56 protein-coding genes and 1 pseudogene (2 of these 57 cut by a window edge) are annotated in these 55,628 nt (G+C 71.7%); 38 read left to right on the top strand and 19 right to left on the bottom strand.

Annotated features, from left to right (window positions below; translation table 11 throughout):
- The 17 genes from rpmE to ACZ4M3_RS07740 all read left to right on the top strand — a co-directional run.
- Positions 1–26, top strand: the 3' portion of a protein-coding gene (gene rpmE, locus ACZ4M3_RS07660; protein ID WP_136215107.1) for a 50S ribosomal protein L31. Its footprint begins 193 nt before the window's first position; only the last 26 of its 219 coding nucleotides appear in the window; its start codon lies beyond the left edge, outside the window; its stop codon occupies positions 24–26.
- 109 nt (positions 27–135) lie between these two features.
- Positions 136–1,215 carry a peptide chain release factor 1 gene (gene prfA / locus ACZ4M3_RS07665; RefSeq protein ID WP_467730682.1) on the top strand — a complete coding sequence of 360 codons (1,080 nt, stop codon included), beginning with the start codon at positions 136–138 and terminating at the stop codon, positions 1,213–1,215.
- Positions 1,216–1,290: 75 nt separating this feature from the next.
- Positions 1,291–2,136, top strand: coding sequence for a peptide chain release factor N(5)-glutamine methyltransferase (prmC, locus tag ACZ4M3_RS07670; RefSeq protein WP_467730683.1), 846 nt, complete (start codon positions 1,291–1,293; stop codon positions 2,134–2,136).
- Between the two features lie 58 nt (positions 2,137–2,194).
- Positions 2,195–2,842, top strand: coding sequence for an L-threonylcarbamoyladenylate synthase (locus ACZ4M3_RS07675; RefSeq protein ID WP_190183433.1), 648 nt, complete (start codon positions 2,195–2,197; stop codon positions 2,840–2,842).
- Positions 2,839–3,495: an arsenate reductase/protein-tyrosine-phosphatase family protein gene (locus ACZ4M3_RS07680; protein ID WP_467730684.1), complete on the top strand. Its 657-nt coding sequence runs from the start codon at positions 2,839–2,841 to the stop codon at positions 3,493–3,495. The genes ACZ4M3_RS07675 and ACZ4M3_RS07680 overlap by 4 nt, the downstream gene beginning before the upstream one ends.
- Positions 3,496–3,837: 342 nt before the next feature.
- Positions 3,838–5,067 carry a serine hydroxymethyltransferase gene (locus ACZ4M3_RS07685; protein ID WP_467730685.1) on the top strand — a complete coding sequence of 410 codons (1,230 nt, stop codon included), beginning with the start codon at positions 3,838–3,840 and terminating at the stop codon, positions 5,065–5,067.
- Between the two features lie 104 nt (positions 5,068–5,171).
- Positions 5,172–6,506, top strand: coding sequence for an MraY family glycosyltransferase (locus ACZ4M3_RS07690; protein WP_467730835.1), 1,335 nt, complete (start codon positions 5,172–5,174; stop codon positions 6,504–6,506).
- Between the two features lie 285 nt (positions 6,507–6,791).
- Complete coding sequence (locus tag ACZ4M3_RS07695; protein WP_467730686.1) at positions 6,792–7,229, top strand: hypothetical protein; 438 nt, start codon at positions 6,792–6,794, stop codon at positions 7,227–7,229.
- Positions 7,230–7,439: 210 nt separating this feature from the next.
- A complete protein-coding gene (gene atpB / locus ACZ4M3_RS07700) occupies positions 7,440–8,279 on the top strand; it encodes a F0F1 ATP synthase subunit A (protein ID WP_467730836.1) in 840 nt (279 codons plus the stop codon).
- Between the two features lie 80 nt (positions 8,280–8,359).
- On the top strand, positions 8,360–8,593 hold the full coding sequence (gene atpE / locus ACZ4M3_RS07705) for an ATP synthase F0 subunit C (RefSeq protein WP_079429787.1): 234 nt from the start codon (positions 8,360–8,362) through the stop codon (positions 8,591–8,593).
- A 43-nt stretch (positions 8,594–8,636) separates the two neighbouring features.
- Positions 8,637–9,176, top strand: a complete 540-nt coding sequence (locus ACZ4M3_RS07710) for a F0F1 ATP synthase subunit B (RefSeq protein WP_467730687.1) — start codon at positions 8,637–8,639, stop codon at positions 9,174–9,176.
- Entirely contained in the window at positions 9,173–9,988 is an 816-nt protein-coding gene (locus ACZ4M3_RS07715) for a F0F1 ATP synthase subunit delta (RefSeq protein WP_467730688.1), read from the top strand. Before ACZ4M3_RS07710 ends, ACZ4M3_RS07715 begins: the two co-directional genes overlap by 4 nt.
- 129 nt (positions 9,989–10,117) lie before the next feature.
- Positions 10,118–11,713, top strand: a complete 1,596-nt coding sequence (atpA, locus tag ACZ4M3_RS07720; RefSeq protein ID WP_190183439.1) for a F0F1 ATP synthase subunit alpha — start codon at positions 10,118–10,120, stop codon at positions 11,711–11,713.
- Between the two features lie 20 nt (positions 11,714–11,733).
- Positions 11,734–12,663 carry a F0F1 ATP synthase subunit gamma gene (locus tag ACZ4M3_RS07725; RefSeq protein WP_467730689.1) on the top strand — a complete coding sequence of 310 codons (930 nt, stop codon included), beginning with the start codon at positions 11,734–11,736 and terminating at the stop codon, positions 12,661–12,663.
- Complete coding sequence (gene atpD / locus ACZ4M3_RS07730; RefSeq protein ID WP_190183441.1) at positions 12,663–14,105, top strand: F0F1 ATP synthase subunit beta; 1,443 nt, start codon at positions 12,663–12,665, stop codon at positions 14,103–14,105. The genes ACZ4M3_RS07725 and atpD overlap by 1 nt, the downstream gene beginning before the upstream one ends.
- A gap of 129 nt (positions 14,106–14,234) precedes the next feature.
- Positions 14,235–14,609, top strand: coding sequence for a F0F1 ATP synthase subunit epsilon (locus tag ACZ4M3_RS07735; RefSeq protein WP_190183442.1), 375 nt, complete (start codon positions 14,235–14,237; stop codon positions 14,607–14,609).
- A gap of 128 nt (positions 14,610–14,737) precedes the next feature.
- Complete coding sequence (locus tag ACZ4M3_RS07740; RefSeq protein ID WP_467730690.1) at positions 14,738–15,184, top strand: DUF2550 domain-containing protein; 447 nt, start codon at positions 14,738–14,740, stop codon at positions 15,182–15,184.
- A gap of 221 nt (positions 15,185–15,405) precedes the next feature.
- On the opposite strand, the gene ACZ4M3_RS07745 is transcribed toward ACZ4M3_RS07740, so the two are convergent.
- The 3 genes from ACZ4M3_RS07745 to ACZ4M3_RS07755 form a co-directional block, all read right to left on the bottom strand.
- Positions 15,406–17,253, bottom strand: coding sequence for a glycosyl hydrolase family 18 protein (locus tag ACZ4M3_RS07745; protein ID WP_467730691.1), 1,848 nt, complete (start codon positions 17,251–17,253; stop codon positions 15,406–15,408).
- 168 nt (positions 17,254–17,421) lie between these two features.
- A complete protein-coding gene (locus ACZ4M3_RS07750) occupies positions 17,422–18,075 on the bottom strand; it encodes a response regulator (RefSeq protein ID WP_467730692.1) in 654 nt (217 codons plus the stop codon).
- Complete coding sequence (locus ACZ4M3_RS07755; protein ID WP_467730837.1) at positions 18,072–19,253, bottom strand: sensor histidine kinase; 1,182 nt, start codon at positions 19,251–19,253, stop codon at positions 18,072–18,074. The genes ACZ4M3_RS07750 and ACZ4M3_RS07755 overlap by 4 nt, the downstream gene beginning before the upstream one ends.
- Positions 19,254–19,461: 208 nt before the next feature.
- Here ACZ4M3_RS07755 and ACZ4M3_RS07760 point away from each other — a divergent pair, with 208 nt between their 5' ends.
- Positions 19,462–20,013 (top strand): hypothetical protein, encoded by a 552-nt coding sequence (locus tag ACZ4M3_RS07760; RefSeq protein WP_467730693.1) that lies wholly within the window; start codon positions 19,462–19,464, stop codon positions 20,011–20,013.
- Here ACZ4M3_RS07760 and ACZ4M3_RS07765 read toward each other — a convergent pair.
- Entirely contained in the window at positions 20,010–20,582 is a 573-nt protein-coding gene (locus ACZ4M3_RS07765) for a cob(I)yrinic acid a,c-diamide adenosyltransferase (RefSeq protein WP_467730694.1), read from the bottom strand. The two genes, ACZ4M3_RS07760 and ACZ4M3_RS07765, sit on opposite strands and share 4 nt — an antisense overlap.
- A gap of 234 nt (positions 20,583–20,816) precedes the next feature.
- On the opposite strand from ACZ4M3_RS07765, the gene ACZ4M3_RS07770 reads away from it, so the two are divergent.
- The 3 genes from ACZ4M3_RS07770 (at position 20,817) to ACZ4M3_RS07780 (ending at position 24,959) form a co-directional block, all read left to right on the top strand.
- Positions 20,817–21,665, top strand: a complete 849-nt coding sequence (locus ACZ4M3_RS07770) for a 3-hydroxyacyl-CoA dehydrogenase family protein (RefSeq protein ID WP_467730695.1) — start codon at positions 20,817–20,819, stop codon at positions 21,663–21,665.
- A gap of 167 nt (positions 21,666–21,832) precedes the next feature.
- On the top strand, positions 21,833–22,156 hold the full coding sequence (locus tag ACZ4M3_RS07775; RefSeq protein ID WP_453352008.1) for an STAS domain-containing protein: 324 nt from the start codon (positions 21,833–21,835) through the stop codon (positions 22,154–22,156).
- 193 nt (positions 22,157–22,349) lie between these two features.
- Positions 22,350–24,959, top strand: coding sequence for a P-loop NTPase family protein (locus ACZ4M3_RS07780; RefSeq protein WP_467730696.1), 2,610 nt, complete (start codon positions 22,350–22,352; stop codon positions 24,957–24,959).
- Positions 24,960–24,975: 16 nt separating this feature from the next.
- On the opposite strand, the gene nucS is transcribed toward ACZ4M3_RS07780, so the two are convergent.
- Positions 24,976–25,647 (bottom strand): endonuclease NucS, encoded by a 672-nt coding sequence (gene nucS, locus ACZ4M3_RS07785; protein ID WP_467730697.1) that lies wholly within the window; start codon positions 25,645–25,647, stop codon positions 24,976–24,978.
- Between the two features lie 220 nt (positions 25,648–25,867).
- Between nucS and ACZ4M3_RS07790 the strand changes: the two genes are divergently transcribed.
- Complete coding sequence (locus tag ACZ4M3_RS07790; protein ID WP_136215131.1) at positions 25,868–26,260, top strand: SCO5389 family protein; 393 nt, start codon at positions 25,868–25,870, stop codon at positions 26,258–26,260.
- Between the two features lie 94 nt (positions 26,261–26,354).
- Here ACZ4M3_RS07790 and ACZ4M3_RS07795 read toward each other — a convergent pair whose 3' ends face one another.
- Positions 26,355–27,374: an LLM class flavin-dependent oxidoreductase gene (locus tag ACZ4M3_RS07795; protein WP_467730698.1), complete on the bottom strand. Its 1,020-nt coding sequence runs from the start codon at positions 27,372–27,374 to the stop codon at positions 26,355–26,357.
- 248 nt (positions 27,375–27,622) lie between these two features.
- On the opposite strand from ACZ4M3_RS07795, the gene ACZ4M3_RS07800 reads away from it, so the two are divergent.
- The gene (locus ACZ4M3_RS07800; RefSeq protein ID WP_467730699.1) at positions 27,623–27,970 is read left to right on the top strand and encodes an ATP/GTP-binding protein; all 348 of its coding nucleotides are present in this window, start codon (positions 27,623–27,625) and stop codon (positions 27,968–27,970) included.
- A 23-nt stretch (positions 27,971–27,993) separates the two neighbouring features.
- On the opposite strand, the gene ACZ4M3_RS07805 is transcribed toward ACZ4M3_RS07800, so the two are convergent.
- From ACZ4M3_RS07805 to mce, 7 genes are all read right to left on the bottom strand, one after another.
- Complete coding sequence (locus ACZ4M3_RS07805) at positions 27,994–28,851, bottom strand: ABC transporter permease (protein WP_467730700.1); 858 nt, start codon at positions 28,849–28,851, stop codon at positions 27,994–27,996.
- Positions 28,848–29,963 carry an ABC transporter ATP-binding protein gene (locus ACZ4M3_RS07810; RefSeq protein ID WP_467730701.1) on the bottom strand — a complete coding sequence of 372 codons (1,116 nt, stop codon included), beginning with the start codon at positions 29,961–29,963 and terminating at the stop codon, positions 28,848–28,850. Before ACZ4M3_RS07810 ends, ACZ4M3_RS07805 begins: the two co-directional genes overlap by 4 nt.
- A 187-nt stretch (positions 29,964–30,150) precedes the next feature.
- Positions 30,151–30,933 carry an ABC transporter permease gene (locus ACZ4M3_RS07815; RefSeq protein ID WP_467730702.1) on the bottom strand — a complete coding sequence of 261 codons (783 nt, stop codon included), beginning with the start codon at positions 30,931–30,933 and terminating at the stop codon, positions 30,151–30,153.
- Positions 30,930–31,940 carry an ABC transporter ATP-binding protein gene (locus ACZ4M3_RS07820; RefSeq protein ID WP_467730703.1) on the bottom strand — a complete coding sequence of 337 codons (1,011 nt, stop codon included), beginning with the start codon at positions 31,938–31,940 and terminating at the stop codon, positions 30,930–30,932. Before ACZ4M3_RS07820 ends, ACZ4M3_RS07815 begins: the two co-directional genes overlap by 4 nt.
- Positions 31,941–32,074: 134 nt before the next feature.
- On the bottom strand, positions 32,075–33,013 hold the full coding sequence (locus ACZ4M3_RS07825; protein WP_453356507.1) for a coiled-coil domain-containing protein: 939 nt from the start codon (positions 33,011–33,013) through the stop codon (positions 32,075–32,077).
- A gap of 194 nt (positions 33,014–33,207) precedes the next feature.
- A complete protein-coding gene (gene scy, locus ACZ4M3_RS07830; protein ID WP_467730704.1) occupies positions 33,208–37,743 on the bottom strand; it encodes a polarized growth protein Scy in 4,536 nt (1,511 codons plus the stop codon).
- Positions 37,744–38,087: 344 nt separating this feature from the next.
- Positions 38,088–38,516, bottom strand: coding sequence for a methylmalonyl-CoA epimerase (gene mce / locus ACZ4M3_RS07835; RefSeq protein WP_467730705.1), 429 nt, complete (start codon positions 38,514–38,516; stop codon positions 38,088–38,090).
- A gap of 137 nt (positions 38,517–38,653) precedes the next feature.
- On the opposite strand from mce, the gene ACZ4M3_RS07840 reads away from it, so the two are divergent.
- The 3 genes from ACZ4M3_RS07840 (at position 38,654) to ACZ4M3_RS07850 (ending at position 41,012) form a co-directional block, all read left to right on the top strand.
- Positions 38,654–39,868: an acetyl-CoA C-acetyltransferase gene (locus tag ACZ4M3_RS07840; protein WP_467730706.1), complete on the top strand. Its 1,215-nt coding sequence runs from the start codon at positions 38,654–38,656 to the stop codon at positions 39,866–39,868.
- Positions 39,869–39,879: 11 nt separating this feature from the next.
- Positions 39,880–40,866 carry a methylmalonyl Co-A mutase-associated GTPase MeaB gene (gene meaB, locus ACZ4M3_RS07845; RefSeq protein WP_467730707.1) on the top strand — a complete coding sequence of 329 codons (987 nt, stop codon included), beginning with the start codon at positions 39,880–39,882 and terminating at the stop codon, positions 40,864–40,866.
- 71 nt (positions 40,867–40,937) lie between these two features.
- Positions 40,938–41,012: a 50S ribosomal protein bL37 gene (locus ACZ4M3_RS07850; RefSeq protein ID WP_099895366.1), complete on the top strand. Its 75-nt coding sequence runs from the start codon at positions 40,938–40,940 to the stop codon at positions 41,010–41,012.
- Positions 41,013–41,074: 62 nt separating this feature from the next.
- Here the strand turns inward: ACZ4M3_RS07850 and ACZ4M3_RS07855 are convergent, their stop codons facing one another.
- The 4 genes from ACZ4M3_RS07855 to ACZ4M3_RS07870 all read right to left on the bottom strand — a co-directional run bounded on the left by ACZ4M3_RS07855 (position 41,075) and on the right by ACZ4M3_RS07870 (position 43,760).
- Positions 41,075–41,551, bottom strand: a complete 477-nt coding sequence (locus ACZ4M3_RS07855) for a MarR family winged helix-turn-helix transcriptional regulator (RefSeq protein WP_136215164.1) — start codon at positions 41,549–41,551, stop codon at positions 41,075–41,077.
- Between the two features lie 105 nt (positions 41,552–41,656).
- Entirely contained in the window at positions 41,657–42,460 is an 804-nt protein-coding gene (locus tag ACZ4M3_RS07860) for an AIM24 family protein (RefSeq protein ID WP_467730838.1), read from the bottom strand.
- 11 nt (positions 42,461–42,471) lie between these two features.
- A complete protein-coding gene (locus tag ACZ4M3_RS07865) occupies positions 42,472–43,122 on the bottom strand; it encodes an AIM24 family protein (protein WP_467730708.1) in 651 nt (216 codons plus the stop codon).
- Entirely contained in the window at positions 43,122–43,760 is a 639-nt protein-coding gene (locus ACZ4M3_RS07870; protein ID WP_467730709.1) for an AIM24 family protein, read from the bottom strand. Before ACZ4M3_RS07870 ends, ACZ4M3_RS07865 begins: the two co-directional genes overlap by 1 nt.
- A 173-nt stretch (positions 43,761–43,933) precedes the next feature.
- Between ACZ4M3_RS07870 and ACZ4M3_RS07875 the strand changes: the two genes are divergently transcribed.
- The 3 genes and pseudogenes from ACZ4M3_RS07875 to ACZ4M3_RS07885 form a co-directional block, all read left to right on the top strand.
- Complete coding sequence (locus ACZ4M3_RS07875) at positions 43,934–44,275, top strand: DUF3817 domain-containing protein (RefSeq protein ID WP_467730710.1); 342 nt, start codon at positions 43,934–43,936, stop codon at positions 44,273–44,275.
- Positions 44,272–44,568, top strand: a complete 297-nt coding sequence (locus ACZ4M3_RS07880; RefSeq protein WP_467730711.1) for an MTH1187 family thiamine-binding protein — start codon at positions 44,272–44,274, stop codon at positions 44,566–44,568. The genes ACZ4M3_RS07875 and ACZ4M3_RS07880 overlap by 4 nt, the downstream gene beginning before the upstream one ends.
- A gap of 77 nt (positions 44,569–44,645) precedes the next feature.
- Positions 44,646–45,291: pseudogene (locus tag ACZ4M3_RS07885) on the top strand (hypothetical protein); the annotation flags it as partial.
- A 204-nt stretch (positions 45,292–45,495) separates the two neighbouring features.
- Here ACZ4M3_RS07885 and ACZ4M3_RS07890 read toward each other — a convergent pair.
- Positions 45,496–46,482: an ArsR/SmtB family transcription factor gene (locus tag ACZ4M3_RS07890; protein WP_467730712.1), complete on the bottom strand. Its 987-nt coding sequence runs from the start codon at positions 46,480–46,482 to the stop codon at positions 45,496–45,498.
- Positions 46,483–46,577: 95 nt separating this feature from the next.
- Between ACZ4M3_RS07890 and ACZ4M3_RS07895 the strand changes: the two genes are divergently transcribed.
- From ACZ4M3_RS07895 to ACZ4M3_RS07915, 5 genes are all read left to right on the top strand, one after another.
- On the top strand, positions 46,578–47,828 hold the full coding sequence (locus ACZ4M3_RS07895) for an MFS transporter (RefSeq protein ID WP_467730713.1): 1,251 nt from the start codon (positions 46,578–46,580) through the stop codon (positions 47,826–47,828).
- 21 nt (positions 47,829–47,849) lie between these two features.
- Entirely contained in the window at positions 47,850–48,359 is a 510-nt protein-coding gene (locus ACZ4M3_RS07900) for a MarR family winged helix-turn-helix transcriptional regulator (RefSeq protein ID WP_467730714.1), read from the top strand.
- An 84-nt stretch (positions 48,360–48,443) separates the two neighbouring features.
- Entirely contained in the window at positions 48,444–48,773 is a 330-nt protein-coding gene (locus tag ACZ4M3_RS07905) for a DUF3817 domain-containing protein (RefSeq protein ID WP_190183469.1), read from the top strand.
- A 124-nt stretch (positions 48,774–48,897) separates the two neighbouring features.
- On the top strand, positions 48,898–50,598 hold the full coding sequence (locus ACZ4M3_RS07910; RefSeq protein WP_467730715.1) for an acyl-CoA mutase large subunit family protein: 1,701 nt from the start codon (positions 48,898–48,900) through the stop codon (positions 50,596–50,598).
- 76 nt (positions 50,599–50,674) lie between these two features.
- Positions 50,675–51,130, top strand: coding sequence for a hypothetical protein (locus ACZ4M3_RS07915; protein WP_467730716.1), 456 nt, complete (start codon positions 50,675–50,677; stop codon positions 51,128–51,130).
- 26 nt (positions 51,131–51,156) lie between these two features.
- Here the strand turns inward: ACZ4M3_RS07915 and ACZ4M3_RS07920 are convergent, their stop codons facing one another.
- Positions 51,157–51,795 (bottom strand): TetR/AcrR family transcriptional regulator, encoded by a 639-nt coding sequence (locus ACZ4M3_RS07920; RefSeq protein WP_467730717.1) that lies wholly within the window; start codon positions 51,793–51,795, stop codon positions 51,157–51,159.
- A gap of 253 nt (positions 51,796–52,048) precedes the next feature.
- Between ACZ4M3_RS07920 and ACZ4M3_RS07925 the strand changes: the two genes are divergently transcribed.
- The 4 genes from ACZ4M3_RS07925 to ACZ4M3_RS07940 all read left to right on the top strand — a co-directional run.
- Positions 52,049–53,047: a tetratricopeptide repeat protein gene (locus ACZ4M3_RS07925; RefSeq protein ID WP_467730718.1), complete on the top strand. Its 999-nt coding sequence runs from the start codon at positions 52,049–52,051 to the stop codon at positions 53,045–53,047.
- A gap of 582 nt (positions 53,048–53,629) precedes the next feature.
- Complete coding sequence (locus ACZ4M3_RS07930) at positions 53,630–54,280, top strand: DUF6230 family protein (RefSeq protein WP_453356357.1); 651 nt, start codon at positions 53,630–53,632, stop codon at positions 54,278–54,280.
- A 108-nt stretch (positions 54,281–54,388) separates the two neighbouring features.
- On the top strand, positions 54,389–54,943 hold the full coding sequence (locus ACZ4M3_RS07935; RefSeq protein WP_467730719.1) for a DUF6114 domain-containing protein: 555 nt from the start codon (positions 54,389–54,391) through the stop codon (positions 54,941–54,943).
- On the top strand, positions 54,933–55,628 hold the 5' portion of the coding sequence (locus ACZ4M3_RS07940) for a hypothetical protein (protein ID WP_467730720.1). The gene runs 609 nt beyond the window's last position; only the first 696 of its 1,305 coding nucleotides appear in the window; it begins with the start codon at positions 54,933–54,935; its stop codon lies beyond the right edge, outside the window. Before ACZ4M3_RS07935 ends, ACZ4M3_RS07940 begins: the two co-directional genes overlap by 11 nt.

Genomic DNA, 55,628 nt, shown 5'->3' on the forward strand with positions numbered 1-55,628 from the left:
TCGGCAAGGCTGCCGGCTCGAAGTAGCGAGCCTCCGGCGCCGGACCCCGGCTGCACCGCGTCACGCGCGGGCAGCCGGGCCCGGCGCCTTTCTCGTCCCGCAGCCCTTTCTTCACTTTCACCACAGGAGCCCCCGATGTTCGAGGCGGTCGAGGAACTGGTCGGCGAGCACGCCGACCTTGAGAAGAAGCTCGCCGACCCTTCGGTCCACTCGGATCAGGCCAACGCGCGCAAGCTCAACAAGCGCTACGCGGAGCTGACCCCGATCGTCGCGACCTTCCGCGCCTGGAAGCAGTCCGCCGAGGACATCGAGACGGCCAAGGAGTTCGCGGCCGTCGACCCCGACTTCGCCGCCGAGGTCAAGGAACTGAGCGCCCAGCGCGAAGAGCTCACCGAGAAGCTCCGCCTGCTGCTCGTCCCGCGCGACCCCAGCGACGACAAGGACGTGCTCCTGGAGGTCAAGGCGGGCGCGGGCGGCGACGAGTCCGCCCTGTTCGCCGGCGACCTGCTGCGCATGTACCTGCGCTACGCCGAGCGCGTGGGCTGGAAGACCGAGATCATCGACGCCACCGAGTCCGAACTCGGCGGCTACAAGGACGTCCAGGTCTCCGTCCGCACCAAGGGCGGCAACGGTGCCACCGAGCCCGGCCAGGGCGTCTGGGCCCGCCTCAAGTACGAGGGCGGCGTGCACCGCGTCCAGCGGGTTCCGGCCACCGAGTCCCAGGGCCGCATCCACACCTCCGCCGCGGGCGTGCTCGTCACCCCGGAGGCCGAGGAGGTCGAGGTCGAGATCAACATGAACGACCTCCGCATCGACGTGTACCGCTCGTCGGGCCCCGGCGGCCAGTCCGTCAACACCACCGACTCGGCCGTGCGCATCACGCACATCCCGACCGGTGTGGTCGCCTCCTGCCAGAACGAGAAGAGCCAGCTCCAGAACAAGGAGCAGGCGATGCGCATCCTGCGGTCCAGGCTGCTCGCCGCGGCCCAGGAAGCCGCCGAGCAGGAAGCCTCCGACGTGCGCCGCAGCCAGGTGCGCTCCGTGGACCGCTCCGAGAAGATCCGCACGTACAACTACCCGGAAAACCGGATCTCGGACCACCGGACCGGCTTCAAGGCGTACAACTTGGACCAGGTGCTCGACGGAGACCTCGACGCGGTCATCCAGGCCTGCGTCGACACGGACTCCGCCGCCAAGCTCGCGGCCGCGCACTGAACCGCGGCCGCCTGACCGCGGCGCCTGCCTGACCCCCCGCTCCACCCCCGTACGACAGCAGCCCGGAGGACCAGCGTGAACTTGCTGCTTGCCGAGGTGGCCCAGGCCACCCAGCGGCTGGCCGCCGCCGGCGTGCCCTCACCGCGCTTCGACGCGGAGGAACTCGCGGCCTTCGTGCACGGCGTCAAGCGGGGGGAACTGCACCACGTCAAGGACGCGGACTTCGACGCCCGCTACTGGGAGGCCGTCGCCCGCCGCGAGGCGCGCGAGCCGCTCCAGCACATCACCGGGCGCGCCTTCTTCCGGTACCTGGAGCTCCAGGTCGGGCCCGGGGTCTTCGTACCCCGGCCCGAGACCGAGTCGGTCGTGGACTGGGCCATACACGCCGTCCGGGCCATGGACGTGGTCGAGCCGCTGATCGTGGACCTCTGCGCGGGCTCCGGCGCCATCGCGCTGGCCATGGCGCAGGAGGTGCCGCGCTCGCGCGTCCACGCGGTCGAGCTGTCCGAGGAAGCCCTGCGGTGGACCCGTAAGAACGCCGAGGGCTCCCGGGTCACCGTCCACCAGGGCGACGCGCTCAGCGCGCTGCCGGAGCTGGACGGCCAGGTCGACCTCGTCATCTCCAATCCGCCGTACATCCCGCTCACCGAGTGGGAGTACGTCGCCCCCGAGGCCCGCGACCACGACCCGGAGATGGCGCTGTTCTCCGGCGAGGACGGCCTGGACACCATCCGGGGCATCGAGCGCACCGCGCACCGGCTGCTGCGGCCCGGCGGCATCGTCGTCATCGAGCACGCCGACACGCAGGGCGGCCAGGTCCCGTGGATCTTCGCCGAGGAGCGGGGCTGGGCCGACGCCGCCGACCACCCCGACCTCAACAACCGCCCGCGCTTCGCGACCGCCCGCAAGGCCATGCCGTGATCCGCGCGACCCCACTCCCGGAAAACGTCACCACCCCGCTGCTTGAGGAGGCCCGCTGATGGCCCGGCGATACGACTGCAACGATGCCACGGACCGCAAGACGGGCCTGCGTGAAGCCGCATCCGCAGTGCGCCGCGGCGAGCTCGTCGTGCTGCCCACCGACACCCTGTACGGGATCGGCGCGGACGCCTTCAGCGCGGAGGCGGTCGGTGACCTGCTCGCCGCCAAGGGGCGCGGCCGCAACATGCCCACCCCCGTCCTCATCGGGTCCCCGAACACCCTGCACGGCCTCGTCACGGACTTCTCCGAGCAGGCGTGGGAGCTGGTCGACGCGTTCTGGCCGGGCGCGCTGACCCTCGTCGCCAAGCACCAGCCCTCGCTGGCCTGGGACCTGGGGGAGACCCGCGGGACCGTCGCCGTACGCATGCCGCTGCACCCCGTGGCGATCGAGCTGCTGACCGAGGTCGGCCCGATGGCCGTCTCCTCGGCGAACCTGACCGGCCACCCGGCGCCGGAGGACTGCGACGCCGCGCGCGCGATGCTGGGCGACGCGGTGTCGGTGTACCTGGACGGCGGCCCCACCCCGGGGATCCAGCCGTCCTCGATCGTCGACGTCACGGGGAAGGTTCCCCTGTTGCTGCGCGAGGGTGCACTGACCGCCGAGCAGCTGCGGGAGGTCGTACCCGACCTCGAGGTGGCCCCGTGAGCCCTCAGGGGCGTGGCATAGCAACGGGGCGTCTTCCGGCGGAGGCTGGTGGAGATGTCTTCCGCATACTCCACGTCAGCACCGGGAACGTGTGCCGCTCGCCGATCACCGAGCGGCTGACGCGGCACGCCCTGGCGCACCGGCTGGGCGGTCTCGTCAGCGGGGACCTCATCGTGGAGAGCGCCGGCACGTGGGGCCACGAGGGCGCCCCGATGGAGGCCAACGCGGCGGCCGTGCTGGCGGACTTCGGGGCGGACGCCTCCGGCTTCACGGGGCGGGAGCTGCTGGACGAGCACGTCATCCGGGCCGACCTGGTGCTGACGGCCACCCGGGACCACCGGGCGCAGGTCATCTCCATGGGGCACTCCGCGGGATTGCGGACCTTCACGCTGAAGGAGTTCACCCGGCTGGTTCGGGCGATAGACCCGGCCACGCTGCCGCCGCTGGACGACGGCATGGCGGAGCGCGCGCGGGCCCTGGTCCGGGCGGCCGCGGCGCTGCGCGGGTGGCTGCTGGCGCCGTCCGCCGACGCGGACGAGGTGTACGACCCGTACGGGGCCCCGATCACCTTCTTCCGCTCGATCGGCGACGAGATCAACCAGGCGCTGGACCCCGTGGTCACGGCCCTGACGGGCGTTACCGCTTCCCGCTGACGGCCCGGCGGCCGGAGGCTGGCGCAGCGGCGCGATGCCCGGGAGGTCCTCCGGGGTCGAGTGGTGCGAGGGGCGCGTTGAGGGTGGGGTTCATCCAGGCGCTGGACCCCGTGGTCACGGCCCTGACGGGTGTTACCGCTTCCCGCTGACGGCCCGGCGGCCGGAGGCCGGCGCAGCGGCGCGATGCCCGGGAGGCCCTCCGGGGCCGAGTGGTGCGAGGGGCGCGAGGGGCCCGTTCGGGGAGGTCTCGGGGGCCCGGCGCGGCCGGGGCGGCGTCCGGGGGCGCGATCGCGGGGGCGGGCCTACAGTGGCCGTATCCGGGACAGCACCAGGAGCCGCGCCATGAGCGTCATCACCCCGCCCACGGACCTGCTGCGGCGGCAGGATCCGGAGATGGCCGACGTGCTCGCGGGGGAGGCCCAGCGGCAGGCCGGCTCCCTCCAGCTGATCGCCGCCGAGAACTTCTGCTCGCCCGCCGTGCTCGCGGCGCTCGGCTCCGCGCTCGCCAACAAGTACGCCGAGGGCTACCCGGGCGCCCGCCACCACGGCGGCTGCGAGTACGCGGACCTCGCCGAACGCGTCGCCGTGGAGCGGGCCATGGCCCTCTTCGGCGCCGAGCACGCCAACGTGCAGCCGCACTCCGGATCCTCCGCCGTGCTGGCCGCGTACGCCGCGCTGCTGCGCCCCGGTGACACGGTCCTCGCGATGGGCCTGTCCTACGGCGGCCACCTCACCCACGGCTCTCCCGCCAACTTCTCCGGCCGCTGGTTCGACTTCGTCGGCTACGGCGTGGACGCCGAGACGGGCCTGATCGACTACGAGCAGGTGCAGGAACTGGCCCGCGCGCACCGGCCCAAGGCCATCGTCTGCGGCTCGATCTGCTACCCCCGCCACCCCGAGTACTCCGTCTTCCGGGAGGTCGCCGACGAGGTCGGGGCGTACCTGATCGCCGACGCCGCGCACCCGATCGGGCTCGTCGCCGGCGGGGCCGCCCCCAGCCCCGTCCCGTACGCGGACATCGTCTGCGCGACCACCCACAAGGTGCTGCGCGGCCCCCGCGGCGGGATGGTCCTGTGCACCGCCGAACTGGCCGAGCGCGTCGACCGGGCGGTCTTCCCCTTCACCCAGGGCGGCGCCCAGATGCACACGATCGCCGCCAAGGCCGTGGCCTTCGGCGAGGCCGCCGGAGCCGGGTTCACCACGTACGCCCACCGGGTCGTCGCCAACGCCCGGACGCTGGCCGAAGCGCTGGAGGCGGCCGGTTTCGCCGTCACTACGGGCGGTACCGACACCCACCTCATCTGCGCCGACCCGGCCCCCCTCGGCATCGACGGTCCGACCGCCCGCGGCCGGCTCGCGGCCGCCGGGATCGTGCTGGACACCTGCGCCCTGCCGTACGGGGACCAGCGCGGGATCCGGCTGGGCACCGCGGCGGTGACCACCCAGGGCATGGGGGAGCCGGAGATGATCCGGATCGCCGGGCTGTTCGGGGCCGCGCTGCGCGGGGAAACGGCGCATACCCGTACGGAGGTCGCAGAGCTGGCCAGTGGATTTCCTCCTTATGGGGCGTAACACGGACGAGCCGGACGTACCGCAACCGGGGTAGGGACCCCGCGCGTCCTCGGTAGCGGTGACATCGCGGCTAATGTGTGGGGCTGAGATGGCCGGCGATACATCTGGGGCTGCCAGTGCGTGAATACCTGCTGACGCTGTGCGTCACGGTCGCGGTGACCTACCTGCTGACCGGGCCCGTGCGGAAGTTCGCGATCGCGGTCGGGGCCATGCCGGAGATCCGCGCCCGTGACGTGCACCGGGAACCGACTCCGCGGCTCGGCGGGATCGCGATGTTCGGCGGTCTGTGCGCGGGGCTGCTGGTGGCCGACCACCTGCGGAACCTGAACGGGGTGTTCACCGGCTCGAACGAGCCCCGGGCGCTGCTGTCCGGCGCTGCGCTGATCTGGTTGATCGGCGTGCTGGACGACAAGTTCGAGATCGACGCCCTGATCAAGCTCGGCGCCCAGATGATCGCCGCAGGTGTGATGGTCATCCAGGGTCTGACCATCCTGTGGATCCCGGTGCCCTTCATGGGCACGGTCGCGGTCACCCCCTGGCAGGGCAACCTGCTGACGGTGGCCCTCGTGGTGCTCACCATCAACGCGGTGAACTTCGTGGACGGCCTCGACGGACTGGCGGCCGGCACGGTCTGCATCGCCGCCGCGGCGTTCTTCCTGTACGCGTACCGCATCTGGTACGGCTACGGGATCGAGTCGGCGGCGCCGGCGACGCTGTTCGCCGCCATCCTGATGGGCATGTGCCTGGGCTTCCTGCCGCACAACATGCACCCCGCCCGGATCTTCATGGGGGACTCGGGGTCGATGCTGATCGGCCTGGTGCTGGCGGCCGGCGCGATCTCCATCACCGGGCAGGTGGACCCGGACACACTGAAGCTCTTCGCGGGTGGTGAGCGCAACGCGACGCACGCGATGCTGCCGGTCTTCATCCCGCTGGTGCTGCCGCTGACGATCATCGCGATCCCGATGGCGGACCTGTTCCTGGCCATCGTCCGGCGCACCTGGAACGGCCAGTCACCCTTCGCGGCCGACCGCGGGCACCTGCACCACCGGCTGCTGGAGCTCGGGCACTCCCACAGCCGCGCCGTACTGATCATGTACTTCTGGTCGGGCCTGATCGCCTTCGGGGCGGTGGCCTACTCGGTGCACTCCACCTCGATGTGGATCGTGCTCGGCATCGCGTCGCTGAGCGCCCTGGGCCTCGTGCTGCTCCTCCTGCCGCGGTTCACCCCGCGCGCCCCGCGGTGGGCGCAGGCACTGGTCCCGCCGCGCTACCGGTACGCGGAACGGGCGGCGGAGGCGGCCGCGCTGGATGTCTCGGGTACGGAGCCGGAGCCGGCCAGGCCGATCGCGGTGGGCGTCTCCGGCGTCAACGGGGCGACCGCCATTGGCCCCCGTTCGCGCTTCCCCGACCGGCGTAAGGCGGGATCGTCGCGCTGACGCCCCGAGCGCATGTCCGACATGAACGCCCTTTACCAGACAAGGTGCCCCGTTGTCCTGCACACACGGGCGGGTTAGCCCTCATGTGTGACAGTCAGCACACTCCCCGGGTAAAGCTCTCATCAAATACTTTGTGATACCGTTCACTAAACCCGGCGACAGAGCCGAAGGACCGTAGTGCGACGGTCCATTGGCCCGAGGCGCTGCCTCGGACCGGGCTTACGCTCGTCCCCGTACGAGTCCCGTACGAGTCCGTGCCCCCACCACCACGCGGAGCAAACCGCCATGCGGTCAGATGACGTCCGATCCCTCCTGCAAACCGCCGTACCCACGGCCGTCGCCGGCGCTGTAGCCGCTGCGATCAGTGGTGCGATCGTCGGCGGCAAGGGTGCGGTCGGAGCGGTCATCGCGACGGTCGTGGTGATCCTGTTCATGGGTCTCGGGTTCCTGATCCTGCAGCGCACGGCGAAATCACTGCCACATCTGTTCCAGGCGATGGGCCTCATGCTCTACGCGGCTCAGATCCTGCTGCTCTTCGTCTTTCTCGCCGTGTTCAAGAACACGACACTGTTCCACCCCCGGGCGTTCGCGATCACGCTCGTCGCCACCACCCTCGTGTGGATCGGTGCGCAGACGCGGGCCCACATGAAGGCCAAGATTCTTTACGTCGAACCCGATTCCACGAAGGGCGACAAGCCCGGAAATCCGGGGTCGAAGCCGTGAGGGGTAGGGCCGGGATAAGTGTGCGTTCGAGATGCTGCTATCGTCCGGTTCAAACTGCGGCACTGCGGGCGCGGGCATCTGAGCTGACGCCTGTTCCATCGCGAGGCTCGATGCCTGACCGCCGCCCCCACATCCGTTACACCAGTCCAGTGCCGAACCGCGGCTGCGCGCCGCGCCGACACAACGAGGTTGCCGTACCCATGCGCCACGCTGAAGGAGCCCGCGGTGAGTCCTGACCCGACGCAGGTGCTCGCTTTCGAGACCGACTGTCACATCTTCGAAGGATGTGGCTTCCCCGGCCCGGGCCTGCACTCGTTCCTCTTCGAGCCGCTGTGGGGCAAAGCCGGCCTGACCAACGCGTACTTCAACAAGCCGATGCTGCTGGCCCTGCTGGGCAGCATCATCATCGTGGCTTTCTTCTGGGCTGCTTTCGGCAAGCCGAAGGTCGTCCCCGGCAAGCTGCAGATGGTCGCCGAATCCGGTTACGACTTCGTGCGCCGCGGCATCGTCTACGAGACGCTGGGCAAGAAGGAGGGCGAGAAGTACGTCCCCTTCATGGTCTCGCTGTTCTTCTTCGTCTGGATCCTGAACGTCTGGTCGATCGTTCCGGTGGCGCAGTTCCCGGTGACCTCGATCATCGCCTACCCGGCGATTCTGGCCCTCCTGGTCTATCTCACCTGGATGTCGGTCACCTTCAAGCGCCACGGCTTCGTCGGCGGCCTGAAGAACCTGACCGGCTACGACAAGAGCCTCGGCGGCGTCCTGCCGCTGGTGATGGTCATCGAGTTCTTCTCGAACGTCCTGGTGCGTCCGTTCACCCATGCGGTCCGACTGTTCGCGAACATGTTCGCCGGTCACACCCTGCTGCTGCTCTTCACGATCGCCAGCTGGTACCTGCTGAACGGGATCGGCATCGCCTACGCGGGTGTCTCGTTCGTGATGGTGCTCGTGATGACCGCCTTCGAGCTCTTCATCCAGGCTGTCCAGGCGTACGTCTTCGTCCTCCTGGCCTGCAGCTACCTCCAGGGCGCGCTCGCCGAGCACCACTGAGCCAGACCCGCCCCGCTCAGCCCCCCATTTCGTCCGGTGGCCAACCCCCACCGGTCCGTGAAAGAGAAGGAAGAACTGGCATGTCCCAGACCCTTGCCGCCGTCACCGGCTCCCTCAGCTCCGTTGGTTACGGTCTCGCGGCCATCGGCCCCGGCGTCGGCGTCGGCATCATCTTCGGCAACGGCACCCAGGCCCTCGCCCGTCAGCCCGAGGCTGCCGGCCTGATCCGCGCCAACCAGATCCTCGGCTTCGCCTTCTGTGAGGCGCTCGCCCTGATCGGTCTGGTCATGCCGTTCGTCTACCCGACCTCCTGATCCTCGGTCTCGACGAACAGCCCATTAGACGAAAGGCACTGATGTGAACCTCCTGGTTCTCGCGGCAGAGACGGAAAACCCGCTCTTTCCGCCGATCCCCGAGCTCGTCATCGGTCTGATCGCCTTCGTCATCGTCTTCGGCTTCCTCGCGAAGAAGCTCCTCCCGAACATCAACAAGGTTCTGGACGAGCGTCGCGAGGCGATCGAGGGCGGTATCGAGAAGGCTGAGGCCGCTCAGACCGAGGCCCAGAGCGTGCTGGAGCAGTACAAGGCCCAGCTCGCCGAAGCCCGGCACGAGGCCGCGCGCCTGCGCCAGGAAGCGCTGGAGCAGGGCACTGCGCTCAAGGAAGAACTGCGCGCAGAGGGCCAGCGGCAGCGTGAGGAGATCATCGCTGCCGGCCACGCCCAGATCGCGGCCGACCGCAAGGCCGCTTCGCAGGCGCTCCGTCAGGACGTGGGCAAGCTCGCCACCGACCTGGCCGGAAAGCTCGTCGGCGAGTCCCTCGAGGACACCGCCCGGCAGAGCCGCACGATCGACCGTTTCCTCAGCGAGCTCGAGGAGAAGGCCGAGGCCGCCCGATGAACGGAGCGAGCCGCGAGGCGCTGGCCGCCGCGCGCGAGCGCCTCGACGCGCTGACGGACAACACGTCCGTCGACGCGGCGAAGCTCGCCGACGAGCTGGCCTCCGTCACCGCGCTGCTCGACCGCGAGGTCTCGCTGCGTCGGGTCATCACGGACCCGGCGCAGGCCGGCGAGGCCAAGGCCGAGCTGGTGGGCCGCCTGCTGGGCGGCCAGGTGAGCGGGGAAACCCTCGACCTGGTCTCCGGCATGGCCCGGTCCCGCTGGTCGCAGTCGCGTGACCTGGTCGACTCGCTGGAGGAGCTGGCGGCCACCGCCGACCTCACGGCGGCCCAGCGTGCGGGTGCGCTCGACAACGTCGAGGACGAGGTGTTCCGGTTCGGCCGGATCGTCTCCTCGAGCACCGAGCTGCGCTCCGCGCTGACCGACCGTGCGGCGACCGCCTCCGCCAAGAGCGAGCTGCTGCGCAGCCTGCTCGGCGGCAAGGTGAACGCCGTCACGGAGCGTCTGGTCATCCGTCTCGTCACGCACCCGCGTGGACGTAGCCTGGAAGCGGGACTCGAGTCCCTCTCCAAGCTCGCCGCCGAGCGCCGTGACCGCATGGTCGCCACCGTGACCAGCGCGGTTCCGCTCAGCGACGTGCAGAAGCAGCGTCTCGGCGCGGTGCTGGCCAAGCTGTACGGCCGCCAGATGCACCTGAACCTCGACGTGGACCCCGCGGTCCTCGGCGGGATCTCGGTGCGAGTCGGCGACGAGGTCATCGACGGCACCATCGCGGACCGCCTCGCCGAGGCGTCCCGCCGCATGGCCGGCTGACCAGCCACCAATAGAACAACGCATTCCTAGCGGCCCGGTTGGGCCGTGCAGAACTTGCAGAAGATTCCTGGGGGTCGCCCCCAGACCCCTAAGAAGCTTCAGGCCCAACAAGGAGAGCAGGGAACCCAGATGGCGGAGCTCACGATCCGGCCGGAGGAGATCCGGGACGCACTGGAGAACTTTGTCCAGTCGTACCAGCCGGACGCGGCCTCGCGCGAGGAGGTCGGAACGGTCAGCGTTGCCGGCGACGGCATCGCGAAGGTGGAGGGTCTGCCCTCCGCCATGGCGAACGAGCTGCTGAAGTTCGAGGACGGCACCCTCGGTCTCGCCCTCAACCTCGAGGAGCGCGAGATCGGTGCGATCGTCCTCGGCGAATTCAGCGGTATCGAGGAGGGCCAGCCGGTGCAGCGCACCGGTGAGGTTCTCTCCGTAGGTGTCGGCGAGGGCTACCTCGGCCGCGTTGTCGACCCGCTCGGCAACCCGATCGACGGCCTCGGCGAGATCGCGACCGAGGGCCGCCGCGCCCTCGAGCTGCAGGCCCCGGGCGTCATGGTCCGTAAGTCGGTGCACGAGCCCATGCAGACCGGCTACAAGGCCGTCGACGCGATGGTGCCGATCGGCCGTGGCCAGCGTCAGCTGATCATCGGTGACCGTCAGACCGGCAAGACCGCTCTTGCCGTCGACACGATCATCAACCAGCGCGACAACTGGCGCTCGGGCGACGTGAACAAGCAGGTCCGCTGCATCTACGTCGCCATCGGCCAGAAGGGCTCGACCATCGCGTCCGTTCGCGGCGCCCTGGAAGAGGCCGGCGCGCTCGAGTACACGACGATCGTCGCCGCCCCGGCGTCCGACCCGGCCGGCTTCAAGTACCTGGCGCCGTACACCGGCTCCGCCATCGGCCAGCACTGGATGTACGCCGGCAAGCACGTCCTGATCATCTTCGACGACCTGTCGAAGCAGGCCGACGCCTACCGCGCCGTCTCGCTGCTGCTGCGCCGCCCGCCGGGCCGTGAGGCCTACCCGGGTGACGTCTTCTACCTGCACTCGCGTCTGCTGGAGCGCTGCGCGAAGCTCTCCGACGAGATGGGTGCCGGTTCGATGACCGGTCTGCCGATCGTCGAGACCAAGGCGAACGACGTGTCGGCGTTCATCCCGACCAACGTCATCTCCATCACCGACGGCCAGTGCTTCCTGGAGTCCGACCTGTTCAACGCGGGCCAGCGCCCGGCGCTGAACGTCGGTATCTCGGTCTCCCGCGTCGGTGGTTCCGCGCAGCACAAGGCCATGAAGCAGGTTTCCGGCCGACTGCGCGTCGACCTCGCCCAGTACCGCGAGCTGGAGGCGTTCGCCGCCTTCGGTTCCGACCTGGACGCCGCGTCGAAGGCTTCGCTGGAGCGCGGCAAGCGCATGGTCGAGCTGCTCAAGCAGGGCCAGTACCAGCCGATGCCCGTCGAGGAGCAGGTCGTCTCCGTCTGGGCCGGCACCACCGGCAAGATGGACGACGTCCCGGTCAACGACATCCGTCGCTTCGAGTCCGAGCTGCTGGAGCACCTGCGCCGCGAGCGCAAGGACCTCCTCACCTCGATCGCCGAGGGCGGCAAGATGTCGGACGACACCCTGACGTCGATCGCGGACGCCATCGCTGCCTTCAAGCAGCAGTTCGAGACGTCTGACGGCAAGCTCCTGGGCGAGGACGCTCCGGCCGTCAACGTCTCCAAGTGACGACGGAAGGGACCTGACTCATGGGAGCGCAGCTCCGGGTCTACAAGCGTCGCATCCGTGCCGTCACGGCGACCAAGAAGATCACCAAGGCGATGGAGATGATCGCCGCCTCGCGCATCGTCAAGGCGCAGCGCAAGGTGGCGGCATCGATGCCGTACGCGACCGAGCTCACCCGTGCGGTGACCGCGGTGGCGACCGGTTCGAACACCAAGCACGCCCTGACCACCGAGGTCGAGGCGCCGACCCGCGCCGCGGTGCTGCTCATCACGAGCGACCGCGGTCTGGCCGGCGGCTACTCCTCGAACGCCATCAAGCAGGCGGAGCGGCTCACCGAGCGGCTGCGCGCTGAGGGCAAGGACGTCGATGCCTACATCGTCGGCCGCAAGGGTGTCGCCTACTACGGCTTCCGCGAGCGCAAGATCGCGGACTCGTGGACCGGCTTCACCGACAGCCCGGCTTACGCGGACGCCAAGCGCGTCGCCGCGCCGCTGATCGAGGCCATCCAGACGGAGACGGCCGAGGGCGGCGTGGACGAGCTGCACATCGTCTACACGGAATTCGTGTCGATGATGACGCAGAACGCCGTGGACGGCCGGATGCTGCCGCTCAGCCTCGCGGAGACATCCGCTGGGGCTCAGGACGAGGGCGGTGCGAAGGGCGAGATCCTTCCGCTGTTCGAGTTCGAGCCGTCGGCGGAGGACGTCCTCGACGCCCTGCTGCCGCGCTACGTCGAGAGCCGGATCTACAACGCGCTGCTGCAGTCGGCCGCTTCCGAGCACGCCGCCCGCCGCCGCGCGATGAAGTCGGCCACCGACAACGCCGGGGACCTCATCAAGAGTCTTTCCCGGCTTGCCAACGCGGCCCGCCAGGCCGAAATCACCCAGGAAATCAGCGAGATCGTCGGTGGCGCGAGCGCCATGGCTGACGCGACCGCGGGGAGTGACAAGTAATGACGACCACTGTTGAGACGGCCGCCGCCACGGGCCGCGTCGCCCGGGTCATCGGCCCGGTCGTCGACGTGGAGTTCCCCGTCGACGCCATGCCCGAGATCTACAACGCCCTCAAGGTCCAGGTCGCCGACCCGGCCGAGGACGGCAAGCTCAAGACCCTGACCCTCGAGGTCGCGCAGCACCTGGGTGACGGCCTCGTCCGTACCATCTCGATGCAGCCGACCGACGGCCTGGTCCGCCAGGCCGCGGTGACCGACACGGGCGAGGGCATCACCGTCCCCGTCGGTGACTTCACCAAGGGCAAGGTCTTCAACACCCTGGGTGAGGTGCTCAACTACCCGGAGGCCAACTCCGAGGTGACCGAGCGCTGGCCGATCCACCGCAAGGCGCCGAGCTTCGACGAGCTCGAGTCGAAGACCGAGATGTTCGAGACCGGCGTCAAGGTCATCGACCTCCTCACCCCGTACGTCAAGGGTGGAAAGATCGGTCTGTTCGGTGGTGCCGGTGTCGGCAAGACCGTTCTGATCCAGGAAATGATCTACCGCGTCGCCAACAACCACGACGGTGTGTCGGTCTTCGCGGGCGTCGGTGAGCGTACCCGTGAGGGCAACGACCTCATCGAGGAAATGGGCGACTCGGGCGTCATCGACAAGACGGCGCTCGTCTTCGGCCAGATGGACGAGCCCCCGGGCACCCGTCTGCGGGTCGCGCTCGCCGGTCTGACCATGGCGGAGTACTTCCGCGATGTGCAGAAGCAGGACGTGCTCTTCTTCATCGACAACATCTTCCGTTACACCCAGGCCGGTTCCGAGGTCTCCACGCTGCTCGGCCGTATGCCGTCCGCGGTGGGTTACCAGCCGAACCTGGCTGACGAGATGGGTCTGCTGCAGGAGCGCATCACCTCGACCCGCGGTCACTCGATCACCTCGATGCAGGCGATCTACGTCCCCGCGGACGACCTGACCGACCCGGCGCCGGCCACCACCTTCGCCCACCTCGACGCGACGACGGTGCTTTCCCGTCCGATCTCCGAGAAGGGCATCTACCCGGCCGTGGACCCGCTGGACTCGACGTCCCGCATCCTCGACCCGCGGTACATCGCGGCGGACCACTACGCGGCCGCCATGCGTGTCAAGGGGATCCTGCAGAAGTACAAGGACCTCCAGGACATCATCGCGATCCTCGGTATCGACGAGCTGGGCGAGGAGGACAAGCTCGTTGTCCACCGTGCCCGTCGCGTCGAGCGCTTCCTGTCGCAGAACACCCACGTCGCCAAGCAGTTCACCGGCGTGGACGGTTCGGACGTTCCGCTCGACGAGTCGATCACCGCGTTCAACGCGATCTGCGACGGTGACTACGACCACTTCCCCGAGCAGGCGTTCTTCATGTGCGGTGGCATCGAGGACCTGAAGGCCAACGCCAAGGAGCTGGGCGTCTCCTGAAGCCCCGCTCCTCGCGAGCAGAGCTGATTCACGGAGAGGGGCGGGGTACGTCCCGCCCCTCTCCCCACGCCCATTAGAATTTGACCCAACACCCGGCAGACCCGCCGGGTGGTGACCCGAGGAGCCACCTTGGCTGCTGAGCTGCACGTCGAGCTGGTCGCGGCGGACCGCAATGTCTGGTCCGGCGAGGCCACCCTTGTTGTCGCGCGCACCACGTCGGGCGACATCGGCGTCATGCCCGGTCACCAGCCGCTTCTCGGTGTGCTGGAATCGGGCCCGGTGACCATCCGCACCAGCGACGGCAACACCGTCGTCGTCGCGGTGCACGGCGGATTCATCTCGTTCGCGGACAACAAGCTGTCCTTGCTGGCCGAGATCGCCGAGCTCGCGGACGAGATTGACGTCCAGCGGGCGGAGCGGGCACTGGAGCGCGCGAAGGCGGAGGCCGATGCGGCCGCCGAGCGTCGCGCCGATGTCCGGCTGCGCGCGGTAACGGGGCACTGAGCCCCGTACCGAATAGTGTGCGTCCTCAGCCGCGGTCCGCTCCGGAGTTTTCCGGAGCGGGTCGCGGCTGAGGCGATGCGGATCAGTTTTTCGTGTGCTGTATTCGATGAGCGAGGAGGTCGGTGAAGATGCTCCTCGCTCTGCTTGTGAGCGGCCTGGTCGTAGCCCTGGTGGTGATCGGGCTCTTTGTCTTCGGGCTGCGCCGCAGACTCATCCAGCGGTCCGGCGGGACCTTCGACTGCAGCCTGCGCTGGGGCGTGACCGAGGAGCCCGACGTCTCCGGCAAGGGCTGGGTGTACGGGGTCGCCCGCTACAGCGGTGACCGGATCGAATGGTTCCGCGTGTTCAGCTACTCGCCGCGGCCGCGTCGGCTGCTGGAGCGTTCCTCCATCGAGGTGCTGGCCCGGCGCGCCCCGGAGGGCGAGGAGGAGCTGGCGCTGCTGTCCGACGCCATCGTGCTCGGCTGTTCCCACCGGGGGACGCGCCTGGAGCTGGCGATGAGCGAGGACGCGCTGACCGGCTTCCTGGCCTGGCTGGAGGCGGCGCCGCCGGGGCAGCGGGTGAACGTGGCCTGAGGGCCTCCGGAGCCGGATCGCCTCGCCGGACGGAGTCTCCCCCGGCTACCTCCCCCGGACTCCGTAGGGGGACCCCCAGAGGTGACCCCAGCGCAGCGGCGCGACGTCGGGGAGGCCCCCGGGGCCGAGCCGTGCGAGTGGTGCGTCAGGAAACAGAAGCCGGGGAGAAGGGGGCGGACCCTTCTCCCCGGCCTCGTCTTGCACCGGCTCCTGCGTGGGGGTTACTGGAGACCGGCGTGGATGGCGCTCGCGAGTTCACCGTTCGCGGTGTCGCCGCTGAACTCCCAGAAGAAGGCGCCCCTCAGACCCTGCTGCTTGGTCCAGGCCATCTTTCCGGCGATCGTGGCGGGGGTGTCGTAGCTCCACCAGTTGCTGCCGCACTTGGCGTAGGCGGTGCCGGCGATGGTGCCGGTGGCCGGGCAGCTGCCCTTGAGCACCTTGTAGTCCTCGATGCCCTGCTCGTACGTGCCGGGCGCCGGGCCGGTGGCGGCGCCGCCGGGGGCGTCCTGGGTGACGCCGGTCCAGCCGCGCCCGTAGAAGCCGATGCCCAGGTTGAGCTTGGAGCCGGCGATGCCCTTGCCCTTGAGTTTGGTGATCGCGGCCTCGGAGTTGAACCCGGCGATCGGGATGCCCGCGTAGGAGGTGAGCGGGGAGTGCGGGGCGGTCGGGCCCTTGGCGTCCCAGGCGCCGAAGAAGTCGTAGGTCATGACGTTGTAGAAGTCGACGTACTGGGCCGCGCCCGCGTAGTCGGCGAGGTCGAGCTTGCCGCCGTTGGAGCCGTCGGCGGAGATGGCCGCGGTGATCAGGTTGCTGCCGCCGAACTTGGCGCGGAGTGCGGAGAGCAGGTTCTTGAGGGAGGCCGCGCCGCTGGTGTCGCAGGACAGGCCGCAGGCGTTCGGGTACTCCCAGTCGATGTCGATGCCGTCGAAGACGTCCGCCCAGCGGGGGTCCTCGACCAGGCTGTAGCAGGAGTCGGCGAACGCGGCCGGGTTGGCCGCGGCCTGGCCGAAGCCGCCGGACCAGGTCCAGCCGCCGAAGGACCACAGCACCTTGATGCCGGGGTACTTCTTCTTCAGCTCGCGGAGCTGGTTGATGTTGCCGGCGACGGGCTGGTCCCAGGTGTCGGCGGTGCCGTCGACGCTCGACGCGGCGTCGTACGTCTTCTGGTAGTCGGCGTAGGCGTCGCCGATCGCGCACTTGCCGCCGGTGACGTTGCCGAAGGCGTAGTTGATGTGCGTGATCTTCGCGGCGGTGCCGGAGGTGACCAGGTTCTTCACGTGGTAGTTGCGCTGGTAGACGCCCCAGTCGGTGAAGTAGCCGAGCTTGACCGGGCCGCCGGCGGGCGGGGGCGTGGTGCCGCCGCCGGTCGTGGTGACGGAGAGGGCGCCGGAGGAGGGGCCGGTCTGGTCGGCGGTGTCACGGGCCGTGACGCTGTAGCTGTAGGTGGTGCCCTTGGTCAGGCCGGAGTCGGTGTAGCTGGTGCCGGTGACCGTCGCGACCTTGGCTCCGCCGCGGAAGACGTCGTAGTTCTTGACGCCCTTGTCGTCGGTGGCGGCGCTCCACCCGAGGGTCAGGGAGGTGTCGGTGACCCCGCTGGCGGTGGGGGTGCCGGGGGCCGAGGGCGGGGAGTCGGTGGGGGTCGATCCGCCGTCGCAGGAGGCGCCGTTGATCTTGCAGCCGCTGGGCGCGCCGGGTCCGGCGCCGTTGAACCCGAAGCTGATGGTCGCGCCGGGGGAGAGGGTGCCGTTCCAGCCGACGTTCTTGCCCGTCCAGTGGGTGCCGGAGCTGGTGACGGTGGCGTCCCAGGCGGAGGTGACCGTGGTGCCGGAGGGGTAGTCCCACTCCACGGTCCAGCTGGTCAGGGTGGTGGTGCCGGTGTTCTTCACCGTCCACTTGCCCTCGAAGCCGGAGCCCCAGTCGGAGACCTTCGTGTACGTCGCGGTCGCGGAGCCGGCGGCCTGGGCGGGGCCGGCCAGGGCGACGAGTCCCGCTGCCGGCAGGGCGAAGGCGGCCACCGTTGCGGCGAGCCTCCTGAAGAGACGGGTGCGGGGTGGGGGTGCTGTGCTCAAGGTCGTCCTCCGTAGGTCCGTCGAAGTCGCGGGGCCGACTTCGGCATGGGGGTGGGACCTGCGCCGCCCGTGAGCCTGCTTGTTATGGCATGCTCACCACAGTTCCGGTGAGCGTAGAAAGGTCTGGACCAACCGTCAAGAGGTCCAGACCTCCCGGCCGGTGCGCCGTCAGAGGCCCAACTCCCGTGCCAGCACGGCCGCTTGCGCCCGGCTGCGGAGTTCCAGCTTCCCCAGCAGCCTGCTGACGTGCGTCTTCACCGTCGCCTCGGCCATCCCCAGCCGCCCCGCGATCTCCGCGTTCGAGAGGCCCTCCCCGAGGCGCCCCAGCACCTCCCGTTCGCGCCGGGTCAGCGATTCCACCGCCGCCGCGGTCCGCTCGGGCACCGGGGCCCGTACCGGCCGGGGCGCCGCGAACTCGGCGATCAGGCGGCGCGTCACCGCCGGGGCGATCAGCCCCTGCCCGCCCGCCACCGTCCGGACCGCCCCGATCAGCTCGGCGGCCTCCGCGTTCTTCAGCAGGAAGCCCGCCGCGCCCGCGCGCAGCGCCCCGAACACGTACTCGTCCAGGTCGAAGGTGGTCAGGACCAGTACGTCCGCCAGGCCCTCGGCCACCACCTGGCGGGTGGCCGACACCCCGTCCAGACGCGGCATCTGTACGTCCATCAGCACCAGATCCGGCCGAAGTTCCCGGGCCAGCCGGACCGCCTCCTCGCCGTCCGCCGCCTCACCGCACACCTCGATGTCGCCCGCGCTGCGCAGGATCAGCACCAACCCGGCGCGCACCGCACTCTGGTCCTCCGCCACCACGACCCGGATGGTCATCCGTCCACCGCCCTCTCCTCGGCGGGCAGGGCCGCCCGCACCCGCCATACCGGGCCCGTCGGGCCCGCCGTGAATTCCCCGCCGAGCAGCTCCGCGCGCTCGCGCATCCCGGTCAGGCCCGCGCCCGAGCCGGGGGCGCGCGGGCCCGGCCGGTCCCCGTGCGGCGAGTCCACGCCCACGGTCACCAGGCCGTCCGTGCGGGCCAGGCGCACGGTGACCGTGCCCGGGCAGGCGTGCTTGAGGGCGTTGGTCAGTGACTCCTGCACGATCCGGTACGCCGCCAGCTCCACCGGCGCCGGCAGCGGCCCGGCCGGCCCGCGCTCGTCGCGGAGTACGAATTCCAGCCCGCTCGCGGCGCCGTTCGCCCGGGCCAGGCCGACCAGCGCCGCCAGCCCGTCCAGCGAGGGCGTGGCCATGGCCTCCTCCTCGGCGCCGGCCTCGCGCAGCAGCCCGATCAGGCGGCGCATCTCGGCCAGCCCCTGGACGCTGTTCTCCCGGATCACCCCGAGGGCCTCGCGGCTCGTGGCGGGGGAGTCGATGGACAGCGCGGCGGTGGAGTGGATGGCGATGGCCGACAGGTGGTTGGCCACCATGTCGTGCAGCTCCCGGGCCATCCGGGCCCGCTCCGCGACGACCGCCTGGGCCCGGTCCATTTCGGCCAGCAGCGCCGTCTGCGCGGCGCGCAGCCGGGCCGCCCCGGCGGCCTCCCGGTGGTTGCGCAGGGTGGCGCCGGTCAGGGCGGGGGCGAAGCTGACGATCCCGGTGACCACCCCGATCAGCAGGGCCTGCGGGGTGCGCAGCCAGGCCACCGCCGTGATGGTGACGGCCACCGTGAGCAGGCCGGTGCTCACCGGGAGCCGCCGGGCGAGGGCCGGGCTGCCGTAGACCACGGCGGCGTACATGAGATCCGTGAAGATCAGCACCGACGCCAGGCTGCCCACGGTGAACTGGTCGGCGACGATCGCCGCCGTGCCGATGAACAGCGCGGCCCGCGGGCGGGTGCGGCGCACCAGTTCCAGCGCGCCGAGGACCAGCAGCGGGACCAGCGCCGCCCACGCGGGGAAGAGGTGCCGGCCGCCATTGGAATACACGCCCAGGCACCACAGGGCGAGTCCGGCCAGCACGCTCACGGTGCAGAGCAGCACGTCGTCGCGGTGGGGGTGCGAGCTCTTCGGGATCACGGTCCCATCCAACACGGCCGCCCCGGCCCGGACATCGGCGCGGGGGCGGAGGACGGGGGCCGCCGCGCTGCACCGAAGGATGCAGCCGAGGTTGGTCACCGGTGAGGACGCGGACGCGCGGATCCGGCGGAAGCATGGGGTCGAAGCGGAGCTCCGGAAGGTCCGGGCCCGGACCTCCGGCCGCACCAGCGAAAGCGAGAGGCCCGTGCTCGTCTCCTTGATCGTCGCGTGCGAAATCGGTTTCTGGGTGCTGCTGGCCGGGGGGCTGGCCCTGCGCCACCTCGCGGGGCTGCCCCGGCTGGGGATGGCGGTCCTGCTGTGCGAGCCGCTGCTGGAGCTGCTCCTGCTGGGGGCCGCCGCCGTGGACCTGCGCGCGGGCCGGGAACCGGACTGGACGCACGGCCTGGCGGCCCTCTACCTCGGCTACACCGCCGGATACGGGCACTACACCGTCAAGTGGCTCGACCGGCACGCCGCGCACCGGTTCGGCGGGGGGCCGAAGCCGCCCGGCCCGCGGTACGGCAAGGACCGGGCCCGGCACGAGTGGCGGCTGTGGCTACGGACCCTGGTCGCGGCCGTCGTCGCGCTCGGGCTGCTCCAGGCCGTGGCCGCGTACGCCGGCGGCGCGGCCGGCACCGGCGCCGTCCGCGCCTGGCAGTTCGCCGTCCTGCGGGTGTTCGCCGTCCACACCGTGGTCGCCGCGACCTACACGCTCTTCCCCCGCAAGGCCCCGGCGCCCGGGTCGGACACCCCCTAGCGCTCGCCGCCCGGCACCCAGAGGACGTCGCCGACCTCCTTGTTGGCGGTGCGGGCCAGGATGAAGAGCAGGTCCGAGAGGCGGTTGAGGTAGGTGGCCGTCAGCGGGTTCATCACCGCGCCGTGCTCCTCCAGCGCCGCCCAGGTCGAGCGCTCGGCGCGCCGGACCACCGTGCAGGCCTGGTGCAGGAGGGCCGCTCCGGGGGTGCCGCCGGGCAGGATGAAGCTGCGCAGTTTCTCCAGCTCCTCGTTGAAGCGGTCGCAGTCCGCCTCCAGCTTGTCGATGTAGAACTGCTCGACGCGCAGCGGAGGGTACTGCGGGTCCTCGACGACCGGGGTGCTCAGGTCGGCCCCGACGTCGAACAGGTCGTTCTGCACCCGGACCAGGACCTTCACCACGTCCTCGGGCAGGGCGCCGAGCGCGATCGCCGTGCCGATGACCGCGTTGGCCTCGTTGGCGTCGGCGTACGCGGAGATCCGCAGGTCCGTCTTGTGCGTGCGGCTCATGTCGCCGAGGGCGGTCGTGCCCTTGTCGCCGGTGCGGGTGTAGATGCGCGTGAGGTTCACCATGCGTCCAGCCTAGTGACCGGGCGGCGGTCCGGCCCCGGGAGGAAGGCGCGTACCGGGACAAAGGTGCGCGCGGGCCAACTGCGGTGCCCTGGTGCGGCGCTGGGCCGTATCGGTGTGATGTCCGTCAGCTGAGACGTGACGCGTGTTACTTCGCGGTCACACGGTCCCTCACGGACGCTAGTCTCCGCCGGAGAGGCTACGAGACTGGGCCGTAGCGGGAACGAGGGGTGTGCAGTGGCTGGGAAGCTCGCCGTCATCGGTGCCGGACTGATGGGTTCCGGGATCGCGCAGGTCTCCGCTCAGGCGGGGTGGGACGTCGTCTTGCGCGATGTCACCGATGCCGCGCTGACCCGCGGTACGGACGGGATCAAGGCCTCGTACGACAAGTTCGTCTCCAAGGGCAAGCTGACCGCCGAGGACGCCGCGGCGGCGCTCACCCGGATCACCACGACCACCGACCTCGACGCGGTCGCGGACGCGGACATCGTCGTGGAGGCCGTCTTCGAGAAGCTCGAAGTCAAGCACGAGATCTTCCGCGCGCTCGACAAGCTGGTGCGGGACGACGCGATCCTGGCGTCCAACACCTCCGCCATCCCGATCACCAAGATCGCGGCGGTGACGGAGCGCCCCGAGCGGGTCGTCGGCGCGCACTTCTTCTCGCCCGTCCCGATGATGCAGTTGTGCGAACTGGTCCGCGGTTACAAGACCAGCGACGAGACCCTCGCCACGACCCGGGCGTTCGCCGAGTCCGTGGGCAAGACCTGCATCGTCGTCAACCGCGACGTGGCCGGCTTCGTGACGACCCGTCTGATCTCCGCACTGGTCGTCGAGGCCGCCAAGCTCTACGAATCGGGCGTCGCCACCGCCGAGGACATCGACATCGCCTGCAAGCTGGGCTTCGGGCACGCGATGGGGCCGCTGGCCACCGCCGACCTCACGGGCGTCGACATCCTGCTGCACGCCACCAGCAACATCTACACCGAGTCGCAGGACGAGAAGTTCGCGCCGCCGGAGCTGATGCGCCGCATGGTGGACGCGGGTGACATCGGCCGCAAGAGCGGGCAGGGCTTCTACAAGCACTGAGCGCCATCGTTCGAACGCCTTCACCCGTTGGTGTGAATGAGAGTATCGGTTCGCTCACAGTCGGCAACTTCACCGCCCCCGGGGCAGTCAGTTCCAGTGAGAGTTGCCGACCACGGACCAGTCGGACCATACGTACGCGGCACGTACGCGGGACTGCGGGAGCACATATGCACATCAGGGGCGACCACGCCGAACTCGTTGTCGGGGGCCGCCTCGACGTGCGCAGCGCGGCGGACGCCCGTACGGCCCTCCACACGGCCCTCGACCGCGGCCACGGCGACCTCGTGCTCGACCTCACCGCGCTCGACTCGTGGGACGCGACCGGCCTCGGCGTCATCATGGGCGCCCACCGGCGGGCGGGCCGCTCCGGGCGCCGCCTCGTCCTGCGCGGGGTGCCCGCGCAGATGCAGCGGCTGCTCGTGGCGACCCGGCTGCACCGGATCCTCGCCATCGAGGGCGGACTGGAAGCGGAATCCCTGCCGAGGGTCTGACGGCGGGCCGCTCTTTCCTGCGGAAACGTAACGTTCCGGTGGTGAAGGCCCCCCAGCGGTTCCCGCGCGACCGGCCACGAACTAGGCTCCGGGCGGAAACCGGACCAGTAGCGACAGCGGCGTGTGCGTGCGAAGGCCGGGCGGTACGACGGCGGCAGCGGCGCAGCGCGCGACGCGATCGGGGGACTTGGTCATGGACCGTACTCAGGGGCAGTCCGGCGCGGACTCGGGACGTCAGGCCGCGGGGTCCAAGGGCGCCGGGTCCCAGGGCGTCGGGTCCGCGCAGCCGGGCCCCGGGCCCTCGGGCCACGGCGCCAAGGGGGCCGGCGTGACCGGCACCGCCGGAACCGGGACGCCCGGAGCGGCCCCCGGTGCGGCTTCCGCCGGCGGCGTCGCCCGCGTCGTCACCCTGACCGCCGGGGACTTCGCCCTCACCGTCAACCCCGTCGACGGCAGCGAGATAGAACCGCTGCGCCCCGGCACCGAGACGCCCCGCCCCGCCAAGCGGGGTCCGGCCTCCCGCGCCGCGCGGGAGGCCGCCGCCCGGCCGCCCGCCCTCCCCGGCCCCGCCGCCCCCGCCCGCCCGCTGCTCCAGCGCGAGGAGGAACGGGAACGGCTCGAACGGCTGCTGGGCCGCGGCCGCTCGGTACGGCTGACCGGTCCGGCCGGTTCGGGCCGGTCCGTCCTGCTCGACTCGGTCGCCGCCGCGTGCGCCGGGCTCGCGCCCGACGGGGTCGTCCGGCTCAGCGGATACGGTCAGCAGCAGCCGCTGGAACTGCTGCACGCACTGCACGCGGCCGTCTACGAGACCTCCGACGAACGGCCCGACCGGGCTGAACTCCTCGCGCGGGTACGGGACATCGGCGCCATCGTCCTCATCGACGACCTGGAACTGGGCGGAGCCGCGCTCGACGAACTCCTGCGGGCCACGCCCGAGTGCGCCTACCTGCTGGCCGCCACCCCTGACACCAAGGCCCCGTCCGACAACTCCCACTTGGAGGAGGTCTTCCTCGGTGGTCTCGGCCGGGCCGAATGCGTCCTGCTCCTGGAGGCCCTCACCGGACGGCCCCTGACGGAGGAGGAGACGGCCTGGGCGGGGGACCTGCGGTTCGCCGCCGAGGGGCTGCCCCTGCGCTTCGTACAGGCGGCCGCGCTGCTGCGCCGGCGCGACGAGCTGAACCACCGCGACGAGCGGGACGACGAGGACGAGCCCGGCGTCTTCGAGGGGCGGCCGCGCGAGGCCGCCCACGTACCGCTGCCCACGCTGGCCGAGGGCGCGGCGCCCGCGGAGCTGCTGGCCTCCCGGGTGAGCGAGTCGGCGCGGGCCGCCCTGCGCATCGCCTGCGCGCTCGGCGGCGAGCTGCCGCACCATGCGCACCTGCCGGCCCTGGTGGGGGACACGCACGCCGACGCGGCGGTCGCGGAACTGCTGGACTGCGGGCTGCTGACCCCCGTCGGCCCGCGCTACCGGCTGGCCCACGGGGTCGCGCGGCAGCTGGAGGAGGCCGGGTACGGGGACAGCGCGGCCGAGGAGGCCCGTACCGCCGCCCGGCACTACGCCTGGTGGACCGGACACGCCTCGGTGACCCCCGAGCGGGTCGCGGCGGAGGCGGACGCGGTGCTGGCGGCGCTGGCGGGGGCCGACGTGGTGGCCGCCGTCATGCTCGCCCGCACGGCGGCTCCGGCCCTGGCGGCGTCCTTGCACTGGGAGGCGTGGGAGCGGGTGCTGCGCGCGGGCGCGGAGGCCGCCCGCAAGGCGGGGGAGGTGGCGGAGCAGGCGTACTTCCACCACGAGCTGGGCGTGCTCGCGCTGTGCGAGGGGCGGCTGGAGCGGTCGCGGGCCGAGCTGGAGGCCTCGATCGGGCTGCGGGGCGCGCTCGCGGACAAGCGCGGCACGGTCGCGGGGCGGCGAGCGCTGGCGCTCGTCACCGACCGGGAGGCGGCGGGGGTGGAGGTGTCGCCGCCGCTGCGGCTGGAGGCTCCGGCGGCCCCGCCGGTGGCGGCGCCCGTGCCCCGTCCCCTGGCCCCGCCGGCGGCCCCGGCGGCGGCTGCGCCGGTGACCCGTCCCCTGGCCCGGCCGGTGGTTCCTGCCGTGGCTCCCGCGGTGGCGCCGGCCGCCTCAGAGGCGGTGACCCAGGTGGTGTCGGCGGTCCGGCGGCCGGAGGCGCCCACGACGCCGACGACCCTGTCCGAGGTGTTCGAGAAGGCCTTCCCGCCCGCTCCGGAGCAGGGGCCGGTGACGGCGCCGGTGCTGATGACGGGCCGCGGTCCGGCGCCCGCGCCGGGTCGGCCGGTCGCGGGGGAGCCGGGGTCGAGGCGCAGGACGGCGTTCCTCGCCGCGGCCGGAGCCCTGACGGTGGCCGTGATCGGGACCGTGGTGGGCCTGGCGGTGTCCGGCTCGGACCCGCATGCCCCGAAGGATCCGGCGGTGTCGTCGACGCCCGACGCCGACCTGAGTACCGGGACCGGCGGGAGCGACCCCGCCGCCGCGCCGGAGCCGGCCACCTCCGACCCGTCGTCGGCGGCCGCGTCCGGCCCGGCGGAGTCCGGGCCGGACGAGCCGGTGGCGGAGCCGCAACCCGGTACCACCCCGGGCCCGCGGCCCACGTCGACGGGTCGGACCCCGTCGACGCACAAGCCCGCGCCGCCCGCGCCGGGCACCAAGACGCCGAGCTCCCCGAAGCAGCCGGTCGGCGACCCGCCGGCCACCTCGACGACCCAGCCGACCCCGTCGACGGACCCGACCACGGACCCCGGCACCACCGGGTCAGCTTCCGAGTCGGCCCCGTCGTCCACGCAGTGACGACGGAGCCCGCGGGTCAGAACAGGCGGAGCTTGTCGTCCTCGATGCCGCGCATCGCGTTGTAGTCCAGCACCACGCAGTCCATGCCGCGGTCCGTCGCCAGCACCCGGGCCTGCGGCTTGATCTCCTGGGCGGCGAAGACGCCGCGGACCGGCGCGAGGTGCGGGTCGCGGTTGAGGAGCTCCAGGTAGCGGGTGAGCTGTTCCACGCCGTCGATCTCGCCGCGCCGCTTGATCTCCACGGCCACGGTCGCCCCCGAGGCGTCGCGGCACAGGATGTCCACCGGCCCGATCGCCGTCATGTACTCGCGGCGGATCAGCGTGTAGCCGTCGCCCAGCGTCTCGATGCGGTCGGCGAGCAGCTCCTGGAGGTGGGCTTCCACGCCGTCCTTGATCAGGCCCGGGTCGACGCCCAGCTCGTGGGAGGAGTCGTGCAGCACCTCCTCCATGGTGATGATGAGCTTCTCGCCCGCCTTGTTGACGACGGTCCAGACGCCCTCCTCGGCGCCGCTCCCCTCCTTGAGGGTGCACGGAGGAGACATCCAGTTGAGCGGTTTGTACGCCCGGTCGTCCGCGTGGATCGAGACACTCCCGTCGGCTTTCACGAGGATCAGACGGGGTGCGGAGGGCAGATGGGCGGTGAGCCGGCCCGCGTAGTCGACGGAGCAGCGGGCAATGACGAGACGCATGGTCGGCAACGCTACTCGACCGACGGGCCTCCACGCGATTCGCCCGCGAAAGCCCCCTTCGTCGATGGCGCGTTGTATGCGCATTCTCCTGGTGCGGCAACCCGGGGGCGCCTACCGTGGTGAGCGGGTGGTCGTCGAACGTGCACGCTGCGTCGCGGCCGCCTTCCCTGCCCGTAGGACTCCGGACACCAAATCGGCCGGGGTCACGAGAGGAGAACCCATGTCGCTCGACGTCTCACCGGCCCTACTCGAACAGGCCGAGCGAGGCGAGGTCGACGAAGCCGCTTTCGTCGACTGCGTCCGGACCTCCCTGCCTTACGCATGGGAGATGGTCAGCTCGCTGGTGGCCCAGCTGGAGGTTGAGGGCGGAGAATTCGCCGACAACCAGACGCCGCCGCCGGACGAGCAGGCGCGCGGGCAGCTGCTGCGCGCGCTCGCGAGTGACGCGATACGCGGTGCCCTGCAGCGGCACTTCGGGGTGCGCCTGGCATTCCAGAACTGTCACCGCGTAGCGGTGTTCCCGCTGGACCCCGCGGTGGACGACCGGCTCGCCAAGTTCACCTCGATCCGCGGCCAGCTGCTCAACCAGTCGCCGGAACTGCGGGACTGCTAGGTCCTGACGACAGGGCCCAGCCTTCGGGAGTTCCCGCTGCCGCTCCGTGTCGCAGGAGGCGCGACCGGCCGGAGCGGCAGCCCGGGTCCGGGGCTCAGCCGAGGCGGGGCAGGACCTCGGCGCCGATGCGCCGTACGTTCTCCTCCGTCGCGGCGAGGTCGCCGGAACCTTCGGTCAGCAGGGCGAAGCGGGTGATCCCGGTGCGCTCCGAGGTGGCCGCGAGGCGGTCCGCCGCGAACCGCGGGGTTCCGACGGGGTGCAGCTCGCACAGCAGCTCCGTGTAGGCCACCGGGTCCCGCATCGCGCGCTCCCGGCCGTCCACGGTCACGTGGGCGTCCAGGCCCTGGCGCAGCCAGCCCGGCATCGCCTTCACCAGCGTTTCCCGGGCGTCCGCCGTGCGGTCCGCGAGCTGGCAGACCCCGGCCGACACGTGGGCCGCGTCCGGCGGGTGCCCGGCGGCCCGGGCGGTGCGCCGCCACAGCGCGACCATCTCCGCCTTGTCCTCGTCCCCGCAGTGCATGCCCAGCAGCATCGGCAGACCGCGCTCCGCGGCCAGCCGTACGGATGTCGCGGAGGTGCAGGCGACGATCACTTCCGGCCCCTTCCCGTCACCGTCCAGCGCCTCCGCGGGACGCGGTACGACGGCCACCTCGCGGAAGCCGTAGCGCTCGCCGGCCGCTCCCACCCGGGCTTCGGTCAGCCAGCGCCGCAGCAGGTCCAGGGCTTCCGGGAAGCCGGTCTCGTACGCCTCCAGGCCCCCGCCGAACACCTCCAGGTCGACCCAGGGGCCGCCCCGGCCGACGCCCAGCATGAAGCGGCCGCCGGAGGTCAGGTGCAGCAGCGCCGCCTGTTCGCCCAGGGCCACCGGGTGCGTGTTCGGCAGTACGCTCACGGCGGTGCCCACGCGCAGCCGCTCGGTCCGCCCGAGCAGCAGGGCCGCCAGGGTCACCGCGGAGGGGCAGACCCCGTACGGCACGAAGTGGTGCTCGGCGAGCCAGACCGCATCCAGTCCGGCCTCCTCGGCCACATCGGCGGTCCGCACCGCCCGGTGCAGCGCCTCCCCCGGTCCCTGGCCCGGGAACTGGGCCCCCACTACAAACGCTCCTACGCGCATCGCGCTTAGCCTCCTCGCGGCTGACGCGGCCTCCCCAGGTGGACCGGCTTTCCGACGTTCATGACATCAACGTCTGATGGCAACAACGTCCGACACGTGCCAAAGGCACGGCCCGGCAGCAAAGTTATTGGGATTGTCAGGCCAGTGCTCGTGGACGAGCCCTCTCCTCGGACACACTGCTGGTACCCGGGCTCGCTGCGCGTAGTCTGGGAGAAAGTCACTGCCGTCCGCGCATCCGTGAGGTATACGTGTCACCGCGCCACAACCGCCCCAGGGGCGGCGGGAATCCAGCCGACCGTTCGGGTACGGGGTCCGGGTCCGGTTCGGGGGGTCTGGACCGGTTCGGTCTGGAGCAGACCGAGGAGTACCTCGGCGAGGAGTGGAAGGTCCGGCACGTCGCGGGCGCGAGCGCGGCGGGCAAGCGCTACCGCTGCCCCGGCTGCGACCAGGAGATCCCCTCGGGCACCCCGCACCTGGTGGCCTGGCCCGAGTACGGCGGCGTGGACGACCGCCGGCACTGGCACAAGGCCTGCTGGAACGCGAAGGACCGCCGCACCTCGCGGGTGCAGCGGTCCAGGAACGCGCCGAGGTACTGAGTCCGGCGGTCGGCCGGGCCCCGTCACACGTCGCGGCGGCCGACCACCACGTAGGAGGCCGCCACCGCGGCGCCCGTCACCAGCAGCATCAGCGCCATCTGCGTGAGGTCGGCCGGCATCGCCTGGGGCGAGCCGGAGGGGCTGGTGCCCGCCGGCATCCCGAACAGCTGCATCAGGGCGACCGGCGCGTTGTGCTGGAGCACCACCCGCCCCACCGGAGCCGAGGCCTCCCAGATGCTGAGCATCGCCCCGGCCACCGGCGGCAGGGTCACGACGCCGATCATGACGGCGACCGCCCCGGCCGAGTGCCGCACCAGGGCCCCGATCGCCAGCGCGAGCAGCCCGAGGAGGGTGACGTAGAAGCTGCCGGCGAGCGCCCCGCCCCATTCGCCCGCCGAGTGGCTCCCGGCGGCGGGGCCGTTGTGGGCGATGGCCGCCGCCGTGCCGACCACGAAGACGGAGCCCGCGCAGGTGAGGAAGGCCGTGAGGCCGAAGACCAGGTACTTGGCGGTGAGCACCCGGTACCGGTCGGGCGCGGCGGTGAAGGTGGTGCGCACCAGGCCCGTGCCGTGCTCGGAGGTGATCGTGAGCACGCCGAGCACCATCACCGCGAGCTGTCCGACGAGCAGGCCGATCAGGGCCGGGGTGGTGAAGGGGATGCTCGCGTAGTCGCCCGAGGAGGTCTGGGCGATGAAGAGGATGCCGATGCCGACGACCACCACCACGAGGGAGCCGAGCGTCCACAGGGTGGAGCGGACGGAGACGAGCTTGGTCCACTCCGAAGCCAGCGCGTGCCCCAGGTGCGGGCGCCGGTGCTCCAGCGGGGAGTGGTGGGCCGTGCTCGCGGCAGCGGTCCGGAGGTCGGTCTGCGCGCCGGTCATCGGGAGGCCTCGGGGTTGTTCTGGGCGGAGGCGGCGAGCTCGCCGGGTTCGCCGGGCATCAGGAACGCCGCGCCGCCCTTGCCGGGCGGCGGGGGTGCGAAGAAGCCGGGCTGTGGGACGTCGGGGGCCGCCGGGCCGTCCGGCCACTCCGGGAGCGCCAGCGGATCGGGCTCCCACAGCTGGGCCCGGGGGTCCTCGGTTGAGGTGTACTCGACGGAGGAGCGGGTCATCCGCATGTACGCCTCCTCCAGCGAGGCCCGGTGCGGGGACAGCTCCCACAGCCGCAGACCGCCCTCGTGGGCCAGGTCGGAGATCCGGGGCAGCTCCAGGCCGGTCACGCGCAGGGCGCCGTCCGGCTCCTGGAGGACGCGGGCGCCGTCCTTGCGGAGGAGCTCCGCGAACCCGTCCCGGGTACCGGGGTCCGGGCCGGCCACGCGCACCCGGGCGAATCCGGCCGAATTGTGCGTGATGAACTCCTGGGTGCTCATGTCGGCCAGCAGCCGGCCCCGCCCGATCACGATCAGGTGGTCCGCGGTCAGGGCCATCTCGCTCATCAGGTGCGAGGAGACGAAGACGGTGCGGCCCTCGGCGGCGAGCTGGCGCATCAGGTTCCGGACCCAGAGGATGCCCTCCGGGTCGAGGCCGTTGACGGGCTCGTCGAACAGCAGCACCTGGGGGTCGCCGAGCAGGGCGGTGGCGATGCCGAGCCGCTGGCCCATGCCGAGGGAGAACCCTTTCGTCCGCTGCCGGGCGGCGTCCTGGAGCCCGACGACCGCCAGCACCTCGTCCACCCGCTTCTCCGGGATGCCCGAGAGCTGGGCGATGGACAGCAGGTGGGTGCGGGCCCGGCGGCCGCCGTGCACGGCTTTCGCGTCGAGCAGGGCGCCGACGTGCCGCTGTGCGTTGGGCAGCTCCCGGAAGGGGAGTCCGTTGATCGTCACATGGCCGGCGGTGGGCCGGTCGAGTCCGAGGACCATGCGCATGGTGGTGGATTTCCCCGACCCGTTGGGCCCGAGGAATCCGGTGACGTGACCAGGCCTGACCTGGAAGGACAGCTGGTCGACGGCGGTCTTGGCGCCGAAGCGCTTGGTCAGGCCGACTGCCTCGATCATGGTTCTGCCCCTCGACAGGCCGGCAGGCCCGGGACGGCTCTCGCCCCTGTAAGGGTTAAGAGGATATCGAGTGGCCTACGGTTCCGTCCCGTCCCGGATCCCTGATCTCCCCCTGATCCGGCCCCCGGTTTCCCCGTACGACTTCCGGTGTCCGTCCCGCGACGGACACCGGAGCGCCGGGCTCCCGCTACGCGTCCCGCTTCTTCAGCACCAGGTAGCCACCGGCCACGGCGGCCAGCGCCCACAGCACCATGATCCCGAAGCCGCCCCAGGGGCCGTAGGGCGGCGCCTCGCGGCCCATGGCGTCGGGGACGACCCGCATGACCGCGGAGCCGGCCTGGTCCGGGAAGTACTGGGCCACCTTCCGGGTCGCGTCGACGAAGCCGAGGATGTTCGAGATCAGGAAGAAGAACGGCATCAGGATGCCGAGGGAGAGCATCGAGCTGCGCAGCATCGTGGCGATGCCCATGGAGAACAGGGCGATCACGGCCATGTAGAGCCCGGCGCCGATCACCGCGCGCAGTACGTTCGGCTCACCGATGCCGATGCTCCGCTCGCCCAGGATCGCCTGTCCCAGGAAGAAGGACAGGAAGCTGGTGACCAGTCCGACCACCAGGGCCAGGCCGGTCGCCACGACGAGCTTGCCGAAGAGGAACTCGGCGCGGCGCGGCACGGCCGCCAGTGAGGTGCGGATCATGCCCGAGCTGTACTCGGTGCCCACCACCAGGACGCCGAAGACGATCATCGCCAGCTGTCCGAGGTTCATCCCGGCGAAGCTGGCCAGCGTCGGGTCGAAGGTCGCCTGCTCCTGGGGCGGCATGTCGCCGAAGGTGGCGCTGGCGACCGCGCACAGGCCGGCGCTGATGCCGACGGTGACGACCAGGGCCGCCACGAGGGTCCAGACCGTGGAGGAGACCGTACGGATCTTCGTCCACTCGGAGGTGAGAACGGCGGGCAGGGCCACGGTCACTCACCGCCCTTGCGGGTCGCGTCGAAACCGGCGCCCCAGGCGGGGACATCGGCCGGCCGCGCCGGATTGTCGGTGCCCGGCGGGATGCCGGGCATCCCCATCGCGTGGGCGTGGTACTCGACGGAGTCCGCCGTCATGCGCATGAACGCTTCTTCCAGTGAAGCCCGTTGCGGGCTGAGTTCGTGCAGCACGATCTGGTGCTGGGCGGCCAGTTCGCCGAGCCGCTCCGGCCCCACGCCGTCGATCTCCAGGGTGCCGGTGGCGGGAACGCTGACGGCGTTGATGCCGGCCTCGTGCAGGACGTCCTTGAGCCGCTCCTGCTGCGGCGAGCGCAGGCGGACGTAGCTGCGTGAGTTCTGGTGGATGAAATCGGCCATCGACAAGTCGGCGAGCAGTCTGCCCTGCCCGATGACGATCAAATGGTCTGCGGTCAGGGCCATTTCACTCATCAAGTGCGAGGAAACGAAGATCGTCCTGCCTTCTGACGCCAGCCTCTTCATCAGATTGCGGATCCAGTGAATTCCCTCCGGGTCCAGACCATTGACGGGTTCGTCGAACATCAGGATCTCCGGATCGCCGAGCAGCGCGGAGGCGATTCCCAGCCGCTGCCCCATGCCGAGCGAAAATCCTTTCGACTTCTTCCGTGCCACCGGCGTCAGCCCGACGAGGTCCAGCACCTCGGACACCCGGTGCTCGGGGATCCGGTTCGCCTGGGCCAGGCACAGGAGGTTGTTGTAGGCGCTGCGTCCGCCGTGCATGGACTTGGCGTCCAGCAGCGCCCCGATGTGTTTCAGCGGTTCCGGCAGGTCCCGGTAGTGCTTGCCGTCGATCCGGACCGTGCCGCTGGTCGGGTTGTCGAGGTCGAGCATCATGCGCATGGTCGTGGACTTGCCCGCCCCGTTGGGGCCGAGGAAGCCGGTCACCACCCCCGGTCTGACCTGGAAGCTGAGGTTGTCCACGGCGGTCTTGGCGCCGAATCGTTTGGTAAGTCCCTCGAGCTCGATCATGCGGCCACGCTAGAACGCCCGAGGGCCCTACGCCACCTCGAAAGGTGACACAGGGCCCTCGTCGTGCTCGCGCCGCGAGCCGCGGTCCGACCGGCGAGTATCGGGGGTGTACGCGCCGGGCCCCGCGACCGGGTTCAGCGGGTCTGCTGCGCCGGGACGCCGCGGGTGACCGGCTCGTCGTCGATCGGGGAGCCGGCGGCGGCAACGGCGGCACCGGTCAGCGTCGCCAGCATCTCGCGGACGTTGGTCAGCTGGGCGTTGATGGAGTCGCGGCGGTTGGTGAGCGCCGCCAGCTCGCGCTCGGATTCGCTGCGGATCCGGTCGGCCTTGGCATTGGCGTCGGCCACGATGTCCTCGGCCTGGCGCTGCGCGGTCTCCACGGTCTGGCGGGCGCGGCGCTCGGCGTCCGTGCGCAGCTTCTCGGCCTCCAGGCGCAGCTGCTCCGCGCGGTGCTCGATCTCCGCGAGCCGCTTCTCGGCCTTGGCCTGACGGGAGGCCAGGTCCCGCTCGGACTGCTCGCGGCGCTTGGCCAGGTTGGTCTCGAAGTCGGCGGCGGCCTGGGCGGCCTTGGCGCGGGTCTCCTCGAAGAGCGCGTCCGCCTCCTCGCGCTTGGAGGCCGCGTCCTTCTGGGCCTCGGCGCGCAGGGTCGTCGCGTCGCCCTTGGCCTTCTCGACGATGCGGACGCCCTCGTCCTCCGCCTTCGCCTTGCGGTCGGCCGCGAACGACTCGGCGTCGTTGCGCACTTGCTGGGCAGCCGACTCGGCCAGCTCACGGTGCTGCTCGGCCGCGCGACGGGCCTCCTCGCGCAGGTCCTTCGCCTCCTCCTCGGCCAGGCGCAGGATCTTCTCGACCCGGGCGCCCAGACCCGCGTACGACGGCTCCGCGTCGCTCACCTGGGCCTGGGCGTTCTGCGTTTCGAGGTGCAGTTCCTCGATCCGCTTTTCCAGAGAGTTGATACGTCCAAGGGCGCTGTCGCGGTCGGAGACCAGCTTGGTGATGCGGTCGTCCACCTGACCGCGGTCGTAACCACGCCGCACGAGCTCGAAGCCGAAGGGGGAGGAAGTGTCGCTCATGGGGTTCCTGTCGAATGAGACCGATGAGGTGCTACGTGAGGTGTTAGGGGAATCCTAGGCGCCCAGGCGGCGTGTCATCGAGTCAATCCAGGTTTGATCTGGACAATGACACCCCTTTTGAGTGGCAAGGCGACAGAATGCTTGTCACCCGTTCGGATGAACCTTCATCAGGAGCACACATTCCTTCACACTGACTAGCCCTCTGACGACTTACCACCCGAACGAGTGGAACCCGCTGTCGCTCCGGCCTTCACGCCCCCCGCGCCCTGGCCGCCGACCGCCGGCTTTCCGCCGCCCGAAGGCGCCTCGAATGATTCCAACGCCTCAAGAACGTCCTGGACACGGGAGATCTCCGCCTGAATGTCCTCCCGCCTGCGCACGAGGACTTCCAGCTCACGGCGGCCCTCGTCGACGAGCCGCTCCGCCTCGGCCTTGGCCTCCGCGAGCGCCTGCTCCGCCTGGCGCGCCAGGTCGGCCTTCTTCTGCTCGGCCTCCTTGAGCAGCGCCTCCGCCTTGCGGACGGCGGCGATCCGGACCTTGCTCGCCTCGCTGCTCGCGTCGGACAGCATCGCCTTGGCCTTCGCCTCGGCCTCGACGCTCTGCTCCGTCGCCGCGCGCACCAGCTTGTCCACGCGCTCGCCGGCCGACTTCATCTGCTCGGCCGACTCCCGGCGGGCCCGCTCGTGCAGCTCCTCCACCTCGGACTCCACCCGGGCGCGCAGCTCCTCCGCCCGTTCCCTTATGGCGGCCGCGTCCGTACGCGCCCCCACGAGCAGCTCGTCCGCGTCCGTCCGGGCCTTCTCCACCGTGGAGTTGCCCTCGACGGTCGCCTCCGAGGCGATCCGTGCCGCCTCCTTGCGGGCCGCGTCGACCATCGCGTCGGCCTGTTCCTCGGCGGCCGTGGTCGCCGCCAGGGCCTGCTGCGCCGCGTCGGCCGTGAGCTTGTCGGCTTCCGCCGCCGCCTCGGTGATGAGCCGGTCCACCTGCTCGGCGGCCTCGGTACGCCGCTTGTTGGCCTCTTCGCGGGCCTCGTCGAGCAGCCGCTCCGACTCGGCTCGGGCCTCGGCGCGGACGCGCTCGGCTTCGCCCGCCGCCTGCGCCTTGACCCGCTCGGCCTCCGACCGGGTGCGGGCCGCGTGCTCCTGCGCCGAGGACAGCGCCTCGGTGGCCTCGGCGCGCAGCCGCTCGGCCTCCGTCGCGGCCTCGCCGACCGTGCGCTCGTTGTCCTTGCGGGTCTGCTCGATGAGCTTGTCGGCTTCCGCCGCCGCCTCGGTGATGAGCCGGTCCACCTGCTCGGCGGCCTCGGTACGGCGCCGGCCGGCCTCCTCGCGGGCCTCGTCCAGCAACCGCTCGGACTCCCGCTCGGCGCTCGCCAGTGTCTCCGCCGCCGCGGCCGTCACCCGCTCGGCCTCCGCGGTGGCCTCGCCGATGACCCGGCCGCCCTCCGCGCGCGCCTCCTCCAGGGTCCGCGCCGCGTCCGTGCGCAGCCGCTCGGCCTCCGTCGCGGCCTCGCCGACCGTGGCCTCGTTGGCCGCCCGGGTCTCCTCGACCAGCCGGTCGCCCTCGGTACGGGCGTCGACCAGGACGCGCGCCGCGTCCCGTTCGGCCGCGGCCAGGGTGTCGGCCGCCTGCGTGGTGAGCCGCTCGGCCTTCGCCGTCGCCTCGGCCAGCGCCGCCTCGGTGGCCGCGCGGGTCTCCTCCGTGAGCCGCTCCGCCTCGGAGATCGCCTCCGTGAGCAGCCGGTCCGCCTGCTCCGCGGCTTCGGTACGCAGCCGGCCGGCCTCCACCCGGGCCTCGTCCAGCGTGCCCGCCGCCTCGGCGCGGGTCTCCTCCGCCGCCGCCTCGGCCTCGGCGCGCAGCCGCTCGGCCTCCGCGGTGGCCTCGGCGACCGTCGCCGAGTTGGCCGCCAGGGTCTCCTCGGTGAGCCGCTCGGCCTCCGCCGTCGCCTCCGCGACGATCCGGGCGCCCTCGGCGCGCGCGGCCTCCAGGGACTCCGCCGCCTCGCCGCGGATCCGGTTCGCGTCGTCCCGGGCGTCCGCCCGGGTCCGGGACGCGTCGCGCTCCGAGGCGGCCAGTGCGTCCGTCGCCTCCGTACGCACCCGCTGCGCGTACTCGGCGGTGTCGGCGCGCAACTGCTCGGCCTCGGCGATCGCGTCGCCGACCGTGCGCTCCGCCAGCGCCTTCGCCGCGTCCGTCTCCGCCCGGGCCTCGCTGCGCAGGCGGGCGGCGTCCTCGGCGGCCCGCTCCCGCTCCGCGTGGGCGTCGGCGCGGATCCGGTCGGCCTGGGCCTCCGACTCCGTCCGGGTGCGCTCCGCCGCGTGCTCGGCCGCGCTGCGCAGCCCGGCGACCTCTTCCTCGGCCTGCTCGTGCAGTCCGGCCACGGCGTCGCGGACCTGCTGGGCGGTGGCTTCCGCCGCCGCCACCAGCTCCGACGCGCGCCGCTCCGCCTCCTCGGTGAGCCGGGCCGCCTCGGCCTGCGCCTCCTCCGAGCGCTTGCGGGCCTGCGCCAGCAGCTCCTCGCTCTGCTCGCGGGCCTGCGCCCGCTCGTTGTCGGCGTCCGTACGGGCCGACGTGAGGGTCTCCTCCGCCTCCCGGCGGCGCCGGGCGGCTTCCTCCGCGGCGGCCGACAGCGCCTCCGCGGCCTCCTCGGAAACCCGCTCGGCGGCGGCCTTCGCCTCCGCGCGCAGCCGGTCCGCCGTCTCCTGCGCCTCCGTGCGCACCCGCTCGGCCTCGGCCTCGGCATCGCCGCGCAGCCGTACCGCGACCTGCTCGGCCTCCGCCCGGACCCGGCCGGCGTCCTGCGCCGCCTCCGTGCGCAGCTGCTCGGCCTCGGCCTCCGACTGCGCCTGCAGGGTGCGGATCCGCTCCGCCGACTCGGCGCGCAGCCGGTCGCTCTCCTCCGTCGTCTCCCGGCGGATGTTCTCCGCCGCCGTGCGGGCGTCACGCAGCGTCAGCTCGGCCGTGGTCAGCCGGTTCTCCGCGTCCGAGTGCAGCCGGACCAGTTCCTCGTCGGCCTCCGCCCGCTTGGCGGCGAGGGCCTGCTCGGTCTCCTCGCGCCGGGCCAGGGCCGCGGCCTCGGCCTCGGCGCGTACCGCCTCGGCCTGCTCCTCGGCCTCGGCGCGCAGCCGTTCGGCCTCCGCGCGGGTGCGCTCCAGTGTCTCCTCGGCCTGCTTGCGCAGCGTGGTGGCCCGCTCCACGGCCTCCGCGCGGACCCGCTCGCTCTCGGCGGCGGCCCCGCCGCGCAGTTCGTCCGCATCGGCCTTGGCCTTGCCCAGCAGCCCCTCGGCGGTCCGGGCCGCCTCCTCGATCTGCTGGACCGCCTCGCGGCGGGCCTCGCCGCGGATCCGCTCGCCCTCGGCGACGGCCTCCGCGCGCAGCTGCTCGGCCTCGCCGCGCAGCCGCCGGGCCTCTTCCTGGAGTTCGACCGTACGGGCCCGGTACTCCTCGGTGTCGTCCTTCGCGGCGCCCTTGAGCTCATCGGCCGTGGCCGCGGCCTGGACGCGCAGCCGCTCGGCCTCCGCCTCGGCCTCGCGGCGGATCCGCTCGGCTTCCTCGGAGGCGGCGCGGGTGGTGGCCCGGGCGTCTTCCGAAGCCTTGTTCAGTACGTCCTCGGCGGTGCGGGCGGCCTTGGCCAGCTGCGCCGCCATCTCCTCCGCGGCGGCCGTACGGGCCTGCGCGCCGGCCTCGGTGCGCAGCCGCTCCGCCTCCGCGCGGGCGTCGGCCAGGGCCTGCTCGGCCTCGGCCTTGAGCACCTCGGCCTCCTTGGAGGCCTCGCCGACCAGCCGGGCGACCTGCTCCTTGGCGGTGCGGGTGCGCTGCTCGTTGACCGACTCCGCCGAGGCGAGCTGGCGGGCGGCGCTCTCCTTGGCCTCCGCGAGCAGCTTCTCGGCCTCGGCGCGCGCCGTGCGCAGCGCGTTGTCGGCCTCATGGACCCGGGACTCGGCGACCCGGCCCAGGTCGAGGGTCTGCTGCCGGGTCTGCTCGGCCTCGGCGGTGGTGCTCGTACGCAGCCGCTCCGCGTGCTCGGTGGCCTCCTGCGCCTGCGCGGAGGCGGCGGCCAGCAGCCGCTCGGCCTCCTTGCGGGCGCGCAGCAGCGTCGCCTCGGCCTCGGCGCGGGTGGCCTCGGCCTCGGCGGCGAGCCGGCGGGTGGCCTCGGCGGCGTGCCGGGCGGCCTCGGCGCGCGCGGCGTTCAGGGCCTGTTCGGCCTCGGCGCGGGACTCGTCCATGAGCCGGCGGGCCTGGGATTCGGTGCGCGCCCGCAGCTGTTCCGCCCAGGCGACGTTCTCGTTGACGTGCGCCTCGACCGTCTGGCGGCGCTCGTTGAGTTCCTGGTCCAGCCGCTGGCGCCGGTTGACGGCCTCGGCGTGCAGTTCGGCCTGGAGGCGCGCCTGGTGCTCCGCGTGCTCCTGGAGGATGCGCTGGGTCTGCGCCCGGGCGTCGCGCAGTTCGCGCTCGGCGTCGGAGCGCATCTGGTCGGCCTGGATCTGGGCGTTGCGCAGCAGTTGCTCCGCCTGGTAGCCCATGTCCGCACCGTCGTAGGCGGGGCGGGACGCGAGATTGCGGCGTACCTCATGGAGCTTGGCGCGCAGCACCTCTACCTGGTACCCCAGGTCTTCGGCGTGCTGGACGGCCTTCCCGCGCTCCTTCTTCAGCCGCTCCATCTCGGCCTCGAAGCGCGAGAGATGGTCGGCCTCGGCCTGATGGCTCTCCTGGCTTTCGTAGCCCCGCACAGCGCGGTCCCATCCGTCCCCTGGTCGCAAGCTCACTCCCAATTGAGCATCGCTCGCCCGCTGAACGACGCCCCCGGGGAATGGTGTCAGATACCGGGGCAGGGGTCACAGGCCCCGACCCCGTCTCCGCACCGAACCCCGGCCGAGCCATGGCCACTCTACCTGTGGCCTGCCGCATGGCCCGGCCGTCACCGTGAGGACCGCTCAGGACCGGGGCGCGGTGCGGGGCGCGGGTTGTGCCGGAAGCCGGCCCGGCACGCGGTGCACAGGCCGCCGCGGCCGTGCCGGTTTCACCATTTGAGGGCATTTGGCGGTGCGGGTCCGGCGGCCGGGGAAGCGGAGGATCAGTGCTCCGGGTTGGCGGTGACCAGTTCGGTCAGCACTCCGTGGCAGTCCTTGGGGTGCAGGAAGGTGATCCGGGAGCCCATCGAGCCGATGCGGGGCTCGTCGTACAGGACGCGGACGCCCTTGCCGCGGATGGCCTCCGCGTCGCCGTCGACGTCGGCGGTGCCGAAGGCGATGTGGTGGACGCCCTCACCGTTCTTGGCCAGCCACTTGCCGACCGCCGAGTCCTCGCGGGTGGGTTCCAGGAGCTGGAGGTACGAGGCTCCGCCGTCGGAGGTCCCGTTGATCTTGAGCATGGCCTCGCGCACACCCTGCTCCTCGTTGACCTCGGTGTGGAACACCTCGAAGCCGTACGTGGCACGGTAGAACTCGACGGTCTTGTCGAGGTCGAAGCAGGCGATCCCGATGTGGTCGATTCTTGTCAGCATGGGAACAGTGCACAGCTGAGGAGGGTGGTCACGCAACGTGCCAGCGATCACACCGACAGCCCGGTGACGGGGCGGGTACCGCTCAGTACATTCGGGTAAACCCTCGTTCACTCCTCTCATCCAAGGGGCTGTGCCTCATGTCCGGAACGAACAACACCACGTCCGTGATCGTCGCCGGGGCCCGCACGCCCATGGGACGGCTGCTCGGTTCGCTGAAGTCCTTCTCGGGCGCCGACCTCGGCGGCTTCGCCATCAAGTCCGCGCTGGAACGGGCCGGGATCTCCGGCGACCAGGTCCAGTACGTGATCATGGGCCAGGTGCTCCAGGCCGGCGCGGGCCAGATCCCCGCCCGCCAGGCCGCCGTCAAGGCCGGCATCCCCATGAACGTGCCCGCGCTCACGATCAACAAGGTGTGTCTCTCGGGCCTCGACGCCATCGCGCTCGCGGACCAGCTGATCCGCGCCGGGGAGTTCGACATCGTGGTCGCCGGCGGCCAGGAGTCGATGACCAACGCCCCGCACCTGCTGCCGAAGTCCCGCGAGGGATTCAAGTACGGCGCCATCGAGATGCTCGACGCGATGGCCTACGACGGCCTCACCGACGCGTTCGAGAACATCGCGATGGGCGAGTCCACCGAGAAGCACAACACCCGCCTGGGCATCGAGCGCGCCCCGCAGGACGAGTTCGCCGCCGCCTCCCACCAGCGGGCCGCGGCCGCCCAGAAGAACGGCGTCTTCGAGGCCGAGATCACCCCGGTCGAGATCCCGCAGCGCAAGGGCGACCCGGTGATCTTCGCGCACGACGAGGGCATCCGCCCGGAGACCACCACCGAGTCCCTCGGCAAGCTGCGCCCCGCCTTCGCCAAGGACGGCACGATCACCGCCGGGACCTCCTCGCAGATCAGCGACGGCGCCGCCGCCGTGGTCGTGATGAGCAAGACCAAGGCCGAGGAGCTGGGCCTGGAGTGGATCGCCGAGATCGGCGCCCACGGCAACGTGGCCGGACCGGACAACTCGCTCCAGTCGCAGCCCTCGAACGCCATCCTGCACGCCCTCAAGAAGGAGGGCCTGGAGGTCGCCGACCTCGACCTGATCGAGATCAACGAGGCGTTCGCGGCGGTCGCCGTCCAGTCAATGAAGGACCTCGGCGTGACCCCGGAAAAGGTGAACGTCAACGGCGGCGCCATCGCCCTGGGACACCCGATCGGCATGTCCGGCGCCCGCGTGGTGCTGCACCTGGCCCTGGAGCTGGCCCGGCGCGGCGGCGGGGTCGGCGCGGCCGCCCTGTGCGGCGGCGGCGGCCAGGGCGACGCCCTGATCGTCCGGGTGCCCGGCAACGGCACGAAGGCGTAGGTAGCACGAGGATGACGACGGTGGACGTCCCCACGCTGGTGGCCCAGGCCCGAGAAGGCCGCCCGCGGGCCGTGGCCCGGCTGATCTCCCTGGTCGAGGGGGCGTCCCCGCACCTGCGCGAGGTGATGGCCGCCCTGGCCCCGCTGACCGGCGGGGCGTACGTGGTGGGCCTCACGGGCTCCCCGGGCGTGGGCAAGTCCACGTCCACATCGGCCCTGGTCTCCGCCTACCGCAAGGCCGGCAAGCGGGTCGGCGTACTCGCGGTGGACCCGTCCTCGCCGTTCAGCGGGGGCGCCCTGCTCGGCGACCGGGTGCGCATGTCGGACCACGCCTCCGACCCGGGCGTCTACATCCGGTCCATGGCCACGCGCGGGCACCTGGGCGGTCTCGCCTGGGCGGCGCCGCAGGCGATCCGGGTGCTGGACGCGGCCGGCTGCGAGGTGATCCTGGTCGAGACGGTCGGGGTCGGGCAGTCGGAGGTGGAGATCGCCTCGCAGGCCGACACCTCGGTGGTGCTGCTGGCGCCGGGCATGGGCGACGGGATCCAGGCCGCGAAGGCGGGCATCCTGGAGATCGGCGACGTGTACGTGGTCAACAAGGCCGACCGGGACGGCGCCGACGCGACCGCCCGCGAGCTGAACCACATGCTCGGCCTCGGGGAGTCCCGCGGGCCGGGCGACTGGCGGCCGCCGATCGTCAAGACGGTCGCCGCCCGGGGCCAGGGCATCGACGAGCTGGTCGAGGTGCTGGAGAAGCACCGGGCGTGGATGGACGAGCGGGGCGTACTGGCCGAGCGGCGGGCCGCCCGGGCCGCCCGGGAGGTGGAGACCATCGCGGTGACCGCCCTGCGGGCCCGGATGGCGGACCTGCACGGCGACGCGCACCTCGGCGGCCTCGCCGCCAAGGTCGCCGCGGGCGAGCTGGACCCGTACGCGGCCTCCGACGCCTTGCTGGCCACCCTCACCGATTCGGAGGCGCCGGCCCCCGCCCAGCCCTAAGCTGGCCGCGTCCGGTATGCCTCGAAAGGCGCCCCGGCGGTTTCGGGGTGCCCCGCGAAGGGAGTGGCGTCATGGCCAAGCGCGGCAACAAGAAGCGGGCCCGCAAGAAGAAGAAGGCGAACCACGGCAAGCGTCCCAACGCCTGACCGGTCCGCCCGTGAACCACGCGAGCCGCGCCCCCGCCGTACGGGGGGCGCGGTTCCGTGTGTCAGACCTTGCCGCGCTGGTCGCGCAGGTGGTCGGCCACCGGTCCCAGGGAGGCGCGCAGCGCCGCGAGGTCCTGCGGGCTGAGCAGGTCGATGAAGTGCTGCCGTACGGACGCCACGTGGTGCGGGGCGACCTTGCGCATGGTCTCCATGCCCTCGTCGGTGAGCACCGCGTACAGGCCGCGGCGGTCGGACTCGCAGTTCACCCGGGTGACCAGGCCGGCCGCCTCCATCCGGGTGATCTGGTGGGAGAGCCGGCTCTTGGACTGGAGGGTCGCGGTGGCGAGGTCGCTCATCCGCATCCGGTGGTGCTCCGACTCCGAGAGGTTCACCAGGATCTCGTAGTCGTTGTTGGTCAGTCCGAAGGGCTGGAGATCCTTTTCCAGCTGGTGCATCAGCAGTCTGCTGACGTCCAGGTGAGTGCGCCAGGCGCACTGCTCCGCGTCGGTAAGCCAGCGCGTGGCCGTCTCGGTCTCCATGGTCTCCATGACTGAACTCTACCTAAGAAGTTGAATTACGTACAAAAATAGGACGATCGTGGAAGACGCTCCGGCCCGGCGGCCGCCGGAAGCCGCCCCGGGCCGTCACAGCCCGAAGCGGCGCTGCAGATCACCCAGCTGCCCGGGCATCCGCGGTACGCCCAATTGTCCCAGCGGTCCCTGGCCCGCCCCGGGGACGCCCTGGTTCTGGCCGTCGGCGGCGCCGGTGCCCACGGCCCCGACCGCCTGCTCGGCCATCAGCGTCTCCGACGACTGCAGCAGCACCGTCCCGGCCCCGACGAACTCGAACTGGTGCTCCTCGCCCGAGGAGCCCCCGATGCCCGTCAGCGAGCGCAGGCCCCCGATCACCCCGGACATGTACTTGTGGTCGTAGTGGTGGCACGGCGAGGGGCAGTCCGCCCAGCCCACCAGCGCCTGCGGGTCCACCCGCAGCGGCGGCTCCATGAACACCACCGGCCCGTTGGACGCCGCCACGAACTTCCCGGTTCCGATCAGGGTCAGGAAGCCGGGGACGATCGACTGCTTGAGGGCGAGGGTGGGCTGGTAGGCCAGCAGGTTCCCGGACCGGATCGTCAGGTTCCCGTCGTCCAGGTCGTACGAGTTCACGTCGAAGGCCCGGTCGGCCAGCAGCAGCTTGCCCTGGCCCTCGGCCACCACCCAGTCGCTCGCGTGCATCGGCGAGTGGAAGCTCGTGCGCAGCAGCCGGTCGAAGCGGCCGTTGCCCACGCCGTTGAACTCGATGCTCCCGTAGTACGAGATCATCTTGCCCTTCTGCAGGAACCACTGGCTGCCCTTGAGTTCCACGCAGAAGGTGTACGCGTTCACGTTGTCGTCGGAGGGCAGGGTGTACGGGTCGAAGACCGTCGGGCCGCCGGGGCCGCCGGTCACGGGGCCGAAGCTCACAGTTTCTCCTCCGAAGCCTGTACGTATACCGCGCCCTGGCCGGACAGCTCCAGCTGGAACGCCTCACCCGAACCGCGGCCGACCATGTCCCGCCAGCCGAGTGCCGTGGACAGCTTGTTGCGCACGTCCCCGTGGTGGGCGACGTACGCCTGCGGGTCCACGTGGACCGGCCGCTGGGGCGTGATGGGCAGCTCGATGACTCCGCCGTGCGCCATCACGGCGACCGAGCCGTGGCCCTTGAGGGTGGTGGTGAACAGGCCCTGGCCGGTCACCTGGCCGCGCACCATGCCCATGACACCGCCCTGCGAGCCCATGAACATGGTGCCCTGCTGGAGGGTTCCGTCGAAGGCGAGCAGTCGGTCCGCCTCGACGTACAGGGTCTCGCCGGACAGGTTGATCACCTGGATGTGGTGGCCGCCGTGGCCGAACAGCACGGTGCCGCTGCCCTCGACCGTCATCAGCGGGGTCTGCTCGTTCGCCACCCGGCGCCCGATCATGCCCATGACCCCGCCCTGGCCGCCGGTCACGCTCGGGGTGAAGGAGACCTCGCCGCGGTAGGCGAGCATCGCCCCGCGCTGGCTGTACATCGTCTGCCCGGGCACCACCTGCGCCTCGACCATCTTCGAGTTGATCTCGCGGAACGGCATCAGAGGTCACCGCCGATGGTGTTGCGCTCGCTGGGCTGCACGTACACCAGGCCCTCACCCTCGAAGCGGATCTGGAAGGACTCGCCCGAGCCCTCGCCGATCAGCGTGCGGAAGTTGATCCCCGACTGGAACGACTGCCGGAGGTTGCCGGTGTGCGCGACGTACGCCCCCGGGTCCACGGAGAGCGGGTACTGGGCGCTGACCCGCAGCACCACCGCCGGGCCGTCCGACATGATGGCCGCCTGGCCGGAACCCTCGACGGTGGTGGTGAACAGGCCGTTGCCCGTCGCCCCGCCGCGCAGCCCGGTGAAGGTGGTGCCGGTGCGCAGCCCGGCGTCGGTGGCCAGCAGGTTGCTGGCCTCGACGTGGAGCTTCTCGCCGCGCAGGCTGACCAGGTTGATCTCGCTCGCCCGGTCGGCGAAGAAGCAGGTGCCGTGCCCCTGCACCTCCATCACGGACATCTGTTCGCCGGTCAGCCGGCGGGTCACCATGCCGCGCAGGCCTTCGCCGCCGCCGGTCATCTTCTTGAAGGCCATCTGGCCGTCGTACGCGACCATGGAGCCGTTTTTCGCTTTCACGGCGTCCCCGGTCAGGTCGACGGCGAGCACCTTGCTGCCTTGGAGTCGGAACTGAGCCACGGAGAGAAGGTATCCGCACCGGGCCGGGGCGAACAGGGCGCCCTGCCCGATATCCGCCAACCGGGCCGTCTCCCGGGTGGCTGGGGGCCGGACGGCCAGGGGCCCGGTCAAGATCTCCCCGGTCGGCTGAGACACTGGCTCGGACCATGCCTCGACCCCCCCGAAGGTTCCCCGTGGACATCAAGACCGCCTCCGCCCTGCACCGGCTGCGCCTCGTCTCCGTACCGGAGGCGCTCTCGTTCCCGGCCCTGCTGATCTTCGGCTCGCTGCTCAGCCGGATCTCGGACATCAACCTGGTGATGCCGCTGGGCGCCCTGCACGGCATCCTCTTCGTCCTGTACGTGATCTTCCTGCTGGACGTGTGGAACCGGGCCAAGTGGCCCCTGAAGAAGGCCGCGATCTTCTTCCTGCTGGCCCTGGTGCCCTTCGGCGGTCTCTACGGCGACCGGATCCTCAAGCGCGACGAGGCCGAGAGCGTGGTCGCGGCCCGGGCGCGCGAGGCGGCGCAGGCATGATCGTCGCGTTCTCGGTGACGCCGCTGGGCGTGGGGGAGGAAGTCGGCGAGTACGTCGCCGACGCGGTCCGCGTCGTACGGGAATCCGGCCTGCCGAACCGGACCGACGCCATGTTCACCACCGTCGAGGGGGACTGGGACGAGGTGATGGACGTGGTCAGGCGCGCCGTCGCGGCCGTGGAGGCACGCGCGCCCCGGGTCTCCTTCATCCTGAAGGCCGACGTCCGCCCCGGGGTCACCGACGGCATGACCTCCAAGGTGGAGACGGTCGAACGGCACCTCGCCGAGGGCTGATCCCGCCTCCGCCCCGCTGCTCGCGCCCACGCCCCCGGCCCGCCGGCCGGGGGCGTTCGCATGCCCGCGCGCCGCCCGCGCCGGTGGCCGCGGCCGCACTGCTGCTCTACCTGGTCTGGCCCACCCACTGGACCGTCCGCGAGGGCGGCGAGCGCCGGCTGGTCGGCCTCGACGCGGTGATGCCCGGCCCCATCGGGCTGATCATGCTGTTCGCGCTGGTCAACGTGGTGTCGGTCGCCCACGCCACGATGGCCGCCCGGGACCCGGTCCGGGGACCCGCCGAACCCGGCACCCGCGTCGCGTTCCGGACGACGTACGTCCGCGGCAAGGAGCCGCTGGAGAGGGTGCGGGCCACCCTCCGCGGCGCGGTGCGCGTCCGCCACGACGGGCCGCTGGACGTCTGGCGGCTGGACGAGGGGGACGACCCCGAGGTCAAGGCGCTCTAAACAACGCGGTGCGGATCAGCGCCCGGCGCCAGATCGGCGGGCTCTACGACGCCATCACCGAGGGCTGGCTCAACTGCACCCCAATGCCCCTCTACTACCCCATGACGGCCGTCAACTGGCTGCTCGGCACCTCAGCTGCGTGCTGTTCCTGTGGTTCGGCGCCTCCGGCACCGGCGTGTCCTCCGAGGTGTGGCTGATGCTCTACACCGACACGGCGGCCCTCCAGGTGGGCCTGTGCCCGTGGAACCGGCGGCACAACGTCTCCCCGCACGAGCCCGCGGCGGCGGTGGCCGACGGAGCGGAGCCGGAACGCTCGGGCGGCGCGGGCTCGGGCCGGGCCCCCGGGGTGCTGCCCGTAGCCGGGCGCGCTGGCGCGGGGGCGGGTGCTGCGTCGACGGCCTGGCATCCGGCGGCTTCCTCGGGGCGAAGGGTGGGCAGCGGACCGGGCACAACACCAGGGCCGCGACACTTGCGCCGCCGATCAGGTCGGACCGCCTCCCGCCAGGGCGATGGCCAGGGGGGTGCGTTCGTAGAGCACCTGCCGGCCGTGGCGGGCCGCGATCAGCAGGCCCGCCGCCCGCAGGGTCCCGAGATGCTCGGAGACGGTGGACGGGGCCAGGCCCAGCCGGGCGGCGAGGGCCGTCGTGGAGGCGGGTTCGGTGAGGGCGCACAGGATGTCGGCCCGCACCCGGCCGAGCAGGGCGGCCAAGGGGCTCGGGGTGACCTCCGTCGGGGCCGCCCACAGCGCGCCGATCCCGCGGGCGGGGTAGACCAGCGTCGGCTGCCACGGCGGGTCGTAGCCGCCGACGACTTCCGGCCAGACGAACGCGCTCGGCATCAGCAACAGGCCCTGCCCGTCCAGGCGGCGTTCGTGGTGCACGGCGTGCTCGACGGTGAGGGTGTCCTCCGCCCAGCTCAGGTCGGGGTGCAGTCCGTCAAAGAGCGCCTCCAGGCCGCCCGCCGCCAGCCGCCGCGAGTGGAAGAGGACGTCGGCCTCCAACAGGGCCCGCAGCCGCGGCCAGTGCGGGGCGATCAGTGCCTCCCAGGCCCGCTCGTGCAGGTCGGCCAGCTCCTGTACGGCCCGCGCGGGATCCTCCAGCATCCGCCGCCCGAGCTCGCTGTCCAGGGCCCCCGGGGTGCAGGCGAGGGAGCGCCGCAGCTCCTCGCCCGCCGCCCCGGGATCGGCGGCGCGGACCCGGGCCAGCTCCTCCCCGATGGTGACCGAGGGGCCGAGCGGGGGCGGGCTGAGGAAGTCCGGATGGTGTCCCTTGCGGGGCATCAGCAGCCACAGCGGCCGTAGGTCCAGCGCGTCCGCCGCTGCCCGGATCCGCCGCAGCCAAGGCAGGTGGTACGCCTGGCGGCGCGCGTCGCGCAGCACTCGCACCGCCTCCTGCGTCTCCCAGCGGGGGGAGAGCGAGAAGCGGCAGCGCAGCAGGTCCACGGGGTCGAAGCGGAAGCGGTAGGCCATCCGCCCAGTGTCCGGTTCCCTCCCCGGGGCGCGCACAGGATTCGGGCCCGGGCGAATCCCTGCCGGCGCGGGGCGCCACCGGCCAGGGTGTGCGTATGGCATCCGTCGACCAGACCACCGCCCCCGGCTACCGCTCCGTCCTCGCGGGCGGGGAGTTCCGCGCCGTCTTCGCCGCGCACCTGATGTCCGTACTCGGCCTCGTCGTCGCCGAGATCTCGCTGACCGTCCTCGTCTACCGCGTCACCGGCTCACCCCTGATGAGCGCGCTCACCTTCGCGCTCGGCTTCCTCCCCTACGTCCTCGGCGGCACCCTGCTCGCCGGGATCGCCGACCGCCACCCCGCCCGGCGCGTGCTCGTCACCTGCGACCTCGTCTGCGCGGCCTGCGCGGCCGCCATGGTCCTGCCGGGGACCCCGGTCGCGGGGCTGCTCGTGCTGCGCTGCGCCATGGCCTTCGTCGCACCGCTGTTCCAGGGCACCCGCAACGCCTCCCTCGCCGACGTCCTCGGACCCGGCGAAGCGTTCGTACTCGGCCGCTCGCTGCTGCGCATGGTGGCGCAGAGCGCGCAGCTCGCCGGCTTCGGGCTCGGCGGGCTCCTGCTCACCGTGCTCGCTCCGCGCGGCGCGCTCGCCCTCACCGCCGCCGGACTGCTGGCCTCCGCGCTGCTGCTGCGCTTCGGCACCGCGGACCGGCCCGCCCGCACCGGTGCGGGTACCGCCCGCAGTACGCCGCTCGCCGGATTCGGCGCCGTCTTCGGGGACCGCCGCAGGCGGGCGCTGATCCTGCTGTTCTGGCTGCCGCCCGTCTTCGCCGTCGTCCCCGAGGCACTGCTCGCCCCCTACGCCGACGGCATCGGCGCCGGCCCGGCACTGCTCGGGCTGATGCTGTGCGCGCTGCCGGTCGGCACCATCGCCGGTGAACTGTGGGCGGGCTCCGCCCTCACCGCCCGAACGCGTTCGCGGATCATGGCCCCGCTCGCCTCCGTCGGGCTGCTGCCGCTGCTCGGGTACGCGCTGCGGCCGGGGGTGCCGGGCGTCCTGGTGGCGCTGCTGCTGGCCGGCCTGGCGCACGCGTACACCCTCGGCCTCGACCGGATGTACCTCGACGCCGTGCCCGAGGAGCTGCGCGGCCGGGCGATGACCCTGCTCAGCACGGGGCTGATGACCCTCCAGGGCGTGGGCATGGCCCTGGCCGGGGTGGCCGCCGAGTTCTGGCCGGTGCACGTCGTCGTCACCGGCTCGGGCGTGCTCGGCACCGCCGTGGTCCTGTTGCTCCTCGCCCGGCTGCGGGCCACGGCGGAACCCGTGCGGGGGCCGAAGCGTGAGACGGGGCTGACCGCCAAATGACCGCCCGGTAGGGTCTGCTGGGTGTCCAAACCGCTCAGCCTTCCCTTCGACCCCATCGCCCGCGCCGACGAGCTCTGGCAGCAGCGCTGGGGGCCGGTGCCCTCGATGGCCGCCATCACCTCGATCATGCGGGCGCACCAGATCCTGCTCGGCGAGGTCGACGCCAAGGTGAAGCCGTACGGCCTGACCTTCGCCCGCTACGAGGCGCTGGTGCTGCTCACCTTCTCGCAGGCGGGCGAGCTGCCGATGTCGAAGATCGGCGAGCGCCTGATGGTCCACCCGACCTCGGTGACGAACACCGTCGACCGACTGGTGCGCTCGGGGCTGGTGGACAAGCGCCCGAACCCGAACGACGGCCGCGGGACGCTCGCCTCGATCACCGAGAAGGGCCGCGAGGTCGTCGAGGCCGCCACCCGGGACCTGATGGAGATCGACTTCGGGCTCGGCGCGTACGACGCCGAGGAGTGCGCCGAGATCTTCGCACTGCTGCGGCCGCTGCGGGTGGCGGCCGGGGACTTCGACGAGAAATGAGACCGCGCGGGGTGCGCGGTGTCACAGCGCGGGCACCGGGCCCCCGGTCAAGATCGCGCATATCGGACGGCTAGTCTCGGTGGCATGAAAAAGAGCGTGCTGACCCGGTACCGGGTGATGGCCTTCGCCACTGCCGTCATGCTGCTGGTGCTCTGCACCTGCATGATCTTCAAGTACGGATTCGACAAGGGCGCGGACCTGACCCTGGTGGTCTCCCAGATCCACGGCGTGCTCTTCATGATCTACCTGGTCTTCGCCTTCGACCTGAGCTCCAAGGCGAAGTGGCCCTTCGGCAAGATGATCTGGGTCCTGGCCAGCGGCACCATCCCGCTCGCCGCGTTCTTCGTCGAGCGCAAGGTCCGCGCGGAGATCGAGCCGCTGGTCACCGACGGCCTCGCCACCGCCCGCGCCTAGGGCCGCCCCGGACTGCCCGCGCCCAGCGCACCGCTCGCGCCACGACCGATCCAGCAGATCCCCGGGAGGACTCCCGGGGGTTTGCCATCGACATTTACTAGGACGTCCTAGTAAATTCATGGGTATGGACGCTGACGCCATCGAGGAGGGCCGCCGCCGCTGGCAGGCCCGGTACGACAAGGCCCGCAAGCGCGAGGCCGATTTCACGACGCTCTCCGGAGATGACGTCGACCCCGTCTACGGGCCCCGCCCCGGCGACTCGTACGAGGGGTTCGAGCGCATCGGCTGGCCGGGGGAGTACCCCTTCACCCGCGGCCTGCACGCCACCGGCTACCGCGGCCGGACCTGGACCATCCGGCAGTTCGCCGGGTTCGGGAACGCCGAGCAGACCAACGAGCGCTACAAGATGATCCTGGCCGCCGGCGGCGGCGGGCTCTCCGTCGCCTTCGACATGCCGACCCTGATGGGGCGCGACTCCGACGACCCCCGCGCGCTGGGCGAGGTCGGCCACTGCGGGGTCGCCATAGACTCCGCCGCCGACATGGAGGTCCTGTTCAAGGACATCCCGCTGGGCGACGTCACCACGTCCATGACCATCAGCGGACCGGCCGTGCCCGCGTTCTGCATGTACCTGGTCGCCGCCGAGCGGCAGGGCGTCGACCCCGCCCTGCTCAACGGCACGCTCCAGACCGACATCTTCAAGGAGTACATCGCCCAGAAGGAGTGGCTCTTCGAACCGGAGCCGCACCTCCGCCTCATCGGCGACCTCATGGAGTACTGCGCGAACGGCATCCCGGCCTACAAGCCGCTGTCGGTGTCCGGCTACCACATCCGCGAGGCCGGGGCGACGGCCGCGCAGGAGCTGGCGTACACCCTCGCCGACGGCTTCGGGTACGTGGAGCTGGGCCTCTCCCGCGGGCTGGACGTGGACCACTTCGCGTCCGGGCTCTCCTTCTTCTTCGACGCGCACCTCGACTTCTTCGAGGAGATCGCCAAGTTCCGCGCCGCCCGCCGGATCTGGGCCCGCTGGATGAAGGAGGTGTACGGGGCGAAGTCCGAGAAGGCGATGTGGCTGCGCTTCCACACCCAGACCGCCGGCGTCTCCCTCACCGCCCAGCAGCCCTACAACAACGTCGTACGGACCGCCGTCGAAGCCCTCGCGGCCGTCCTCGGGGGCACCAACTCGCTGCACACCAACGCCCTCGACGAGACCCTCGCGCTGCCCAGCGAGCAGGCCGCCGAGATCGCCCTGCGCACGCAGCAGGTGCTGATGGAGGAGACCGGGGTCGCCAACGTGGCGGACCCGCTGGGCGGTTCCTGGTACGTCGAGCAGCTCACCGACCGCATCGAGGCCGACGCGGAGAAGATCTTCGAGCAGATCAAGGAACGCGGCCTGCGCGCCCACCCGGACGGGCAGCACCCGATCGGGCCGATCACCTCGGGCATCCTGCGCGGCATCGAGGACGGCTGGTTCACCGGCGAGATCGCCGAGTCGGCGTTCCAGTACCAGCGGGCGCTGGAGAAGGGCGACAAACGGGTCGTCGGCGTCAACGTCCACCACGGCTCGGTCACCGGCGACCTGGAGATCCTCCGGGTCAGCCACGAGGTCGAGCGGGTCCAGGTGCGCGAGCTGGCGGAGCGCAAGGAGCGGCGCGACGCGGCGAAGGTCGAGCGGTCGCTCCAGGCCATGCTGGCCGCCGCGCGGGACGGCTCGAACATGATCCCGGCGATGCTGGACGCGGTGCGCGCCGAGGCCACGCTGGGCGAGATCTGCAACGCCTTGCGGGACGAGTGGGGCACGTACACCGAGCCGCCCGGCTTCTGAGGCGGGCGGGCCCGGACCCCGGGCCCGCTCGCAAAGGTGTGGAACGGCCGGTCGTGATCGCCCTACGGTGGCGGGCATGACCGGCCTTCCTGTTCCCGTACGGGGTGTCAGCGCGCGCGTGGTGATGAACAAGGGCGGCTGCGGGGGGTACTACGCGTACCTCCGGGCCGACTTCGAGCCGCCCGGCCCGGACGGCCGGACGGAGGTGCTGAACCTGGTTCCGGAGAAACGGCTGCCCGCGGAGTTCCTTCCGGCAGTCCGGGCGGGCATCGAGCTGGGGCTGGACGGGGTCGCGGCTGCGGTGCTGCTCACGGACGGCGGCGTGTACGAGGTGGACGCCTGGGACATCGGCTACCGGACGGCCGGTGCGGAAGCGGCCCGGGGCGCCCTCATCGCGGCCGGGCTGCGGCCCGCCGCGGAGGCGGACGCCCTGCGCTGGGCGACCTGGCCCGGCCGACGGCGGCCCTGGCCCGGGCACAACCCGCGGTCGCAGGAGCTGTCCGAGCGGATCCGCCGGGCGGGACCCCGCTGAGGGAAATGGCGGCCCGGGCGGGGCGGTCAGCCGCCGAACGGGCCGCGCAGGCCGTGCATCAGCAGGGTGGTGAAGGTGGCCACCCAGAGTTCGTCCACCGGTTCGCAGCTGACCAGCGCCCGGTGTACCACCGTGCCCGCGATCACGTCGAATATCAGGTCGGTGGTGTGCCCGGTGAGGGACTCGTCCTCCTCGTACGGGAGTTCCCCACGGGCCTGCGCGCGTTCGCGGCCCAGTACGACGAGACGTTTCTGCCGGTCGACGATCGCCGACCGGATCCGGTCGCGCAGCGCCGGGTCCCGGGTGGACTCGGCGACCACCGCCATCAGGGCGGTCCGGGCCTCCGGGCGCCGCAGCAGCTCCGCGAACTGGAGCACCACGTACTCGATGTCGGCTTCGAGCGAACCCCGGTCGGGGAGTTCGAGCGCGTCGAAGAGCTCCGCGACCGCGTCCACCACCAGCTCGTTCTTGCCCGCCCAGCGCCGGTAGAGGGTGGTCTTCGCGACCCCGGCCCGGGCCGAGACGTCCCCCATGGTCAGCTTCGACCAGCCCAGCTCCACCAGCGCGTCCCGGGTCGCCGCCAGGATCGCGGCGTCCGCCGCCGCGCTGCGGGGGCGGCCGGTGCGGCCGGGCGGGGAGCTGGTGCCGGGGCTGGGGTTGCGCATGGCCGAGACCATACCCGCCAGTAGGCAAGAGCCCGGGACCCCGATCGCTGTGGTTCAGATCACGGCCCCGGGGCAGTCAGGAGAAGGGAGCGGGGAGTTACGCTACGGCTCGTAGCGTAAGAGCGACAACCACGCGAAGCTACAGGCGCCAGGTGGGGACCCGGCGCCGCACGGGGTACACCGGCGCGGGAATTTCCGGGCCGGCTTGTCCGATCTTTTTCGTCGGCGCGCGCACACGGGGGAGGATGTACGCATGCAGCCCAGAAACATGTCCATGAGCGGCGTCGTAGACCTCGCCGCGGTGAAGGCGGCCGCCGACGCCAAGGCGAAGGCCGAGCAGGCGCGCGCCGAGGCGGCCCGGCAGGGTGGCGGCGCGGGCGCCGCGACCGCCGGCGCCGTACCGCCCTCCGCACTCGTCATCGACGTAGACGAGGCCGCCTTCGACGACACCGTCATCCGCCTCTCCGACCAGGTTCCGGTCGTCCTCGACTTCTGGGCCGAGTGGTGCGAGCCGTGCAAGCAGCTCGGCCCGCTGCTGGAGCGGCTGACCGTCGAGGCGAACGGCCGGCTCGTGCTGGCCAAGATCGACGTCGACGCCAACCAGATGCTGATGCAGCAGTTCGGCATCCAGGGCATCCCGGCGGTCTTCGCCGTGGTGGCCGGCCAGGTGCTGCCGCTGTTCCAGGGCGCGGCCCCGGAGCAGGAGATCCGGGCGACGCTGGCCCAGCTGGTCCAGGTCGCCGAGGAGCGCTTCGGTCTGCTCGGCCTCCAGGTGGACCCGGCCGCCGAGGGCGCCCCGGCTGCCGCGGCGGCCGCCGACCGGCCCGCCGCCGGTCCGTACGACGCGCTGCTGGAGGCGGCGGTCGTGGCGCTGGACGCCGGTGACCTGGCCGGAGCGGTGCAGGCGTACAAGAACGTACTGGTCGACGACCCGGGCAACACCGAGGCGAAGCTGGGCCTGGCCCAGGCCGAACTGCTCTCCCGGGTCCAGCACATGGACCCGCAGGCGGTGCGCGCGGCGGCGGCCGAGAACCCGAAGGACCCGCAGGCGCAGATCGCCGCCGCGGATCTCGACCTGGTCGGCGGGCACGTGGAGGACGCGTTCGGCCGTCTGGTGGACACCGTCCGGGTCACGTTCGGTGATGACCGGGACGCCGTACGGCTGCGGCTGCTGGAGCTGTTCGAGGTCATCGGCGCGGACGACCCGCGGGTGTCGGCGGCCCGGACGGCGCTGGCCCGGGTGCTCTTCTAGGCGGGCCGCCGTCGGCGGTACGCCACCGGCGATTTGTTGACACGGAGATAAACAGCGGCCGCACTTTACCAAAACTTGGTAAAAGCGGCTGCTGTTACTCCGAGTAAATCGAACCCCGCGATCTGTCCGGTTGGTTCTCTTTCCTCCTCATTGTCGTGGCCCTGGGTAACACCCTGTGTTGCTGCCCGACGACGGCGTGCCGCACTGCGGTTATCCAGCCGTTACCCGCCAGTAACGAACCCCCTTGTGTACCGGCCTGGAATGGACCACGATCGGCGACGCTCGGTCCTTCCCGCAGAACCGCTCATCCGGAGCCGCGGTGCAGGGTCCCCACCGAGCCGGCCGGTGGCAGTGGCACCGGCCGTAGGACAGGGGGGTCTTCGCCGCACCGGCGGAGCCTGTCCTCCTGGTTGCGCGAACGCGTGGCCCAGTGGTTGTCGCTCGGGGGTGAACGCCGGTGTACGCGACGCGGCTCCGCCGCGGCTCGGCCGCTTGCGCTCCTTCCCGAGGACGTAGCACTTCTCCCATCCCAGGACGGGCACGGCCCGGACCGGAGATGTACGTCCGAGAAGGAGGAACAAGATGAGTTCTCAGGTTCGTGGCGGGACCAGATGGAAGCGCTTCGCGCTCGTCATGGTGCCGAGCATCGCGGCCACGGCCGCGGTCGGTGTGGGTCTGGCGCAGGGCGCCCTGGCGGCGTCCTTCAGCGTCTCCGGCCAGGACTTCAAGGTCTCGGCCGACAAGCTGGACGGTGACGACCTGCTGCAGTACGGCAGCGTCGCCAAGGGCAAGGGCCTGGACGGCAAGGACGCGGCGCACCCGGTCACCATCTCCGGGTTCCGGCACGCCGAGATCACCAACATGTGCCAGTCGCTGGTCACGCCGATCCCCGGCCTCGGCGCCATCACGATGAAGCTCCAGACCGGCAACAAGGGCAAGCCGGCGGTCGCGGAGAACATCTACCTGGACGTCGCCGAGCTCGACACCGACGCCACGTTCACCAACCTCGACATCGGTGTCGCGGTGGACGCGGCGGCCGACGCCGCCCACCCCACCGCGCCGCAGGCCGGCACGGTGGCGAACGGCGCCCTGTTCTCGCAGCGCGCCAAGAAGGCCGTGCTGACGAACGTGCGCCAGAAGGCGTGGGCGACGACGGCGGGCACCTTCACGCTGCCCGACCTCAAGCTGCGTCTGCTCAGCGGTGACCAGCCGTGCTACCAGGACGAGAAGTAGTCACTCCTGGCAGGTAGCCGGTAGAGGCGGGCGGTGGCTGCCGTCGCCGCCCGTCCCGCCGAGCACCACAGAGTTTTCCGTACCACCGTTTCCAGGGAGCTGTTGTCCATGAACCCCCAGGCCCCGGTTCGCGCCGCAGACGACGCTTGGCTCACCGTGGTGTACTACCGCTTCCGCGCCTGGAGGGGTGGCCGGCCCTTCTGGGCGGGCCTCTTCACTCTCATCGGCGGTTTTCCCATCGCGTACTTCCCCTACGCGGACCTCCGGCTGGGCAACATCACCATCGCCATGGCGACCACCGCGGGCGCGGGTTCGCTGATCATCGGCATCCTGCTGATGACCCTCGGCGTGGCCCTCTGGTTCCAGCAGGGCATCCGGGTCTTCGCCGGAGTGGCGTCGATCCTGCTCGCCCTGGTGTCCCTGCCGGTGTCCAACCTCGGCGGCTTCTTCATCGGCTTCCTGTTCTCGCTGCTCGGCGGCGCGCTCGCGCTCTCGTGGGCGCCGGGCAGGCCGGAGGAAACCGAGGCGGACGGCGCGGCGGACCACGCGCAGGCGTACGCGGACGCCCCCGTGGGCGGCGTCCCCGGCCCCCGCGGCATGGAAACGGCTTACCAGAGCGAGACGACTGCCCACGCCGATGGCGGGAGGAACAGTGCGGGGTGACGAGACGCAGCAGGGCGTGGCCCCTGGCGCGGAGTCCCGCGAAAGAAGGGGTCCGCGGCACGCGGCGCCCCGGAAGTCGCTGCTGAACAAGATCCAGATACCCGTCGGCAAGACGATGGCGCTGGCGGCGATGCCGACGGCCGTGTTCGTCGGCATGGGGCTCGCCCCCAAGCTGGCCCTGGCCGACGACAAGGACATCCCCTTCGCGCCCGGCCCGTGCGTGACCCGCTCCGACGAGCCCACGCCCTCGGAGTCCCCGTCGCCGTCCGGCTCGCCCTCCGCCTCCGCCTCCGCCTCGCCCTCGCCGGGCGCGTCCGCCTCGCCCGGCGCGAGCGCGGCACCGAAGCCCGGGCCGACCCCGTCGGCGTCGAAGCCGGCCACCCAGCCGGCGAAGCCCGCGACGAAGCAGAGCCCGGCGCCGGCCGCCTCCGCCTCGCCCACGGCCTCCGCGCCGGCGGCGAAGCCCAAGAACCCGCTGGACCCGCTGGGTGTCGGCGACGCCCTCTCGGGCCTGGTCGGAGGGCTCACCAAGCCCCTCCAAGACGCGACGAAGCCGGCCACCCCGACGACTCCCGCGCCCGCCAAGACCGCCACGCCCACCCCGGACCCTTCCGCGGACGCGATCCGCGAGGCGGCCAAGAAGGCGGGCGCCTCGGTCCAGGAACTGCCGCAGGACGTCAAGGAC

It is taken from the genome of Streptomyces sp. NPDC026522 (assembly GCF_055567555.1).

Bases quoted from the DNA above. Each gene is read 5' to 3' on its own strand.
- ACZ4M3_RS07685 (WP_467730685.1), top strand. From the start codon at position 3,838: ATGAGCGTCATCACCCCGCCCACGGACCTGCTGCGGCGGCAGGATCCG.
- mce (WP_467730705.1), bottom strand. From the start codon at position 38,516: ATGCTGACAAGAATCGACCACATCGGGATCGCCTGCTTCGACCTCGAC.
- nucS (WP_467730697.1), bottom strand. From the start codon at position 25,647: ATGCGTCTCGTCATTGCCCGCTGCTCCGTCGACTACGCGGGCCGGCTC.
- ACZ4M3_RS07880 (WP_467730711.1), top strand. From the start codon at position 44,272: ATGATCGTCGCGTTCTCGGTGACGCCGCTGGGCGTGGGGGAGGAAGTC.
- ACZ4M3_RS07695 (WP_467730686.1), top strand. From the start codon at position 6,792: ATGCGGTCAGATGACGTCCGATCCCTCCTGCAAACCGCCGTACCCACG.
- ACZ4M3_RS07780 (WP_467730696.1), top strand. From the start codon at position 22,350: ATGGACCGTACTCAGGGGCAGTCCGGCGCGGACTCGGGACGTCAGGCC.
- ACZ4M3_RS07775 (WP_453352008.1), top strand. From the start codon at position 21,833: ATGCACATCAGGGGCGACCACGCCGAACTCGTTGTCGGGGGCCGCCTC.
- ACZ4M3_RS07810 (WP_467730701.1), bottom strand. From the start codon at position 29,963: ATGATCGAGGCAGTCGGCCTGACCAAGCGCTTCGGCGCCAAGACCGCC.
- ACZ4M3_RS07840 (WP_467730706.1), top strand. From the start codon at position 38,654: ATGTCCGGAACGAACAACACCACGTCCGTGATCGTCGCCGGGGCCCGC.
- ACZ4M3_RS07920 (WP_467730717.1), bottom strand. From the start codon at position 51,795: ATGCGCAACCCCAGCCCCGGCACCAGCTCCCCGCCCGGCCGCACCGGC.
- meaB (WP_467730707.1), top strand. From the start codon at position 39,880: ATGACGACGGTGGACGTCCCCACGCTGGTGGCCCAGGCCCGAGAAGGC.
- atpD (WP_190183441.1), top strand. From the start codon at position 12,663: ATGACGACCACTGTTGAGACGGCCGCCGCCACGGGCCGCGTCGCCCGG.
- ACZ4M3_RS07825 (WP_453356507.1), bottom strand. From the start codon at position 33,013: ATGAGCGACACTTCCTCCCCCTTCGGCTTCGAGCTCGTGCGGCGTGGT.
- atpE (WP_079429787.1), top strand. From the start codon at position 8,360: ATGTCCCAGACCCTTGCCGCCGTCACCGGCTCCCTCAGCTCCGTTGGT.
- ACZ4M3_RS07855 (WP_136215164.1), bottom strand. From the start codon at position 41,551: ATGGAGACCGAGACGGCCACGCGCTGGCTTACCGACGCGGAGCAGTGC.
- ACZ4M3_RS07820 (WP_467730703.1), bottom strand. From the start codon at position 31,940: ATGATCGAGCTCGAGGGACTTACCAAACGATTCGGCGCCAAGACCGCC.
- ACZ4M3_RS07750 (WP_467730692.1), bottom strand. From the start codon at position 18,075: ATGACCATCCGGGTCGTGGTGGCGGAGGACCAGAGTGCGGTGCGCGCC.
- ACZ4M3_RS07805 (WP_467730700.1), bottom strand. From the start codon at position 28,851: ATGACCGGCGCGCAGACCGACCTCCGGACCGCTGCCGCGAGCACGGCC.
- ACZ4M3_RS07910 (WP_467730715.1), top strand. From the start codon at position 48,898: ATGGACGCTGACGCCATCGAGGAGGGCCGCCGCCGCTGGCAGGCCCGG.
- ACZ4M3_RS07790 (WP_136215131.1), top strand. From the start codon at position 25,868: ATGTCGCTCGACGTCTCACCGGCCCTACTCGAACAGGCCGAGCGAGGC.
- atpA (WP_190183439.1), top strand. From the start codon at position 10,118: ATGGCGGAGCTCACGATCCGGCCGGAGGAGATCCGGGACGCACTGGAG.
- ACZ4M3_RS07915 (WP_467730716.1), top strand. From the start codon at position 50,675: ATGACCGGCCTTCCTGTTCCCGTACGGGGTGTCAGCGCGCGCGTGGTG.
- ACZ4M3_RS07740 (WP_467730690.1), top strand. From the start codon at position 14,738: ATGCTCCTCGCTCTGCTTGTGAGCGGCCTGGTCGTAGCCCTGGTGGTG.
- ACZ4M3_RS07795 (WP_467730698.1), bottom strand. From the start codon at position 27,374: ATGCGCGTAGGAGCGTTTGTAGTGGGGGCCCAGTTCCCGGGCCAGGGA.
- ACZ4M3_RS07765 (WP_467730694.1), bottom strand. From the start codon at position 20,582: ATGGTGAACCTCACGCGCATCTACACCCGCACCGGCGACAAGGGCACG.
- prfA (WP_467730682.1), top strand. From the start codon at position 136: ATGTTCGAGGCGGTCGAGGAACTGGTCGGCGAGCACGCCGACCTTGAG.
- ACZ4M3_RS07715 (WP_467730688.1), top strand. From the start codon at position 9,173: ATGAACGGAGCGAGCCGCGAGGCGCTGGCCGCCGCGCGCGAGCGCCTC.
- ACZ4M3_RS07930 (WP_453356357.1), top strand. From the start codon at position 53,630: ATGAGTTCTCAGGTTCGTGGCGGGACCAGATGGAAGCGCTTCGCGCTC.
- ACZ4M3_RS07895 (WP_467730713.1), top strand. From the start codon at position 46,578: ATGGCATCCGTCGACCAGACCACCGCCCCCGGCTACCGCTCCGTCCTC.
- ACZ4M3_RS07725 (WP_467730689.1), top strand. From the start codon at position 11,734: ATGGGAGCGCAGCTCCGGGTCTACAAGCGTCGCATCCGTGCCGTCACG.
- ACZ4M3_RS07675 (WP_190183433.1), top strand. From the start codon at position 2,195: ATGGCCCGGCGATACGACTGCAACGATGCCACGGACCGCAAGACGGGC.
- ACZ4M3_RS07925 (WP_467730718.1), top strand. From the start codon at position 52,049: ATGCAGCCCAGAAACATGTCCATGAGCGGCGTCGTAGACCTCGCCGCG.
- ACZ4M3_RS07905 (WP_190183469.1), top strand. From the start codon at position 48,444: ATGAAAAAGAGCGTGCTGACCCGGTACCGGGTGATGGCCTTCGCCACT.
- ACZ4M3_RS07935 (WP_467730719.1), top strand. From the start codon at position 54,389: ATGAACCCCCAGGCCCCGGTTCGCGCCGCAGACGACGCTTGGCTCACC.
- ACZ4M3_RS07890 (WP_467730712.1), bottom strand. From the start codon at position 46,482: ATGGCCTACCGCTTCCGCTTCGACCCCGTGGACCTGCTGCGCTGCCGC.
- ACZ4M3_RS07865 (WP_467730708.1), bottom strand. From the start codon at position 43,122: ATGCCGTTCCGCGAGATCAACTCGAAGATGGTCGAGGCGCAGGTGGTG.